The sequence below is a fragment of the Bradyrhizobium sp. LTSP849 genome, from assembly GCF_000938255.1.
Taxonomy (GTDB): domain Bacteria; phylum Pseudomonadota; class Alphaproteobacteria; order Rhizobiales; family Xanthobacteraceae; genus Bradyrhizobium.
The window spans coordinates 113,619-168,624 of the sequence record NZ_JYMR01000028.1; the positions used below are offsets into that span (position 1 = coordinate 113,619).

Sequence of the window (55,006 nt, forward strand, 5' to 3'; positions counted from 1 at the left end):
TTGCCTATGCGCGCGAAGGCGCCGATGTCGTCATCAATTATCTGCCCGCGGAGGAGTCCGACGCGCAGGAGGTGATCGCTCTGATCAAGAAGGAGGGCCGCACCGGAATCGCGACCCCCGGCGACCTCAAGGATGAGGCCTTTTGCAAAAAGCTGGTCGAGCAAGCTGTGCAGGCCCTCGGCGGCCTCGACATCATCGTCAACAACGCGGCGCGGCAGCAGACGCGGGCCTCAGTTCTCGATGTTTCTTCGGAAGATTTCGACGCAACGATGAAGACGAATATCTACGCACCGTTCTGGATTATCAAAGCGGCGCTGCCGCATTTGAAACCCGGGTCCTGCATCATCGGCACGACCTCCGAGCAGGCCTACGATCCGTCGCCCGATCTCTACGACTATGCGCAGACCAAGGCTGCGACGATGAATTACGTAAAATCGCTGGCGAAGCAACTCGCCTCGAAAGGTATCCGCGTCAATGGTGTCGCGCCGGGACCTATCTGGACGCCGCTCCAGGTCTCCGGCGGCGCCACAATGGAAAAACTCGAAAAATTCGGCGGGATGACGCCGTTCGGCCGTCCTGGTCAGCCCGCCGAGCTTGCCTCGATCTATGTGCAGCTAGCCGCGGCTGACGCCAGCTACGCGACGGGCCAGGTTTACGGCGCCGCCGGCGGATCGGGGCAGCCGTAGACGCCGACAAGGCCAACGCGTCAATTCAGGAACCTTCACTGGCGCGAGGCTTTACAAAACTGTCATGAAGCAGATCTTGCCGGCCTCAGAGCGATGGCGCTCGTAACAGTCAAGCCCACGCGAATGGATACCGCGATCGCCGATGAGATCGCAGCTCATACCGATTACGAGCTTGAGGATGCCGCAGAGGCGCTAACTTGGGGCGCCGACGAACATGTGCTGCTGGCGCTGGCGGCAGCAGGTTGGCTCTATGTCCAGCTTCGCCAGCCGCAGGTCCGCCCTGTCGCAAATCACGTCCTGACGGTTTCGCTGATGACAGCGGTGTTACCGCATATTCTCAAATCGGTCGTCGACCAGACCAGGCCGGACCGGCTGACTGTTCGCGGCCATCGACATGGCGTTCCCATCTCAGGGCGGGCTCGCGACGCGTTTCCGTCCGGTCACGCCGTGCACATGGGCGCCCTCGCCTCAGCGGCCGGTCTGCTGCCGCCGGCGCCCCGCCGACTGGTGCGTTCCATTGCCGTCGCGCTTTCGCTGACGCGGATCGCGTTGCTTGCACATTGGGCGAGCGACGTGGTCGTGGGCTTCGCGCTTGGCGCCGTAGTCGAGAGACTTTTGCGACCATGGACGCTGGGCGAGCCGCGTGGCAAGCGCGCGAGGTCACGGACAAAGGCATGACCGAATATATCCTGCGCTTCATCGTCGGCGGCGCGATCGTTTCCGCCTTCGCAACCCTCGGCGACATGCTCAGGCCCAAGAGTTTCGCCGGACTTTTGGGTGCAGCGCCTTCGGTCGCGCTCGCCACGCTCGGCATTGCCCTTGTGCAGCACGGCCCCGGCTATGCCGCGGCCGAGAGCTGGACCATGATCTATGGCGCGGTCGCGCTCACTTGCTACAGCGTCGTCGTCTGCCACATCCTGATGAGATTGCGGCTTACGGCGCTGCCTGCCACCATTTTCGCCTTCGCCGCATGGCTCGCGGTCGCTTTCGGTCTGCTAGCCGGTTTCGGAGGCGCCTGATGCTGGTCAAGCTGTCTTTATCCACACTGAAGCAAACCCATTGGTACGAATTTGGCGTTCGCTTCGTGCTCGGCGGACTGGCCACGGTCTTGGCGGGAATCGTGGGTGCCTGCTTTGGTGTGTCCGCAGGCGGGCTCTTCCTCGCACTTCCCGCCATCTTCTGCGCCAGCGCAACACTGATCGAAAGCCACGAGCGCCGCGCCAAGGAGAAAGCCGGCCTTAGCGGCCGACGACGCGGGCAAGAGGCCGCAGCACTCGACGCGGCGGGCGCAGCCATGGGAAGCATTGGTCTTGCTGCTTTCGCCGCCGTCTTCTACGTCACCACCCAAATGAGCACCATCGGTGCATTTGCTGCCGCCGTCGTGGCCTGGACCGCCGCCTCGATGTCGACATGGTGGCTGAGGCGGAAGCTTCGCACCGTCTCCCGCCACCCGCGACCCGGACGCCCTTTGCAATCAGCGAGGAGCCGCAGCTTCCTCGCGTAACATCAGGAAACCGTACATCTCGGCGGCAGCCTGAAGCTGCTCGATGCGCACGCCGACGGCGTCGCGCAGCTTGCCTTGTGGCAGGCGCGCCAGCTCATGTTCCAACCGCAGCCTCTGCGCGTCGAGGCGTTGTTCGGATGTGTGGGGCTCAGACCGTCTTCGCATCTTCGATCCTCGGGGGTTGCAGACCTGGGCTGTTGGCCCAACGCTCGACTTGCTCAATCACCTTCTGATGGCTCGGTCGCACCGGCTTCGGTGCTTCGCGCTGCTCAGAAAGCTTGCGGGGTAACCTGACCTCGTCCGTCATGGTACGTCTCCCTTTCCCTCTGAAAATGCGCTTGCGCGGGAATAGTTTCAAGTCATAACGCATTGATTTTATTTGACTATCTTACTCAACTGACGTTTTTTTGGACTCCTGCGGAACTCTCGGCAAGTTGGCAAGTTTAGCAAATTACTCATCTTGCTAACTTTGCGTGAGCGACCATGAACGACCTTCGCGCCGAGCGACTTCAAGTCATGCTCTCACCGGAAGAGCTGGCCGCAGTTGATGATTTCCGGTTCAAGCACCGCATGCCGACGCGCGCTGCGGCGGTTCGCGAACTCCTCAAATTCGGACTCGCAGCCGCGGGCATCGAAACGAGTATCAATCCTTCTGTAGGCGTCAAATCAAGCGAGTTTGGTGTCTTTGGCCGCGGTCCGGAGGGACATGCACCCGGAAAAGCCGAGGGCGACGCCGAGGATTGATTCCCGGTCTCTCACAAGCAAAACGACCCCGGCACAGGGGGTGCCAGGGCCGTCCTTGGAGATCGCTTCCGAAGCACCGGGGGCATGACATCCGGAAGCAATCAGTCGACTCGTCGCGAGAAGATTCGTTCCTCGCGGAATTAGCCGCTCGGCGCGGCGCCGGAATCATCCGGCGTCATGCCGGAGCCGGGCGTCTTGCTGTTGTCGTTGAGCTTGGGATCGCGCGTAGCTTCACGCGAGGGCGAGCCCTTTCCCTCTGTGTTGTGGGCGGCCTGCGCGCGCTGCTTGTCGCGCGGCTGATCCTCTGCCTTTTTGTCCTTGACGATGCCGTGGTCGGAATGCGCCATGATGTCCTCTCGCCTCTCCTGATGTCTCGAAGCGCTTACGCACCGGAGCGTCGAATGTTCCGGCGCGCGCGAGAGCGTCGCGGCACTAGCTATGCGCCGCGTGCGCCGCAACCGATGCATTTTCCTGGTGCACCTGGCGGACCGTCGTCACCGTCGCGAAGGCGACCGAGACTCCGAAGGCGAGTATGAGTGAGAGAAGTGCCAGACGTGGAGCCATTGCAAAACCTCCTTCTGGAATCAAAAAAACCAACGCGATCGACTATTCCCAGATCATTGTTGATTGGTCGCATTCATTCCGTGATCGGTCTCACACGCAGATTCACGAAAAGGAGACCGGCACGAAAACAAGACCGGTCAGGCATCCTGCTTTTGGCGGATGCGGACCATGACGGGCGGGATTTCGCCATCAAGCCAGTCCTGCTCGTTCGCGAGCGCCCTCCAAGCCTCCGCCATGCGCGAATAGCGCTTGTAGGTCGGCTGCCCCTTGGCGCGCTCGGCGAGCTGCAGGCAGTTGTCCGCGTTATCCCGGAAAATGTCAGACTGCTTCATGGAGAAGACGTGGGCACGGAACCAACGTTCCGCAACCGGCCTTACAGGATCTTAACCTTTGCCGGAACTTCGCCCGCCATGCGTCATTGGTTGCTTATGCGGATTCTTGTCGCGATCATCCTGGCGTTCATCAGCACCGCAGCACTCGCCGACAGCTCGGGTGAGCAGATGCGGGGCGAGCGCACGCCGACAGCAACCGATGTCATCAGCGGTCTCTACGCCCTCGGCCGATTCCAGCAGGGGTTGCTGGAGAGCACGGACCTGCAAGGCAATGCGGAGGTCAGGAACCACGCGGCCCTGCGCGCAGAAGAGGGGGCCAAGCGCGACAAGACCCTCAAGCAGGTTCAGGATGCGATCGGCGCCGAACCGCGTGTGAGCAAGGCACCATCGGCCAGCGCGAGCCTAACCGAGCCCGAAAACTCGGACGGACCAGGCTACGTCAGACGCTTCTATGCCGCGCAGATCCCACAATATGATTCGGCCATCAGCCTGATCGAGCGCTATCTGAGAGCGCCTGACAATGCCGCCCTCGCCGCCTTTGCGCGTGAGCAATTGCCCATATTGCGTGCCCAGGCCGAGGATGCCGAGCGCAGCATGGCGGACAAGTAGCGGCCCGACGGCCCCCGGCGAGCGCACCGCGCGGCCCCCAAAATATCTGGAACCGAATGGAACCAATTGCATTCACGGCGGTTATTTGAACCGGGCTGAGCGAAGCAGGTTCCATTTCCGGGCGCCACAACCATGGCGCTTGATTTGCGATTCGGCAGACGCTCTATTTCGGCTAATGCGTCGTGCCTTGGATTCGCGACGCCTGCGGGGGAATGATATGAGCGACCTCGATCCCGGACCTTCACGATCCGGTCGTCGCGTCCCTAAACCCAAAATCAACGGCACCTCAGAGCCGGACTCCCGGCAGGAGCTGCTGCTCACGCTTCAGGCCATGCGCAGCGGCGACTTTTCCGTGCGCATGAGCGGCGACTATCTCGGCATCGACGGCAAGATCGCCGACACTTTCAACGAAATCATCGCAGCCAACCAGCGCATGGCGCAGCAGCTCGAGCTGGTCGGCCAAGTCGTCGGGCGCGAAGGCAAGACCCGGCAGCGCGTGAAGTTCGGTCTCGCCTCCGGCTCCTGGGCCGACATGGAAGGCTCCGTCAACACACTGATCGACGACCTGTTGTGGCCGACGCGCGAGGTGACCCGCGCGGTCGCGGCCGTTGCGCAGGGCGACCTGCTCCAGACCGTCAAGCTCGACGTCGACGGCCGCCCGCTTCGCGGCGAATTTTTGCAATCGGCGACCATCGTCAACACGATGATCAAGCAGCTCGGCGTGTTCACCTCCGAGGTGACGCGCGTCGCGCGCGAGGTCGGCACCGAGGGCAAGCTCGGCGGCCAGGCCCAGGTGCCGGAAGTGACCGGCGTCTGGAAGGATTTGACCGAGAGCGTCAACTCGATGGCGAACAACCTGACCAACCAGGTTCGCAACATCGCCGAGGTGACGATCGCGGTCGCCAATGGCGACCTCTCCAAGAAGATCACCGTCGACGTCCGCGGCGAGATCCTTCAGCTCAAGGAAGCCATCAACACGATGGTGGACCAGCTCCGCTCCTTCGCTTCCGAAGTGACGCGCGTGGCGCGCGAGGTCGGCACCGACGGCAAGCTCGGCGGCCAGGCGATCGTGCCCGGCGTCGCCGGCACCTGGAAGGATCTCACCGACTCCGTCAACGCGATGTGCGGCAACCTCACCGCGCAGGTCCGCAATATTGCCAACGTCACCACCGCCGTGGCGCGCGGCGACTTGTCCCGCAAGATCACCGTGGACGTGCGCGGCGAAATTCTGGAGCTGAAGGACACCATCAACACCATGGTGGACCAGCTCAACTCGTTTGCCTCCGAAGTGACGCGCGTCGCGCGCGAGGTCGGCACCGAAGGCAAGCTCGGCGGCCAGGCCCAGGTGCCCGGCGTCGCAGGCACATGGAAGGACCTCACCGACAACGTCAACTTCATGGCGTCGAACTTGACCGCACAGGTCCGCAACATCGCCGACGTCGCCACCGCAATCGCCGGCGGCGATCTGTCGAAGAAGATCACGGTGAACGTCTCGGGCGAGATCCTTCAGCTGAAGGAAACGCTCAACACCTGCGTGGACCAGCTCAATGCCTTCGCCGGCGAAGTCACGCGCGTGGCGCGCGAGGTCGGCACCGAGGGGCGGCTCGGCGGCCAGGCCAATGTGCTCGGCGTCGCCGGCACCTGGAAGGACCTGACCGAGAGCGTCAACTCGATGGCGTCGAACCTGACCGCACAGGTCCGCAACATCGCCGAAGTGACGACGGCCGTCGCCGGCGGCGACTTGTCGAAGAAGATCACGGTGGACGTGCGCGGCGAGATTCTGGAGCTGAAAGACACCATCAATACCATGGTGGACCAGCTCAACGCCTTCGCCGGTGAAGTCACGCGCGTCGCGCGCGAGGTCGGCACCGAAGGCAAGCTCGGCGGCCAGGCCCAGGTGCGCGGCGTCGCCGGCACATGGAAGGATCTCACCGACAGCGTCAACTCGATGGCATCGAACCTGACGGGTCAGGTGCGTAACATCGCCGAAGTGGCGACCGCGGTGGCCAAGGGCGATTTGTCGAAGAAGATCACCGTGAACGTGTCGGGCGAAATCCTTCAGCTGAAGGAAACGCTCAACACCATGGTGGACCAGCTCAACGCCTTCGCCGGCGAAGTCACGCGCGTGGCGCGCGAAGTCGGCACCGAAGGCAAGCTCGGTGGTCAGGCCCAGGTGCCCGGCGTCGCCGGCACATGGAAGGACCTCACCGACAACGTCAACTCGATGGCGGGCAACCTCACCGCCCAGGTCCGCAACATCGCCGAGGTCGCAACCGCCATCGCCGGCGGCGACCTCTCGCGCAAGATCACGGTCGACGTCCGCGGCGAGATCCTTCAACTGAAGGACACCCTGAACACGATGGTCGACCAGCTCAACCGCTTCGCCGGCGAGGTGACGCGCGTGGCGCGCGAGGTCGGCACCGAAGGCCGTCTCGGCGGTCAGGCCAACGTGCCCGGCGTCGCCGGCACCTGGAAGGATCTCACCGACAGCGTCAACTCGATGGCGGGCAACCTCACCGCCCAGGTCCGCAACATCGCCGAGGTGACCACCGCCGTGGCGCGCGGCGACCTGTCGCGCAAGATCACGGTGGACGTGAAGGGCGAAATCCTCGAGCTGAAAAACACCATCAACACCATGGTGGACCAGCTCAACGCTTTCGCCGGCGAAGTGACGCGCGTGGCGCGCGAGGTCGGCACCGAAGGCAAGCTCGGCGGTCAGGCCGAAGTGCCCGGCGTTGCCGGTACCTGGAAGGACCTCACCGACAACGTCAACTTCATGGCATCGAACCTCACGGCCCAGGTCCGCAACATCGCCGAGGTCGCAACCGCGATCGCCGGCGGCGACCTGTCGAAGAAGATCACGGTGGACGTCCGCGGCGAGATCCTGCTGCTCAAGGACACCTTGAACACCATGGTCGAACAGCTCCGCTCCTTCGCCGCCGAAGTGACGCGCGTGGCGCGCGAAGTCGGCACCGAAGGCCGGCTCGGCGGTCAGGCCGTGGTGCCTGGCGTCGGCGGCACCTGGAAGGACCTCACCGACAACGTCAACCTGCTCGCCGCGAACCTCACGACCCAGGTCCGCAACATCGCCGAAGTCACCACGGCGGTCGCGCGCGGCGACTTGTCGCGCAAGATCACCGTGGACGTGAAGGGCGAAATCCTCGAGCTGAAGAACACCATCAACACCATGGTGGATCAGCTCAACGCCTTCGCGGGCGAAGTCACGCGCGTCGCGCGCGAAGTTGGCACCGAAGGCGAGCTCGGCGGCCAGGCCCAGGTGCCCGGCGTCGCCGGCACCTGGAAGGATCTCACCGACACCGTCAACTTCATGGCGGCGAACCTGACCGAGCAGGTCCGCGGCATCGTCAAGGTGGTGACAGCGGTTGCCAACGGCGACCTCAAGCAGAACCTCACCGTGAAATCGAAGGGCGAGGTCGCGGCGCTCGCCGACACCATCAACAACATGACCGAGACGCTCGCGACCTTCGCCGATCAGGTGTCGTCGGTGGCGCGCGAGGTCGGCGTCGAAGGACGGCTCGGCGGCCAGGCCGACGTGCCCGGCGCCGCCGGCACCTGGAAGGACCTGACCGGCAACGTCAACCTGCTGGCGGCCAACCTCACCTCGCAGGTGCGCGCGATCGCGGAAGTTGCGACCGCCGTGACCAAGGGCGACCTCACCCCATCGATCCAGGTCGATGCCCGCGGCGAGCTCGCCGAGCTGAAAGACAACATCAACACGATGATCACGAACCTCCGTCTGACGACGGACGTGAACACCGAGCAGGACTGGCTGAAGACCAACCTCGCCAAATTCACCAACATGCTCCAGGGCCAGCGCGACCTCGCCACAGTCGGCCGGCTGCTGCTGACCGAGCTTTCGCCGCTGGTGAACGCGCATACCGGCGTGATCTATCAGATCGAGAACGAGGACAGTCCTCAGTTGCTGCTGCTCGCGTCCTATGCTGGCGACGGCCTCTATCCCTACCCGCGCATGCTTCCGTTAGGTGATGGTCTGATCGGCCAATGCGCCCTCGACCGGCGCCCGCGCGTCGTGGCGGACATTCCCGCCGACGTGGTTCCGATCAATTCGGCGCTGCTCCGCGTCGCGCCGAAGAACCTCGTTGTGTTGCCGGTGCTGTTCGAGGGTCAGGTCAAGGCCGTGATCGAGCTCGCGTCGCTGACCTCGTTCACGACCTCGCAAATGACGTTCCTGGAGCAGCTCACCGACTCCATCGGCATCGTGCTGAACTCGATCGAGGCGACGATGCAGACCGAAGGCCTGCTCAAACAATCGCAGCAACTCGCCGGCGAGCTCCAGACGCAGCAGCGCGAGTTGCAGCAGACCAATGACCAGCTCGAGCAGAAGGCGCAGCAGCTCGCTGAGCGCAACGTCGAAGTCGAGCGCAAGAACCAGGAAATCGAGCAAGCCCGCCGCGCGCTGGAGGAAAAGGCGACCGAGCTCGCGCTGACCTCGAAGTACAAGTCCGAATTCCTCGCCAATATGAGCCACGAGCTGCGCACGCCGCTGAACTCGATCCTGATCCTCGGACAGCAGCTCACCGACAATCCGGACGGCAACCTCACGGGCAAGCAGGTCGAATTCGCCCGCACCATCCACGGCGCCGGCACCGACTTGCTCAACCTCATCAGCGACATCCTCGATCTCTCCAAGATCGAGTCCGGCACGGTGACGGTCGACGCCGAGGAAATCCTGACCGCGAACCTGCTGGAGACCGTCGGGCGGCCGTTCCGGCACGAAGCGGAGAACCGCAATTTGTCGTTCAAGATCGACGTCGATCCGAACCTCGCGCGCAGCATCGTCACCGACTCCAAGCGGCTGCAACAGGTTCTCAAGAACCTGCTCTCCAACGCCTTCAAGTTCACCGCCGAAGGCGAGGTGCGGCTCAAGGTCGCCGCCGCAGTTGGCGGCTGGGGGACGGATCACCCGGTGCTGAACTCCGCACCGGCCGTGATCGCGTTCGAGGTGTCCGATACCGGCATCGGCATTCCCCTGGAGAAGCAGAAGCTGATCTTCGAGGCGTTCCAGCAAGCGGACGCCGGTACCAGCCGCAAATATGGGGGCACCGGCCTTGGCCTCGCGATCAGCCGCGAGCTCGCGAGCCTGCTCGGCGGAGAGATCCATTTGCGCAGCTCGCCCGGCAAGGGCTCGTCCTTCACGCTCTATCTGCCGCTGAAATATTCCGGCCCGACGCTCGCGCCGCGCGTCACGCCGCAGCAGCAATACAACCAGCCACCGGCGCTCCAGCCGGCAACGACAGCGCCCGAACGCGTCATCGAGCAGTTGCCCGACGACCGGCTCAACCTCGAGCCCGGCGATAGCATCCTGCTGATCGTCGAGGACGACCCGCATTATGCGCGAATTCTGGTCGACCTCGCGCGCGACAAGGGCTTCAAGGTCCTGGTTGCGGCGCGTGGCGCAGAAGCGCTCGAGCTTGCGAAACAGTACCAGCCGAGAGCCGTGTCGCTCGACGTGTTCCTGCCGGACATGCTGGGCTGGACCGTGCTGAGCCAGCTCAAGCACAATCCGCTGACCCGCCATATCCCCGTGCAGATCATCACCCTCGACGAGGACCGCCAGCATGCACTGGCGCGCGGCGCCTTCTCTTTCGTCAACAAGCCGACGACGACGGAGGGCGTTTCAGCCGCACTGACGCAGATCAAGGAATATGCGCGACCACGGCGCAAGCGGCTCCTGATCGTCGAGGACAACGAGGCCGAGCAGCTCTCGATCCGCGAGCTCCTGCATCACGACGATATCGAGATCGTGACGACCGATACGGGCGCCGGCGCACTTTCGACGCTGCGCGAGGCGCCCTGCGATTGCGTGGTGCTCGACTTGCGGCTGCCCGATATGAGCGGCTTCGAGGTGCTCGACCAGATCCGTAACGACGAAGCGCTGTCGAACATTCCCGTGGTGGTCTTCACCGGCCGCGAGCTGTCCGCCGAGGAGGATGCGGAACTCCACACCATGGCGCGCAGCATCGTGGTCAAGGGCGTGGAATCGCCGGAGCGCCTGCTCGACGAAACCGCATTGTTCCTGCATCGCGTGATCACGGAACTGCCGGTCGAGAAGCAGCGCATGCTGGAGAAACTGAACAGTTCCGACGAGGATTTGATCGGCAAGACCGCGCTGCTCGTCGACGACGACGCCCGCAACATCTTCGCGCTGTCGAGCGTGCTGGAGCGGCGCGGCATGAAGGTGCTGACGGCGACCACCGGCCGCGAGGCGGTGACACTGGTCGAATCCAATCCGGAAATCGCCATCGTGCTGATGGACATCATGATGCCGCAGATGGATGGCTATCAGACCATCGGCGTGATCCGGGAGAACCCTGCGTTCTTGCGCCTGCCGATCATCGCGCTGACAGCGAAGGCGATGAAGGGCGATCGCGAGAAATGTCTGGAAGCCGGCGCGTCCGACTACCTCGCCAAACCCGTCAACACCGATCAATTGCTGCTTGCGATCCGCATGTGGCTGCACCGCTGAGTTGGATCGCGAATGGACCACGAAAAGGTCAACATCCTCCTCGTCGACGACCAGCCGGCCAAGCTGCTCGCCTACGAAGTGATCCTGAAGGAACTCGGCGAGAACCTCGTGATCGCCTCGTCCGGTCGCGAAGCGCTGGAAGTGCTGCTCAAGACCGAAATCGCGGTGATCCTGGTCGATGTCTGCATGCCCGAGCTCGACGGTTTCGAGCTCGCAGCGATGATCCGCGAGCATCCGCGCTTCCAGAAGACAGCGATGATCTTCATCTCGGCGATCCAGGTCTCCGACATCGACCGGTTGCGCGGCTACGAGATGGGCGCGGTCGATTACGTTCCGGTGCCGGTGGTGCCGGAGGTGCTGCGCGCCAAGATCAAGGTGTTTTCCGAACTCTATCGCAAGACGCGCGAGCTCGAACGGCTGAACCAGGAGCTCGAGGATCGCGTCCGCGCACGGACGGCGGAACTGGAGAATTCCACCGCAAAACTGCGCGAAAGCGAGCAGCGCCGCAGCATGGCGATCGCCGCCGGCAAGATGGGTTCCTGGGACTGGGACTGGATCAACGGCGACTGGATGTGGGACGAAGGCCAGTACCGTATCTTCGGCGTGACGCCTGAGACGTTCAACGTCAGTCCGGCGAATATCCAGGCCTTGCTTCACCCTGACGATGTCGACCAGTTCCGCCAGGCCGTCGCTGCATTCAATACTGGCGCGCGTTCCTATGAGGGGGAATTCCGCGTCAGCCGCCCAGACGGCGAGGTGCGCTGGTGCGTCGGCACGGCGGCGGCGACGGTGAACGAGAGCGGCCGCGTGGTTCGCGTCAGCGGCGTCACCGTCGACATCACCGAACGCAAGCGTGCCGAGGAGCGGCAGAATCTTTTGGCACGGGAAGTCGATCATCGCGCCAAGAACGCGCTGGCGCTGGCGCAGTCGATCGTGCGCCTCACCCGCGCCGACGAGGTCAAGGCCTATGTCAGCGCGGTCGAGGGCCGCATCAATGCGCTGGCGCGCGTGCACACCATCCTGTCGCTGTCGAGCTGGCAGGGCGCCGAGCTCTCCAAGCTGATCGACGAGGAGCTTGCGCCCTATTCGCTTGGCGGTCAGATCAAGCTTGCGGGTCCCGAGGTCCAGCTACTGCCGGCCACCGCGCAAACACTGGCGCTGGCGCTGCACGAGCTGTTCACCAACTCGGCCAAGTACGGCGCGCTATCGACGCGGTCGGGACGGCTCGCGATTGGCTGGCAGGCCGAGAACGATCTCCTCATCCTGACCTGGGAAGAGTCCGGTGGCCCGCTGGTCAGGACGCCGAAATCACGCGGCTTCGGCACAAGGAGCCTGCTGGCGAGTGTCGAATCCCAGCTCGGCGGACAAGCTCAATTCGATTGGCGCGCCGAGGGCCTGGTTTGCCGTCTCGAGGTGCCGTTGACTCCCAAGACTGCGGCCACGGCAGCGCAGGGCAAGTTCGACGCCGAGACCTCCCCTGCGTTACAGCGCGCGTTGGGCTAACGCGACGCGGCAGCCCTCATTCGTCGCACCGACCGGGGTTGATTGGCAACGCGCCCTTCGAGCCAGGCTTCCGTTTGTGCGAGATCGCGCAGCGCCGTCGCGTAACGGCGGGCCGCACTCCGCTCCGCGCCACGCGGCAGCTTGCGCGCCTTGCGCAGCATGTCGGCTGCCGCGTTGCGATAGGCCAGCGAGCGATAGAGAAAGACCACCTTACCCATATCAAATGTTCCCGTGTTGATGCCATTCATCCTCGCAAGATGGGCATGAACGCTGGATGAAGCCGGTGATGACAATTCCTTCATGCAGGATGGAACCTGCGATGGCCGGCTGCGTTGCATGCAAAATCGAGGGGCGGTTCCATGCGCGCAAAGAAGTCGCAAAGCCTGATCTCTCCCGCCGGCGTCATCAAACTGATGACACATGCGATGATGGGCGCAGCGCTCGGCCTCGCCTTCGGTCTCGCGCTTGTTCTGTTCAATCCGGCGGTCGCCAACCTGCTGAACCACGGCGGAACTCCGGCGGTATTTGTCTTCGTCATCACGCTGGTGACGACCTTTACGATTGGCGCGACGCTCACGGGCGTCGTGTTCATCCTGTCCGAGGACAAGGAAACTTGAAGTACGTGTGAAAATTGCGACGTGCTTTGCGTGGAACTCCTGCCGTGAACGGCAGTTGGCTGCCTGCGTCAATTTAACTCAGGAGCTCCCGCGCATGAAGACGACCAAACTCGCTCTCGCCGTGATGCTGGCAACCGGCCTTGCCGTCGCGCCTTTCGCTGCACAGGCCAAGTCGCACAAGGCGAAGCATGAATCCTCGACCTCGACCTCGTCCTCGCAGACGACGGGTGCCAACACGAAGTCCAAGGGCAGCGACGCCTCCGGCCAGGGTGGTTCCGGTCCGGGCTCCGACCAGGGTGGCACGATGTCGAACAACAAGGGCGCCACGAGCAACACCAAGTAAGTGTCGCCGAAGTTCACGAAAGGCCCCGCGAGAGCGGGGCCTTTTTGCTGTCATGCCTCGGCAGCAGGCATTGCTGAGTTCCAGCATGTCGCGTCGCGCCACCGCTTTAGCTGCGTCGAATGTCAGCGATGTTTAGGCGGCGGCTTTCGGAATTTGTCTTCGCGAGGTGGTCGAGCTGCGCCCGCTTGCGCGCGATCAGGAGCTGGGCCGCGGCATCGTCGAGGCCCTCACGCTGCAATTGCCGGATCGCGGAGCCCAGTTCGAGAATCTCGGCGCGCAGTTTCAGAATCCGGTAGGCGTCCGGGTCTTCCTCCACCGCGTGCCTCCAAATGTCTCAGCGACGTGCGATTGGAGCTGCCGGCTTATAGACCTTCTTCACGGAGCGAAGGCGCACCCGGTCACGAATGTCCGGCAAGACATCGCCGCCACCAGCCGCCTTCCATTCGCCGATCAACAGGTTGATTTTCCGGCGCAGATCCATCTGCGCCAGGGCTTGCTCGGAACAGTCGCGATCGCGATTGACGAGATCGCGCACGGACACCTCGACATTGGCCATTTCCAGCCTCAAGGTGCTGATTTTACGTCGAATTTCATTAATTCTGTTGTCCATGGCTTGTTAGAACAAAATAAGAACATATAGTCAAGTCTCGAATTCAGGACGGAGAGGGCACATGCAGGTTCAGGGTAAATACGACGCCAAGGCTTTTCTGATGGAGCAGATGTCCCGGGCGCAGGGGATGAGGCTGAAGCGGCTCAGTGAGGAGGCCTACCAGCCCGCGCAATACGATCGTGAGCTGTCCTCCGTCGAAGCCGCGCGGCGCATCCAAGTGCTCGAGGCGGAGATCGAGCTGGCGAATTCCTTCTAGGTTGCTTGCTGCCTTCGCGCCCTGCGGCGCGTTTCGGAACCATGCCTGCTTCGAGCCGTTCTCTCGGCCTTAGGGAGAGAGTTGATGGCACGCAAGGCAAAGAAGCGCCGTTACTCGCGCAGCGCCGGCGACGATGTCGAGCGCGAGATGCGGCGTTACAAGAAAGGTACCGCGAAGAGCGGACCGGGCGGTCGTGGCGGACGCGTGAAGAGCCGCAAGCAGGCGATCGCAATCGGCCTGTCCGAAGCGCGCAAGAAGGGCAAGAAGGTCCCGAAGAAGACGTCGAAGCGAAAGACGGCCAAGACGGCGACAAAGAAAACGTCGAAGCGCAAATCCGCCAAGCGATAAGACTTGCCGTCCTCAGATCATGCTGCCCGGCATGAAGCACCGGATCGAAATGCCAAACGCCGTCTTGACCGGCCAGACCATGGTGCGGCCGGCACGGTTCGGCTCGGTGATGACGGCTTCATCCGGAACTTCGACCCACTGCCCATCAAGGCGCACCCGATAGTGCCCGTTGAACGATTCCCAATCGGGATCGGCGACTGCAACGCCGTCGGCATCCGAGCAGCACGGACCGAGATGGCTGCGCAGGCTGTCGAACCAGGGCTTGAGCGGCGAATCGGCGTAGCGACCGTCGTCGCGCCCCATGGCGCTTCCGGACGACAGCACGAGCGGCGCCACGAGCAGCGCACACCTCAGCGAGAGCTTCAATCGATCCATATCGGCACCGATCAAATGCGAACCACCGGCGGGTTCCAAAAAGCAACCGGACGTCCGAAGTTCCACGCTTGCAATTCGCCTCGGCGTTTTCACGCCAAAGCGCAACACGCGACTCCGAAGTCTGACGAGCGAACGCGGCTTTTTCGGACGAACCCGTCACCATTGCTGCCGTTAACGAGAATGTTATCGGCAGCCTGTGGGTATCTCTCAGCTCAGAACGAAAAAGGCGGCCCGCAGGCCGCCTTTTGGATTTGCGTGAGCAGGCTCAGCTTACGCGAGCGGCACCGCGACGAACCGGGTCGCCTCCGCGCTCTTCACCTGCAACAGCACGCTGTTCTTGCCGGACGATTTGGCCTGCGCCAGCTCGGAGCGGACTTCGCCGACATTAGCGACGGGCTTGCCGCCAACATTGAGGATGACGTCGCCGGTCTGGATGCCGCGCTGCGCCGCCGGTCCCTGGGGATCGACCTCGGTCACCACGACACCCTTCTGGCCGGCGCCTTGGACGTCACCTGCGGGCGCCAGGCTCAGTCCGAGGCGCGGTGTGCCGGCGCCCGGCTGCACCTTGTCCTCGCCAGCCTTAGCTTGTTGCTCGTTCGGCAGCTCGCCGAGCGCGAGCGTCACCGTCTTGCTCTCGCCCTTGTGGAAGACGTCGAGCTTCACGGACGTACCCGGCGCCAGCGTGGCGATGGTGCGTGCGAGATCGCGGGAGTCCTTGATCGCATTGCCGTTGACGGCGGTAATGACGTCGCCGGCCTCGATGCCGGCCTTCACCGCCGGGCTGCCGTCCTGCGGATTGTCGACGATCGCGCCGCGTGCTTCCTTGAGGCCGAGGCTGTCGGCGATATCGGAGGTCACCGGCTGGACCTGCACGCCGAGCCAGCCACGGGTCACCGCGCCCTTGTCCTTCAACTGGGCGACCACGAGCTTTGCGGTCGAGGCCGGAATGTCGAAGCCGATGCCGACCGAGCCGCCGGAGGGCGAGAAGATCGCGGTGTTCACGCCGATGACGTTGCCGTTCATGTCGAAGGCCGGACCGCCGGAATTGCCCTTGTTGATGGGCGCGTCGATCTGGATGAAGTCGTCATAGGGACCGTTGCCGATGTCGCGGCCGCTGGCCGAGACGATGCCCGCAGTCACGGTTCCGCCAAGGCCGAAGGGATTGCCGACCGCGACCACCCAGTCGCCGATCCGCGGCTTCTGGTCGGAGAATTTGACGAACGGAAGGTCCTTCTTGCCTTCGACCTTGATCAGCGCGAGGTCGGTCTTCGGATCGGTGCCGACCACTTTCGCGGTGTAGACCGTGCCGTCGTCCGTCGTCACCTGCACCGACTGGGCATGGTCGACGACATGATTGTTGGTGACGGCAAAACCGTCAGCGGAGATGAAGAAGCCGGAGCCCTCGCCCGTGATCACTTGGTGGCGCTGGCGCGGCATGCCATTCATGCCGCCCGGGAAGCCGAACTGCCGCGAGAACTGGTCGAACGGCGTCTGTTCGTCAGAATCCATCCGGTTCTGTTGCAGCATCGCGCTCTTGTCGTTGTCCTGGTCGATCTTCACCCGCACCGAGATGACGGCGGGTTTGACCTTGGCGACGAGATCGCCGAAGCCCGATGGCGTCGCGGCGATCTCAGCAGCCTGCGCCGGCGGAATGAGGGAGTTCACACTGAGCGGCGACGAACCGGGAGAGGCGGCCAGCACGGCCACACCAAGCGCGGCCACGGTACCAAGCAGCGCCAGCCGGCGCGGCCTCAAAATCTTGCGGGACGTGGAGATGTCGGAGTTGACGCGGTCGTTCATGTCGAAATGTCCATGTTGGTGAAGGTGTCGCCTTGCACGCAACATGGGCGCAGCCACCTTACGGTGTCCCGTCCACGCGATTAAATCTTGGCAAAGAAAGCGTGGCGAGCGGCCGCGGGTTTTGCGCGATCACACACCCTTGTCGTTCGGATGGGCGACCGCATCCTTCAACGGCGCCGGCATCGGGAAATTCAGGTTCACGTTTTTCGGCGGAATGGGTTTTGTGAACCATTTCGCATAGAGCTCCGCGAACTGACCATTGTTCATCGTCGCGACCAGAGTCTTGTCAACCAACGCTTTGAATTCCGGATCGTCCTTGCGGATGATCAGCCCGTACGGCTCGGTGCGAAGGTTGTCGTCGATGATCCGCCAATTGTCCGGCGCCTGGCTGTTGGCGATGAGACTGGCGAGCAGGATGTCGTCCATGACGAAAGCTTCGCTGCGGCCGGTCGTCAGCGCCAGGAATGAGGCAGCGTGATCCGGAGACAGCACTTGCTTGACCCCAAAGTTCTTCTCCTGGCCGCGCGTGAACAGAAGCGCGATCGACGTTGATCCCGTGGTCAACGACACCGGCTTGTCGCTCAGATCCTCGAACGTCTTGATCGCCGCATCCTTGCGGACCACGGCGCGAATGCTCGACACAAAAATGGTGTTGCTGAAGGCCACCACCTTCTGGCGCTCCAGCGTGTTGGTCGCGGGACCGCAGACGATGTCGATGGTCCCGTTCTGGATCAACGGAATCTGGGTACTGAGCTGGATCGGCTGAAGTGTTGCCTGAAGCGAGGGGAGTTTCAGCTCGTCCTTCACGGCATCAACGATCCGCGCGCAGAGGTCCATCGCGAAGCCGACGGGCTTCTGGTTGTCGTCGAGATAGGAAAACGGAACGGAGACATCGCGATGCCCGAGTCGGATTTCACCGACAGCCTTGATCTTGGCTAGCGTCCCCCCGGGGGATTGGGCTTGAGCTGGGACCGCGACCGCGGTCAGAAACATGAACGAATACAACAGCCCTTTCATGGCGCTACTCCAATAATGGATACAATCACTCAATATTTTATACACACGATTGCATAATCTACAAACTGATTTTATACAATCGGCTTGGGCAAACTGCGACGAGACGCCGGATGAAATCGGGTGAAGTGGCAAAGCAACGGAGTGGCGGCATTCACGGCTCCACGCCCGACGCCGTTCGTGAGGCGCTCCGGCGCGCGATCAGCGCGGGCGAGATCGCTCCCGGATTTCAGCTCCGACAGGACGAGCTGGCCGAACGGTTTGGCACCAGTCGCATTCCGGTGAGAGAGGCGCTGAGGCAGTTGGAGGCCGAAGGGTTTGTGACGTTCCTGCCCAATCGCGGGGCCGTCGTTTCGGACCTTTCCATCGATGAGGTCATCGAGCTGCTTGAGATTCGCATCGCGCTCGAATGTCACGCGTTGCGTCTGGCCATCCCGGCCATGGGCGATATCGATCTCGACGATGCCAGGGATATCCTCCGCTCCTATGACGAGGAACCCGATGCGGAAAGATGGGGCGCGTTCAACTGGCGCTTCCACAAGGCGCTTTACGCGCCCTGCAATCGTCCGCGCCTGCTTGCGATGATCGAGGCGAACTATGGCCATGTCGGCCGCTTCACGCGCGCGCTCGTGTCGCGTGCCACCGGCAAGGATCGTCCGCAGCAAGAGCACTACCAGTTGCTGGAATTCTGCCGCGGCGGCGAGGTCGAGAAAGCCGTGCGCCTGCTGCGCGAGCACATCGTGCAGACGCAGAAGACGCTGCGATCGGCGCAGCGTCATGCATCGCGGAACGAGGCCGATTGATCCGGCGATCGATCGGCCATCGAGTTGAAGGAGACTGCGCTTGAAAGCGAACGACGTCGAAATCCTGGTCATTGGCGCAGGCATCGCGGGCCTTGCGACAGCCTATTATCTTGCCGTCGAGCACAAGCGCTCACACCTCTTGATCGTGGACGAAGGCCAGCCGATGGCGCTGACGTCGGCGCAATCGGGCGAAAACTATCGCAATTGGTGGCCGCATCAGACCATGGCGGCCTTCACCGACCACAGCACCGACCTGATGGAAGACATCGCACGCCGCACGGACAATCGCTTCAACATGACGCGGCGCGGCTATCTTCTGGTGACACGCGAGGAGAGGCCGGAAGAGCTGCTACGGCAATTATACGCGGGCTATGGCGCTTCGGCGTCGAAACTGATCCGCCCGCACGAAGGCGTGAGCAGGAACTATTCGCCGGCGCTCTCCGAAGACTGGCAAACCGCGCCCGACGGCGTCGACGTGCTGCTCGGCCGCGACCTCATCCAGCGATATTATCCGGCCTTCGACAGGGGGATCGCCACGGCACTGCACATCCGCAGGGCCGGCGACATCAGCGGTCAGCAGCTCGGCCAGTACATGCTGGAAACAATGCGCCCGCTGGGTGCGCAGTTTCAGCGGGCGCGCGTAGTCGGCATCGCCAAGACCGACCGCTTCGTGGTCGAAATCATCGCCGATGGCGAGCGGCAGAGCATCAAGGCCGATATCATCGTCAACGCCGCCGGCCCGTTCGCGGCACACATCGCGGCGATGCATGGCGAGAAGCTGCCGATCCTGAACGTGCTTCAGCAGAAGATCGCCTTCGTCGACCGCAACCGCGCGGTGGATCGCAAGATGCCATTTGCGATCGATCTCGACGGCCAGACCCTCGGCTGGTCGGCCGACGAACGCGAGGCACTCGCCGCGGACCCCGAGCTGGCCCGCCTGCTGGAACCGATGCCGGGCAGCATTCATTGCCGCCCCGACGGCGGCGACCACGGTCAATGGATCAAGCTCGGCTGGGCCTTCAACGCGGAACCGTCTGAGCCGACCCGCGAACCCGAGCTCAATCCCTACTTCCCGGAGATCGTGCTTCGCGCCGCGAGCCGGCTCCAGCCTGCGCTCGGGCAATATCTCGGCGCCCTGCCCCGCGACCGCGTGCATTACGGCGGCTTCTATCCGATGACGAAAGAGAACTGGCCGTTGATCGGGGCCGCGAAGACGCCGGGCGTGTTCCTGACGGCCGCGCTGTCCGGCTACGGCACGATGTCGGCGTGCGCGGCAGGCGACCTCTGCGCCCGTGCCGTGGTCGGCGCGCCGGCTCCATCCTTCGCCAGCGTGCTCTCGCTCGCGCGCTATGAGAACAAGGCGCTCATGGATGAACTCGAGAGCGCAGAGAGCCGCGGCTTGCTGTGATCGCCCGCGAGCCTGACACGCTCACGCAGCAGCTGGGGTCTCCCATGCCGCTGCTACGATGGCGTCATCCTCGCCTTTCGCATTGCACGCTGCGAAGTGCGCTTTGAGCTCGATCTCGGCGAGATGTTCGAAATGTTCGGCCTGGCCGAGGAGCTCCCAGTTCTGAAGCGGCCGGTAGGCCGCCTGCTGACGACAGAGGGACGCCAGCGCGCGGTAGCGACGTACGTTCTCCATGAGACCTCCCTCGCGTTCACAGGGCTTATTGCCCTGATTTGCGTCAGGCCGATGGCGGTTGTGCAAAACATTTGCTGCGTGCACAGCGCGCCTGATCGCAGTTAACTTTTGAGAAATGCGCATGCGCACTTTAGTTCCAAACGCGCAGGCTTGCACGTGGAACTTGGCTTGCCGGGCCAGCTTGCTAAGCGTAGAGGCGACGTTCCACGGTGACGCCGATCAGATCGAGATACCGCTCGATCAGATCGGGACGGCCGACGAGATAGCCCTGCATCTCCTCGCAGGACTCGCGCGCCAGGAAGTCGCGCTGCGCTTCCGTCTCGACCCCTTCGGCGACGACCGGCATGTTCAGCGCATGGGCGAGGCTCAGGACCGCGCGGACGATCTCCGCCGATTGCGGTGTCGCTTCGAGGTTGGAGATAAAGCTGCGGTCGATCTTGATCTTGTCGAACGGGAACGACTGGAGATAGGACAGCGAGGAATAGCCGGTGCCAAAATCGTCCATCGCGATGCGGATGCCGAGCGCCTTCAGCCGCCGCAGCAAATTGAGCGCGCGGGGGAAATCGCCGATCAGCACGCCCTCGGTGATCTCGACCTCGAGCCGCGTCGGCGCAAGCCCGGTCTCCAGCAGAATCTGGTGGATCGACCGTTCGAGGTCGCCGGCCTGGAACTGGACCGGTGAGAGATTGACCGCCACCTGCAGCGGCCGCGGCCAGGACGCCGCCTCGCGGCAGGCCTCGCGCAAGACCCATTCGCCGATCTGGATGATCAGCCCGTTCTCCTCGGCCAGCGGAATGAACTGGTCGGGCGGCACGAATCCCCGCGTCGGGTGGTTCCAGCGCAGCAGCGCCTCGAAGCCGATGACCTCGCCGTCCATCCGCGCTTGTGGCTGGAAATAGACGAGGAGCTGGTTCTGCTCGAGCGCCTGTCGCAAATCGTGCTGCAACAGCCTGCGGTCGCGCAGCTCCTGATCCATCTCGGACTGGAAGAAGCGAACCCTGCCCCGGCCCTCACGCTTGGCGCGATAGAGCGCGGAATCGGCGTTTGCGAGCAGCGTGGCCGCATCCACGCCGTCATCCGGATAGACCGCGATGCCGACGCTCAAGCCAACATGAGAGAGATAGTCGTCGACCTCGAGTTCGTTGCCTATCGCCGTGACCAGGCGCTCGCCGAGCGCCAGCACCTCTTCGCGGCAGACTTCGTCCGGCATCAGGATCATGAACTCGTCGCCGCCGATGCGGGCGACGAAGGCGCCATCGGCCTCCGCGGCGAGGCGGTCGGCCGCCGCGCGCATCAGCATGTCGCCGACGGGATGGCCGAATACGTCGTTGACCTCCTTGAAGCGGTCGAGATCGAGGCTCAGCATCGCAAAACTGGTCGACGCCTCCCGCGCCCGCTCCAGCCGCTCGCTCAGCGTCGCGTTGAAAGCGCTGCGGTTCGGCAGGTCGGTCAAGGCATCATGATGTGCAAGATGGCTGATCCGTTCCTGGGTCGTGATGCGTTCGGTGACATCCTCGATCACGCCGACCAGATATTGCGGGTCGCCCGCCTCATCCGTGATCAGCATCTTGCGCGAATTGATCACGCGGTCGTGGCCCTTGACGCCCACTTCGAGCATATGCTCCTCGAGGAACATCGGCATGCCACTGGCGACAACCCTGCGGTCTTGCTCCGTGACCACGCGGGCGACGTCCGCCGGGAAAATCTCTTCGGGCGTCCTGCCCAGCATCTGTTCACGCGGCAGGCCGTAATAGTCCTCGCCGGCGCGGTTGAGCAGAATGTAGCGGGAGTCCTTGGCGCATTTCGCGAACACCGCGATCGGGATGTTCTCGACGATGGTGTCGAGAAACTCCTGGGTCCGTAGCAGATCTTGCTCGACCTCATCGTGCGTGTGCGCGCGCGCGTCGATCGCGCGCTGGCGATCGCGGTCGCCCGCCTCGTAGGCCGCGCTGACGAGTTCGCCGAGCTTGACGACGTCGACCTGTCCGTTCGTGTCAGTGGCACAGCGAAGCTGCTCGGCGAGCAGGCGATGCATGGTCATGCCATCGCTCCACGCCGCGTGCGGGCCTCATGCCCGCAGAAAGATTCGATCCGCATCCCCGCGCTCTCTTGCGTTCCTAAACCGCAGATTGAGACGTTTAGCATTGCGCGGGCGTTAATCGCACTTTCGTCTCAGGCGCGTTGGTTACCCCGCCATGAAGGGAGCCGATCGCATTGCGCGGCATCCTCCGTAGAACCCCGGAGAAAAGTGGCGCGCCCTGGTACAATCGACACCAAGGAACCTTCATCGCCCGATCCATCCGTAGTCTACCGGAGGCGCGCGGTCTCGCCGACTCGCACCGCCTGCGCGGAATTATCCTGGATTTTCGGAACCCGCCCGCCTTCGGCGGCGATGCGAATGGCCGCGATATTGCCGGCGTAGTCGGCACTATTCCCGCCGCGGAACACGGCGGAACCTGCCACGAGCGTATCTGCGCCAGCGGCGGCAACAGCCGCGGCATTGTCGCGCGTGACGCCGCCATCGACTTCGAGCCGGATCGGCCTGTCGCCGATCATGGTCCGGATCCGCCTGATCTTCTCGAGCTGGGATTCGAGGAAGGACTGACCGCCGAAGCCCGGGTTGACCGTCATCACCAGCACGAGATCGATACGATCGAGCACATATTCGATCACGCTCTCGGGCGTGGCGGGGCACAAGCTGACGCCGGCCTTCTTGCCGAGCGTGCGGATCGCTTGAAGCGAGCGATCGAGATGCGGACCGGCCTCAGCATGGATCGTGATGACGTCGGCGCCCGCCTTCGCGAAGGTTTCGAGATAGGGATCGACCGGTGCGATCATGAGATGCACATCGAACGTCTTCTTTGTCAGTGGCCGGATCGCCTTGATGATGTCGGCGCCAAAACTGATGTTCGGCACGAAATGCCCATCCATGACGTCGCAATGGATCCAGTCGGCGCCGGCCGCATCGATCGCCGCGATCTCTTCGCCGAGGCGCACGAAATCCGCAGCCAGGATCGAGGGCGTGATGAATATCTCTCGTGTCATGGCTTTGCACTCCGGACGTCGGCTCCGCCGCTGAACACACGGCTCGCGAGGATATCGGCCGGATCGATGGTTTCGAGGTCAGCGACATCGAGCATGCGGTCGAGGTCCGAGACCAGGCGATCGGCCTGACGCAGGCGAATACGGTCCACCGCGTTGCGGATCGAGCGCGCATTGGAGAAGAACGGCTGGGTCCGGCGTAGCGCGATGTATCTTTCAAAGGCCTCGCATGCCGCAGCCGAGAAGCGATAGCCGCGCTCCCTCAACATCAGCTCGGCGATGACGAGCAGTTCGGCCTCCGCATAGTCCGGAAAGTCGATGTGATGGGCAATGCGCGAGCGGAAGCCGGGATTGGAGGCGAAGAAGCTCGTCATCCGCTCGCCATAGCCGGCCAGGATTACCACGAGATCCTCGCGCTGGTTCTCCATGACCTGGAGCAGAATCTCGATCGCTTCCTGGCCGTAGTCGCGCTCGTTGTCGGGCCGGTGCAGATAATAGGCCTCATCGATGAACAGCACGCCGCCCATCGCCTTCTTCAATATCTCTTTGGTCTTCGGCGCGGTGTGGCCGATATACTGGCCGACGAGATCGTCGCGCGTCACCGAGATCACCTGTCCGCGCCGCACGAAGCCAAGGCCGTGCAGGATTTTGGCCATGCGTAGCGCCACGGTGGTCTTGCCGGTGCCGGGATTGCCGGTGAACGACATGTGCAGCGTCGGCGGCGCAGAGGCCAGTCCCGCACGCTGACGGATCCGCTCGATCAGCAGGAGCGACGCAATCTGGCGTACGCGGTTCTTGACCGGCCGCAGCCCAATCAGCTCCTGCTCGAGCTGTTGCAGCGTCGCGGTGATCCCGGCCGCTTCGGCTTCCTTGCGGAGATCGAAACTGGCCTCGCTGTGATCGGTCATCGTTGCATGGGGGACATCGAGCATCGGCACCTCGAAGAAAAGAGCTTCGCCGCGGGGGGCGGCGAAGCAGTGGTCCGCCAAGGATGCGGAGCAGGGAGAGCTCCGCGCGGAGAGGAATGGCTATTGCGGCGCGTGCGCGGGCGGCTTGCGTACGGTGCTGTACCGGATTGCGCGCCCGCCAACCTCCTGCCGCACCAGCTCGAACTCGGCCTCTTGCGGCGGGCGATTCACCAGGAACGAGATCCGCACCGACTCCCAGCCATGGCTGGAATCGAAGCCACTGATGCGGATGTAACGGTCGCCGTACACCCGGCGGCATTCGGCGAGCTCCATCATCACGCCGGCGGCATCCTGGAGATCGAACATCGGCAGTCCCCACATCTCCCAATAGGTGTTGCGGGGATGCGGGTCGTCGGTGAACTCGATGTTCACCGCCCAGCCATTGGCGAGGCAATATTGCACCTGCTTGGTGATCTGATCATCGGTGAGATCGGGCAGGAATGAAAAACACCCTTGCGTCAGTTTCATCTTGTGACTCCCTAGACCGTTTCCAGCGCCGTCGGCACGAAGTCCGGCGTGTCGGTGGATTGATAGTTGAAGCTCACGTCCTTCCAGACCTCGAGCGCGGCCTTCAGCGGCGTGCAGGTCTCGGCCGCCCTGGCCAGGATCTCTGGACCCTCATGGACGTAGTCGCATCCCTCGTTGCGGGCGAGGATCATCGCCTCCAGCGCCACGCGGTTGGCGATCGCACCGGCCGCAATCCCCATGGGATGGCCGATGGTGCCGCCGCCGAATTGCAGCACGACGTCCTCGCCGAGCAGATCGAGCAACTGGTGCATCTGACCGGCGTGGATGCCGCCCGAGGCGACCGGCATCATCTTGTTCAGGCTCGCCCAGGACTGGTCGAAGAACAGGCCATGCTCGAGCTTGGTCGGATTGAAATCTTCGCGGCAGACATCGTAATAGCCGCGCGTGGTGTTGGGATCACCCTCGAGCTTGCCGACCACGGTGCCGGCATGGATGTGGTCGACGCCGGCGAGCCGCATCCATTTAGCGATGACGCGGAACGACACGCCGTGGCTCTTCTGCCGCGTATAGGTCGAGTGGCCGGCACGATGCAGATGCAGGATCATATCATTGCGTCGCGCCCATTTCGCCATGGACTGGATCGCGGTGTAGCCGATCACGAGATCGATCATGACGATGCACGATCCGAGCTCCTTGGCGAACTCCGCGCGCTCATACATGTCCTCCATCGTCCCGGCGGTGATGTTGAGGTAGGTGCCCTTCACCTCACCGGAGGCGGCTTGGGCGCGGTTGACGGCTTCCATGCAATAGAGGAAGCGGTCGCGCCAGTGCATGAAGGGCTGCGAGTTGATGTTCTCGTCGTCCTTGGTGAAGTCGAGCCCGCCCTTCAGCGCCTCATAGACCACGCGGCCGTAATTGCGACCGGAAAGCCCGAGCTTCGGCTTCACCGTCGCGCCCAGCAGCGGCCGGCCGAATTTGTCGAGCCGCTCGCGCTCGACCACGATGCCGGTCGCCGGGCCCTGGAACGTCTTCACATAAGCGACCGGGAAGCGCATGTCCTCCAGCCGCAGTGCCTTCAGCGGCTTGAATCCGAAGACGTTGCCGATGATCGAGGCCGAGAGGTTGGCGATCGAGCCCGGCTCGAACAGGTCGAGGTCATAGGCGATATAGGCGAAATAGGAGCCAGGCGTGCCCGGCACCGGATCAACGCGATAGCACTTTGCGCGATACTTCTCCGCCGCGGTCAGGCGATCGGTCCACACCACCGTCCAGGTTGCGGTCGAGGATTCACCGGCAACTGCCGCGGACGCTTCGATCGGATCGACGCCCTCTTGCGGCGTCACGCGGAACAGCGCGATGACGTCGGTGTCCTTCGGCACATAGTCGGGCTCCCAATAGCCCATGCGCGCATATTCCATCACACCCGAGCGATAGCGCTCTTTGCCGCGGACCGTTCCTGCGTGTGCGTTCATGGCTCTCTCCTGCTCTTCTCTCTCTGAATGATTAGGCGGCGACCGGCTCGCGGGCATCTATCTGCGGGTCGAGTTCGCCGGCGCGGTACCGCCGGGCCATCTCGCTCAAGGGAATGACTTTGATCTTGCTGGCGTGGCCTGCGGTGCCGAACTGCTCGAAACGGTCGCGGCACAGCTCGCGCATCGCATCCATCGCCGGCTTGAGGAACTTGCGCGGATCGAACTCGGAGCGGGTTTGCGCGGCGACCTTGCGGAACACCGCGGTCATCGCGAGGCGACAATCCGTGTCAATGTTGACCTTCCGCACGCCGCTCTTGATGCCGCGGACGATCTCCTCGACCGGCACACCCCAGGTCTGCGGCATCTCACCGCCGAACGCATTGAACATGTCCTGAAGCGGCTGCGGCACCGAAGACGACCCGTGCATTACAAGGTGCGTGTTCGGCAACCGCCGATGGATCTCCTCGACCACCCGCATCGCCAAAATGTCGCCGTCCGGCTTGCGGCTGAACTTGTAGGCGCCGTGCGAGGTGCCCATCGCGATGGCAAGTGCATCAACCTTGGTGGCACGAACGAAATCGACGGCCTGGTCGGGATCGGTCAGCAATTGATCGTGGCTCACTTTGCCTTCGACGCCATGGCCATCCTCCTGCTCGCCGCCGCCGTGTTCGAGCGAGCCGAGAACACCAAGCTCGCCTTCGACGGAGGCACCGACCCAATGCGCGAGATCGACGACGCGGCGGGTGATCGCGACGTTGTAGTCGTAATCGGCTGCGGTCTTGGCATCGGCCTTGAGCGAGCCGTCCATCATCACCGAGGTGAAGCCGTGGGCGATGGCGGACGCGCATGTCGCCTCGTCATTGCCGTGGTCCTGATGCATGCACAGCGGAATATCGGGATAGGTCCGCTCCAGCGCATCGACCATGTGCGACAACATGAGATCGCCGGCATAGCTGCGCGCGCCGCGCGAGGCCTGGATGATCACGGGCGCATCAACCTCGGCCGCCGCCTGCATGATCGCAATCCCCTGCTCCATGTTGTTGATGTTGAACGCCGGCACGGCATAGCCGTGGGTCGCGGCGTGATCGAGCAATTGGCGAAGGGTGATACGAGCCATGAAAGATCCTCCTGTTATCGCTTGCCTGCGCGGGCGATCGCCCGCCGGGCCGCTTCAGCAATACTCGGCGGCGTGATGCCGAATTCGCGGTAGAGCACGGGTGCCGGCGCCGAGGCGCCGAAGCCGCGCATGCCGACGAATTCCCCGTCGGTGCCGATCCAGCGCGGCCAGTCGCCAAGCACCGCCGCCTCGATGCCGACGCGCGGCGCGTTGCCCAGCACAGTGGCGCGGTAATCCTCGGACTGCTCCTCGAACAGCGCAAAGCACGGAGCGGAGACGACGGCCGCACGGATGTGCTCGGTCGCGAGCAAGCGGGCTGCTTCCAGTGCGATCGAGACTTCCGAGCCGGTCGCCACCAGCGTCACGTCGCGGCTGCCATCCGGCGAGACGACGAGATAGGCACCCCGCGCGACGCGGTTCCTGCCGCGGGCATCGCTGCGGAAGGTCGGCAGCGCCTGGCGCGACAGGCACAGGACCGACGGACGATGCTCGGACTCGAGCGCACAGTCCCAGGCTTCCAGCGTTTCCACGGCGTCTGCAGGACGAAACACCAGGAGGTTCGGAATGACGCGCAGCGCGGCGAGATGCTCGACCGGCTGATGCGTCGGACCATCCTCGCCGAGCCCGATGGAGTCGTGGGTCATGACGTGGATGACGCGCAGCCGCATCAAGGCCGCAAGACGGATCGCCGGCCGGCTGTAGTCGGAGAAGGCGAGGAAGGTGCCGCCATAGGGAATGAAGTCGCCGTGCAGCGCGAGACCGTTCATCGCAGCAGCCATGCCGTGCTCGCGGATGCCGTAATGGATGTAATCGCCGGCGAATCCGTCACGCGTGACGGCGGTCTGGGCTTTGGCGTGTGTGAGATTCGAATGCGTCAGGTCCGCGGAGCCGCCGACCAAGCCGGGAATTGACCCGGCGATACCATCGAGCACCTGTTGCGAGGCTTGCCGCGTCGCGAGCTTCGGACGCTCGGTGGCAAAACGCTCGCGCAGTTTCGCCGCGGCCAGCGCATAGGCGGCCGGCAAGGCAACGGCCTTGCCCTCGACGAAGAGGTCGCGCTGCTCGGGCGTCGCGCATTCGTAGCGATCGAGCCAGGCGAGACGCTCCACCTGCCCACGCTGTCCGATCATCCGCCACGATTTCAGGATCGGGATCGGCACGACGAACGGCTGATAGTCCCAGCCGAGCGTTCGGCGCGCTGCGGCCGTCTGCTCGGCGCCGAGCGGAGCACCATGCGCCTGCTCGGTGCCCTGACGGTCCGGTGCGCCGTAGCCGATGATGGTGCGGCAGGCGATCAGCGACGGCTTTGTCGTCTCGCGTTCTTCCGCAATCGCCTGCGCGATCGCCTCGGGATCATGTCCGTCGACACGGCGCACCGACCAGCCGGAGGCGGCGAAACGTGCGAGCTGGTCATCCGATGTCGCAAGCGACGTCGGCCCATCGATGGAGATGCCGTTGTCGTCGAATAGTACGATCAGGCGACCGAGCTGGAGATGACCGGCGAGCGAAATCGCCTCCTGGCTGATGCCTTCCATCAGGCAACCATCGCCGGCGATCACATAGGTGAAGTGATCGACCAGACCGTCGCCGTGCCGCGCATTGGCCATACGCTCGGCGAGCGCCATGCCGACGGCAGTCGCGATCCCCTGCCCCAGCGGCCCCGTCGTGGTCTCTACGCCCGGCGTGTGGCCATATTCGGGATGTCCCGGCGTCTTCGAGCCCCACTGCCGGAACGCCTTGATATCGTCAAGGCTGACATCGCCGCCGGTGAGATGGAGCAGCGCATAGAGCAGCATCGAGCCGTGACCGGCCGACAGCACAAAGCGGTCGCGGTCCGGCCAATTGGGATGAGCCGAGTCGAACTTCAGGAAGCGCGAGAACAGCACGGTCGCGACATCGGCCATGCCCATGGGGAGGCCGGGATGGCCGGACTGTGAGGTCTCGATAGCGTCGACCGCGAGGAAGCGGGCGGCATTGGCGAGGTCGTAGTGCGAGACCGCCGTGAGGTCGGCGTCGGCGTGGACGGAGATGTTCATCGGATCCTCCCCTTGTTCACTTCAGGTTTCGCTTGCGCTCGATGAGCTGCATGATCAGCGGCGTCAGGATCAGCTGCATCGCCAAGTCCAGCTTCGCGCCGGGACACACGATCGAATTGGCGCGCGACATGAAGCTGTGCGGCAGCATTGACAGCAGATACGGAAAGTCGATGCCGCGCGGATTCTTGAAGCGGATCACCACCATTGATTCATCCGGCGTCGGGATCCATCGCGCGATGAACGGATTGGACGTGTCCACCGTCGGCACGCGCTGGAAGTTGATGTCGGTGTCTGTGAATTGCGGGCAGATGTAGTGGATGTAGTCGGGCATCCGCCGCAAAATAGTGTCGGTGACGGCCTCGGTCGAATAACCACGTGCACTGCGGTCGCGGTGCAGCTTTTGGATCCATTCGAGATTAATGACGGGCACGACGCCGATCTTGAGGTCGGCATAACGCGCGACGTTGACCTTGTCGGTGACGACGGCGCCGTGCAGGCCCTCGTAGAACAGCAGATCCGAATTCTCCGGCAGCCGCTCCCATTCGGTGAAGGTGCCGGGGGCCGCGCCGTGCAGCGCGGACTCTTCTGCATCGTGCACGTAGTGCCGCGTCGTCGCCGTGCCGGTCTCGCCATAGTCGCGGAAGGCGCGCTCCAGCTCCTCGAACAGATTGGTCTCCGGGCTGAAATGGCTGAAATGCTTGTTGCCGCGCTCGGCCTCCTTGGCCATCTGCGCGCGCATCTCGGCACGGTCGTAGCGATGGAAGGCGTCGCCCTCGATGTAGACGGCGTTGACCTTCTCGCGGAAGAAAATCTGCTCGAAGGTTTTCTTGACCGAAGTGGTGCCGGCGCCGGAGGAGCCGGTGATCGAGATGATCGGATGCTTCCTGGACATGCGTCGCCTCCCATCACAACCGGAAGAAGCCGCGCCGCGCGAACAGCGGCGCAGAGACACTGGCAACGAGCAGTGGATCGCAGTGCAGTTCCGCGAGGCGCCGCACCTCGTTGCTCGATCCCATGACCAGCGGCACACGCTGATGCAGGCTTTCCGCCGAGAGGTCGAGGATGCGCTCGCGCCCGGTCGAGGCGGAGCCGCCGGCCTGCTCGACGATCATCGCCATCGGGTGCGCTTCGTAAGTGAGGCGCAGGCGGCCATCGCCATAGCCGGGCCGCGCGTCTGAGGGATAGAGGAACACGCCGCCACGGGTGAGGATGCGATAGGCCTCCGCGACCAGCGAACCGATCCAGCGCATGTTGAAATTATGATTGGCGGGCCCATCGACGCCGGCGAGGCACTCGTCGACGAAGGCGCGCACCGGTGGATCCCAATGCCGGCGGTTCGACGCATTGATCGCGAACTCGTCGCAGGCCTCGGAGATCTGCACGCCGCTGCGCGCGAGACGGAAGCAGCCTGCCTTACGATCAAGCGTGAAGATGTCGACGCCGTCGCCGAGCGTCAGCGCCAACGAGGTCTGCGGACCGTAGGTGACGAAGCCCGCGGCAAGCTGCGCGGAGCCGCGCTGGTGGAAGGCGAGCGTGAGATCATCCGGCGCCGGCAGGATCGAGAAGATCGTGCCGACAGTCATGTTGATGTCGATATTCGAGGAGCCGTCGAGCGGATCGATCGCGACGCAGATCTTGGCCGTGCGGTCGCCGATCTGCGGCTCGCGCATCTCTTCGGACGCCAGCGCCGCGATCGGCAGCTTGCTGAGGCAGCGGCGGAGAATCGCATCCGCCCGGACATCGAGATCGCGCTGGAGATCGCCGTCGCTGTTGCGGCCCGTGGTCAGGCCCGAAGCGTCCGCGAGGTCCCCGGTGCCGATGAGGTCGGCGATCTCGATCGCGGCTGCGGCGATGGCATCGACTGCGGCCGCCACAGCCAGCGCGTGCGGCGCCGTCTCGGAATACCGTTGAAGGTGGTCGTCCAGCCTGAGTTGCCCGGTCATCTGCGTCCATCCCCTTGCGGGCGCCGCATCCAGTTCCCTCCCCGGCGGAGGCAGGTCGCGGTCGGTCCCAGCACGATGAGATTGACAGGGCCGGCTTAATAAGGAAAATTTCTATTCATAATGGCTATCAAAGATTTTTCTTATAATGGCCCCGGCCATGCGGCGACCCAGCTCCGGCATCTGACGATCCGGCAGTTGCGCTCGCTTGCGGCGCTCTCGGCCAAGGGCAGTGTCACGGCGGCCTCGACCCAGCTTGGGCTGACGCAACCGGCCGTAACGCAGCAGCTCCGGCAGCTTCAGGATCTCGCCGGCCTGCCACTGGTACAGCGGACCGGTGACGGCATGCTGCTGACGGAGGCGGGACAGAAGGTGCTGGCGCTCGCCGAGCGCGTCGAGGCTGCGATCGCCGACTGCCAGGGCGCGCTTGATCTGCTCGCAGGGAAGACCGCCGGCACCGTGCATCTCGGCGCGGTCTCGACTGCAAAATATTTCGTGCCGCATGCGATCGCGGCGTTCTCCAAGCACTTTCCGAAGATCGAGATCAGGCTGACCGTCGGCAACCGCGAGGAGATCCGCGAGGCCATGCACGGCTACGATCTCGATTTTGCGGTGATGGGTCGGCCACCGGCCGACGTCAGCGTCGATGTCCGTCAGCTCGGACGCAATCCGCACATCATCATCGCGCGCAAGGGACACTGGCTGGAGAAGGATTCCGGCCTCAGCCTGACCGATCTCGTGCACGAGACCTTTCTCACCCGCGAGCCCGGATCAGGCACGCGCACGCTGATGGAAGGCATGTTCCAGAAGTCGGATCTCGAGCCGATCATCGGCATGGAAATGAGCAGCAACGAGACCATCAAGCAGGCTGTGATCGCCGGGCTCGGCATCGCCTTCATCTCGGCGCACACGGTGGCGCATGAGCTTGCCGAGGGCCGGCTCATCGTGCTCGACGTCGCCGGCCTGCCGATCGTCCGGCAATGGTACGTGATCCGCCGCAGCGACAAGGTGCTGCTGCCGCCGGCGCAGGCGATGTTCGATTTCCTGGGCTCCGAGGGGTCGAATTATCTGCCCGAATTGCCCGAACTCGTCGGCCAGTAGGCCGCCGAAGTTCACCCCATCAGCTTCATCGCGACCGTCGCCGCCAGAATGACGATGATCTGAAGCAGGCGCCCCGTCGTGAAGACGCGGTTGAAAATGGTCATCGGTCGCCCCCGGTCGTCATGGAGATCTGCACGGGAGAGTTGCTAGCACACGCGGGCACCGGGGTAACTCCGTAGTCGTCCCAGGTCGTGCCTCCGACCCGTGATCACCGAACCTCGAAATGTTTCGAACGATTCAAATCTGATTTCCCGGAATTGCCAGGCGTCCTCCGTGTTCATGCACGCAGTGACTTCGCGTGCACGGATGCGCCTTGCCCCGCATCCGGCCGCTCATTGGGGAATTCGGGCGAGTTTGAAGAGTAAGGGAGGGCGCGATGAACCGCATCGCAGCCAACGGAGAGCTATTGTCTTCCGCAGGCCATATTTCCAATCGCAGAGTTCCGGGGATCGCTGGCCGCCTGCTGGCCGCACTAATGACCTCAGGCGCGTTCCTCGCCAGCTCGCTGGCGTTCGCGCAATCCGCGCCGGGACAGGGCGTGGCGCTTCCCCCCGTCACCGTCACGGCACCGGACGCGCAGCGACGCGCCAATTCGCCTTCGGCCTCGCGCCGGGCGGGCGGTGTGCGGACGCGCCGGACGCAGACGGCGCGACGGCCGGAGACGGCTGCCGAGCCAAAGCCATTCGCGCAATCGCAGGATGCCCGCACCGGCACGGTCGGCTATTTCGCCAACAGCACCGCGGTTGCCACCAAGAGCAACACGGCGATCGTCAACATCCCGCAATCGCTGAACGTCATCACCCAGCAGCAGATCCGTGACCAGAACTACCAGGGCCTGACTGATGTGACGCGCTACGTGCCCAGCGTCGCCGTCCACCAGGGAGAAGGCAATCGCGACGAGCTCGTCATCCGCGGCGTCGATTCCAGCGCGAACTTCTTCGTCAACGGCTTTCGCGACGACGTCCAGTATTTTCGCGACATGTACAATGCGCAGAGCATCGAGGTGCTGAAGGGCCCGAGCGCGCTGACCTTCGGCCGCGGCGCCGGCGGCGGCCTACTCAACCGCACGCTCAAGGAGGCCGACGGCACCCGCATCTACGAGGCGACCGCGCAGACGGGATCGTGGGGCGACCGCCGCGTCACGCTCGACGCCGGCCAGGCCATCAACGAGAACGTGGCGGCGCGGCTGAACGTGTTCTACCAGGGCAGCGATGCGTTCCGCGACTTCAACCATCTCGAACGCTACGGCATCAACCCGACCGTCACGCTGAAGCCGGACGACTTCACCAAGGTCAAGCTCTCCTACGAATATTACCACGACGGCCGCACCGCCGATCGCGGCAATCCCTCACAGAGCCTTCCCGGCGGCGTCACGCGGTTCAATCCAACGACACCGTTTGCACCGAACGGAAATTTCCAGACCTTTTTCGGCAGCCCGAACCTCAACACCGCCCAGGCAACCGTGCAGATCGGCATGGCGATCATCGAGCACGACTTCCAGAACGGGTTGACGGTGCGCAACGGCACGATCGCGGCCGACTACCAGAAATTCTACCAGAACGTCTATCCCGTGAACGGTACACTGGCGGGCGCGGTCAATCCGGCCGATACCGCGGTCAATCTCGGCGCCTATCAGCACACCACCAACCGCGACAATGTCTTCAACCAGACCGACTTCACCTACAAGGGCTGGACCGGTCCGATCGCACACAGCGTGGGCTTCGGCACCGAGTTCGGCCGTCAGACCGGCGTCGATATCCGCAACACCGGCGTCTTCCCGAACGGTACCAACACTATCGTCCAGAACCCGTTCGCGCCGACCTATTTCGGGCCGGTGACTTTCGTGCACCACTTCACGGGCACGAATACCGACGGCGTCACCACTCCTGACTCCAACAGCAAGTACGGATTGAACATCGAGTCCGGCTATTTGCGCGACACGATCGAATTCTCGCGCGTGATCCAGGTCATCGCCGGCGCGCGGTTCGACCGCTTCGAGATGTCGGCGCTGGACATGAACACCAACATCAACCGCAACCGCACCGACAATCTGGTGTCGCCACAGGCGGCGCTGATCATCAAGCCGATCGAGAGCATGTCGGTCTACACCGCCTACAGCATCTCCTATTTGCCCGCCTCCGGCGACCAGTTCTCGGCGCTGACCGACGGCACACTGATCCTACAGCCGCAGAAATTTGAGAACACTGAGGTCGGGATGAAGTGGAACATCAACCCGAAGCTGCTGTTCTCGACCGCGATCTATAATCTGAACCGCACCAACCAGCCGATCGCGGACGGCAACAATCCCGGCTTCTTCTTCCCGTCCGGCAGCACGCTGACGCGCGGGTTTGAGGCGAGCCTCGTCGGCTACGTCACCGACCAATGGCAATCCTCGCTCGGCTATGCCTATACGGATGCGAAGATCACCAGTGCAACGTCGGCAACTGTTGTGCCCGGTAACCGCGTGCAATTGGTGCCGTACAATCAGTTCGCATGGTGGAACAAGTACCAGTTCACGCCGATGTGGGCAGCGGCGCTCGGCATCATCTATTTCGGCGATTCCTTCGCGTCATCGGACGATACGGTGAGGCTGCCGAGTTTCGTGCGCTTCGATGCCGGCGTTTATGCCACGATCGATGCCAACTGGCGCGCGCAGCTGACCGTCGAGAACATCTTCAACAAGGGATATTGGGCATCCGCCGACGGCAACAACAACATCTCGCCCGGCCAAGGCCGCACCGTGAGGGTCCAGGCGAGCTACAGGTTCTGATAGTGGCGCCTGGGGTCATGCTGATGGTTAACGATCAGGCAGCGAGCCGGGCGGTGTAATCCGCCCGGCTGGCGAAGTAGCTTTCCAGCTCGGCCAGCGCCCGCTCTTCCCAATCCTTCGCCTGTTCGAGCAGTGACCAGCTCTGACCCGGCCGAAATGCTGCGGTCTGGCGATAAAGCGACGCGATTCCGCGATAGCGGCGCACGTTCTCAAAGATGGCGTGACCGTTAATTTGGCCGTTCATGTCGAAAACTCCCTCGTCCTTCCTGCGAGGGAATTTGCGGCCAAATCTTTTTCGAAAAGTTAGCGGCGCACGCTAAGCGCGCGAATGGTTGCCGGACTGTTGCGCGAGCGCAACGCACGGCCGGCGGCGCGCGGCCAATTATTGCGGATTCGTTGCCGCGCTTTCGCCCGAAGGTTTTAGCCCGCCACGGCTGACGATCACCATCGTCGCGCGGCAGAGATCGGCGAGGCCGATCAGGAGCACGGCAAGCAGGAAGAACAGGTTGATGGAATCTGTATAGTCGCTGGTCAACGGGCTGAACTCGAAGAAGGGCGGCATGAATGCCCACCACACCAGCGGAATGATGAGTGCTACGGCGAACGCAGCCGCGGGCGCGCCTGCGACAAGTCCGACCACGAAGATGCTGGGCAAGAACGCCGCGAAGTAGAGCTTTGCGCCGAGCGCGACGCAGACGCCCTGAACTACGGCCGACGCCGCCACGATTACAAAGCCGAGCAGAAACGCCTGCCACGACCATGGCCGTACCCGCGGTACGCCAAACAGCCCCGCACGCCTCATGAGCCTCCCCCTGCCGCCTGTTCTCCAGGCCCGATTGCGACCAAAGTACTACAGCCGCACCGAAATCGCGAGGCGGAAATCGCGCGGTCGGGCGCTTGGTAAACGGCCGCAGCGCACAATCGGACTGCGCTGCCGTTACTCGGTGGCAGCATAGAGCAAGGCCGCGACGGGCAGTGCCAGGCCGATCCCCGAGGCCAGCGTCCAGCCGCCTTGCGCGAAGGCCCAGGCGCCAAGCGCCGAGCCGGCAGCGCCCGCGGCGAAGAACGTCGCCATGTAGAGGCCATTGAGACGGCTGCGATGCTCATGCCCGAGCACGAAAATGGCGCGGAAGCCCAGCACGACATTGCCCTGCACGCCGAAATCGATGGCGATCGCGGCCACGACGAGGCAGGCGAGATTGAGCACCGAGCCGGCCGCGCCGATATGCGTCACCAGGAAGCCCACGGCCACGAGTATCATCGCGACGATCGTGGCGATCCGGCTATGGCCGCTATCGGCAAGCCGTCCTGCGATGGGCGCCGATGCCACGCCGGCGACGCCGGCGAGCGCAAACAGCGCGATGCCACGCTGGGTGAAGCCGAATTCACTCGCGAGCTGAAGCGGGACCACCGTCCAGAACAAGGTGAAGGCGCCAAACAGGCCCGCCTGATAGAGCGCACGGCGCCGCAGCAGCGGCGTGGTGCGCTCCAGATGCGGCATCGACATCAGCAATGCGCCATAATGCATGCGCGCAACCGGCTTGCGCTTCGGCAGCGTCATCCAGAGCACGGTCGCGAGCACGATCATCAGCGCGGCGGAGCAGAAGAACACCGCGTGCCACGACAGGGCGGCGGTGACAAAGCTCGACACCGGCCGCGCCAGCATGATGCCGAGCATCAAGCCGGTCGAGACGTTGCCGACGACGCGGCCGCGAATGGCCTCGGGCGCGAGATGCGCCGCATAGGGAATGATGACCTGCACCGCCACCGAGCCGAGCCCGATGAACAGCGCGGCGATCAGGAACGGCAGCGCATGGGTCGCAAACGCGGCGGCGAGCAAGGCCGCCGCACCGAGCGTGATGACAGTGCAGATCAGCGTGCGGTTTTCGACGAGATCGCCGAGCGGCACGATAAAAAGCAACCCCGTGCCATAGCCGATCTGCGTCATGGTGACGATCAGCCCTGCCGCTGCATGCGACAGGCCAAGCGCGGCGCTGATCGGCGCGATCAGCGGCTGGGCATAATAGATGTTGGCGGCGATCATGCCACAGGCCGCCGCAAGCAGGAAAGTCAGTCGTTGCGACACCGCATCCGGCTCGGGCGCAGCGTCGATGGTGGCATTCATCGTCATTCCAAACTCTCCGACACTTCAAAGTCTCCAGATATAGGAAATGATCATTTCCTAATTTGACAAATGTTCAGGCAAGCAGCTTCATCGCGACGCTGACCAGGCGCTCGCCGTCGAGCGGCAGTCGCGCCTTGCCGACGACGCGCAGGCCCTGCGTCATGCAGATCATCAGCCGCGCCGTGTCGTCGGCCTCGACATGGCCGGGAATCGAGCCATCGGCCTGCCCCTCACGAATGAGGCCGGCCATGAAAGCCTCGTTGGTCTTGAGTTGTGCCGTGACACGCGCGCGGATCACCGGATCGACCGCCGACAGCTCGACCGCGCTGCCGACCACGATGCAGCCGCGGCGCCCCTCGGTGCCCTGGGAGTGCTCGACATAGGACAGCAGCACGTTGCGCAGCTGCTCACGGCCGTTTGCACCGCGCGCAGCCGCGCTGCGGGTCTGCTCCCGGCGCACCGCGGCATAGCGCTCGAAGGCAGCGACGAACACGGCATGCTTGTCGCGAAACGCCTTGTAGACGCTGCCGGTGGCAAGCCGCATCGCCGCGGTCAAATCTCCGATCGATGTCGCATGATAGCCGCGCTCGCAAAACACCCGCACCGCCCCGTCCAGGGCCGTGTCCATGTCGAATTCCCGGGGACGGCCGGGTGGATGGGCAGCAGGCAGGGATTGGCGCGCGGCTTTTTGCATTGCGGAATAATAGGAAATGAATGTTTCCTAATCAAGACATTTGATTGTGATTGGGTGGCTGCCTGCATGCCATTGCCGTACCCGTCATCCTGAGGTGCGAGTGATGGGGCGCGAAGCGCCCCCATCGGGAGCCTCGAAGGATGCACGGCCGGGATGCAGCCCGGCCGTCGCCCTTCGAGGCTTGCCCTGCGGCGCTAATGCGCCGTAGGGCGCGCACCTCAGGGTGACGGTGTCGGAATTGCGCTCGTGACTTCAACGTCGTCATCCCCAACTCGCACCTCACTTACAGACACGCCTTCGCGTTCTCGCGACGCATTTCGCCCGAGCTTTGCTTGATCTCTCCACCCTCTTATCCAAGAGGTCGCAGGGAAGGCCGGGTGCCGGCTGGCACCCACGGTCCGCTGTGCGAAAGCACACGCAGAAAAACTGCACAGCAGCATACAGGTGAAGCCGAACACACGGCCTTCCCTGCGCAGTGGGTTGACGGCTTATGCCGTGCTCTCCCGGGAGCCGAGTTCGTTCTGGCCTCCCTTGCTTCGCGAAGACCTGCGAAAGCCTGCCCGGTTGAGCCGGCTTCCACCTCCGCGAAAGCTTGACCGTAGCAACGACGGCCAGGACCACACGGTTTTGCCGTACGCACACAGCGCCGCTCGTCCGCACGATGCCTCGGGCTCACGGAGAGCAATCCGCCCTGCCCGCACCTCTCGTACACGACGCTGCCGCGTCCACCGCAACCCGGCCCGCGTTTCGAACGACTCGCGAACCGCCCCTCTACCGTAGGCCGGGCTGTTTCGACTTATGCCGCAATTCCGAATTTCGGTGAAGTGGAATATTTCTGCGATGACGGATTGACAGACGATCGAAACAGCCCCCCGCGAGGGTCTCGTAGCCCGGATGGAGCGCAGCGCAATCCGGGAAAGGCCGCGTTCGGAAACAACGGCCCCGGATTACGCTTCGCTCCATCCGGGCTACGAGAGGGTCACGCCTTCGGCGGGACCGGCGTTCCATCCGCCATGGTCGATCGCCCCTTCCGCTCGACGATCAGCCCGTAGGCGCGGGGCTGGCGATGGACGTCGAAGTTGAAAGTAGTGCGCTTGTAGGAATTGCAGAGATCGAGATCACAGCGCGCCAGCGCGATTTCGTCGCCCTTGGTCGTGCATCTCGCCACGATTTCACCGGAGGGCGCGATGGTGCAGCTACCGCCGATATGGTCCACGCCCTCCTCAACGCCTGCCTTGGCGACGCCGACCACGAAGGTGCCGTTCTGATAGGCGCCGGCCTGCATGACCAGGTGGTTGTGGAACAGCGAGAGGTCGTCGTGCTCGGGCGCAGGCGGATTGTGCACCGGCGTGTTGTAGCCGATCATCACCAATTCGACGCCCTGGAGCCCCATCACTCGATAGGTCTCGCTCCAGCGGCGGTCATTGCAGATCGCCATCCCCATCACGCCGCCGAAGGCATCGACCACACCGAAGCCGGCGCCGGGCTCAAAGTAGCGCTTTTCCAGATGCTGAAACTTGCGCCATGGCTCGTGCTCGGCGTGACCGGGCAAGTGGACCTTGCGGTATTTAGCGACGATCGCGCCGCTCTTGTCGACGAGGATGGACGTGTTGTAGCGATGGACGATGCCCGCCTCCATCGTCAGCTCGGCATAACCCAGGTAAAATCCGATGCCGATCTCGCGGGCGAGGTCGAACAGGGCCTGCGTCTCCGCCCCCGGCATCTCGCGCTCGAAGAAACTGTCGATCTCGGACTGATCCTCAAAATACCAGCGCGGAAAGAACGTGGTCAGCGCGAGCTCGGGGTAGACGATCAGGTCGCAGCCGCAGCCCTTGGCCTGGCGCATCAACGCCATCAGCCGCGCCACGACCTCGGCCCTCGTCTCAGTCCTGGCAATCGGGCCAAGCTGGCCGGCTGCGATCGTCACAAATCTCGCCACGCGTCGTTCCTTCGTTTGGTTCGTGGATTGCATTGAGCCAACCAAGCTTAGCGCGCGCCACGCCACGCGCACAGGCCGCTCAGGCGCTGAACCGGATGTGCATACCTACGACTTCGCATTCTCGCGGCGTATTACACCGTGCTCTCCCCGTCGGGCAGTCGCCAGTCTCTCCACTTGATAAACCGGGACGGGCGGGGCAATTTGCGCCTGGAACCACCCACGCAACCGCGCCTGCGTACCCCGTTCAGCCATCTCGAGCGGAATGACGGTGCTTTCCAGGAAGGCGTTATGCCCGCCACGTCAGCCGACAAGCTCAAGCTCTTTCGTATCCGCCTCGCGCCAAAGGGCCGGCGCAAGCCGCCGCCAGGGCCGGATATCGAAGGAAAGATCCTTGATGCTGCCGAGTTCGTTTTTGGGCACTTCGGCTTCCGCGGCGCAACGACTGCGCTGATCGCCAAGAAGGCTTCAATCGCGAAGCCCCATATTTATTACTACTTCGAGGACAAGGAGGACTTGTATCGCGCGATCCTGGAGCGGGCGATGAACATGTGGGCCCGAGATATCGACAGCCTCGATACCGCGACCGACATCAAGACGATCCTCACCCAATACATCCACAAGAAGGTCGATTTCTCGCGAGATCACCCGCATTTGTCGCGGATCTACGCCAACGAAATCATCAGTGGCGCTCAATATGTCGGCAGCTTCATCGAAAAAGTCTCAACCCCGTTGCTTCTCGAGAAGGTGAAAACCGTCGACCAATGGGTTGCGGGCGGAGCCGTCCGGCCGATCAGCGCGGCCGACCTGTTCTTCTGTATCTGGGCAATGACCCAGGCTTATGCCGATTTTTCGAGCCAGATGACCATCATGAAGCAGAAGCGCCAGCTCGAACAGATCGACTACGACGCCGCCAAGGCGACAATCGTCCAGCTCGTTCTCGGAGGGCTCGGCCTCGAAGGCGACGGACGGCCGCCGGGTAAATCGAGCCGTCCTCGCAAAGCCGGGTGACCGCTCCGAGGCGTCCGCCTCGGCCTTGCACGCAAAGCGCTTACCTTTTTGTTTTGTCGCGCTTTCTTCGCGCTCGCCTGTGACGGCTCGACACGACGGCGCGCCTCTCGCTTGATCCACCAAACGAACCAACGTTCCGACGCGTGTCGTTGCGCGACGTCCGCCGGCGAAACGCCGGTTGCTCCAGCCCGAAATCACCTTTGTAAAATAATTTTATCGATCGTTATAATTTGGTACGATGTTTGCTGGGACCCAATTGCCTCGCAGTGCAGGCATCGACACGAGGACCGCTGCCGAAGCGGCGGGCTCCTCGACAACGGAACAATCGCCTCTGGGCCATCGCACCAGCGGCCAGCAGTTGAGGGAGAGCCTATGTCATCCAAGAGCGGCGAAGTTCCAACCCTGGTCATCACCGGTGCTCACCCCAAACTCTACAACCACGACCTCGCGCCGACCGCCCCCGAAGGACGCACCTGGGGCGTGTTCAGCCTGTTTGCAATGTGGATGTCGGACGTCCACTCCGTCGGCGGTTACACGTTCGCTGCGAGCCTGTTCTTCCTCGGCCTGACCGGCTGGCAGGTGCTGATCTCCATGTTGGTCGGCATCACGGCGGTCTACTTCCTGATGAACCTGATCGGACGCCCGTCGCTGCGCTACGGCATTCCGTTTCCGGTCGTTGCCCGCATCTCATTCGGGGTGATGGGCGCCAATCTTGCCGCCATGGTGCGGGGCGTCGTCGGCATTGTCTGGTACGGCGTGCAAACCTACTTCGCCTCCAAGGCCGTGCAGGTCCTGATCGTCACCCTGGTGCCGTCGGCCGCCGATCTCACCCACAACAGCATCGTGGGCCTATCCACGCTCGCGTGGTTCAGCTTCCTCTTCATGTGGCTGTTCCAGCTTCTCATCTTCCTGAGCGGCATGGAGCGCATCCGCCGCTTCATCGATTTTTGCGGGCCGGTGGTGTACGTCGTCATGTTCGCGCTGGCGATCTGGATGTTGTGGCAAGCCGGTTTCGCGAGCCTGTCCTTGCAGCTCAGCCCGCCGGCTGCCTCCAACGCCGCGACGATCGGGGTGATGGCGAATGCCGCGATGCTGATCGTGGCCTACTTCTCGGCCCTCCTGCTCAATTTCGGTGACTTCGCCCGGTTCGGCAAAGATGAGCAGGCCATGAAGATGGGCAATCTCCTCGGGCTGCCCGTCAACTTCCTGGTCTTCTCGATCATCACGGTGATCGTGACGGCCGGTACGCTGAAGGTGTTCGGGGAGGCGATCATGGATCCCGTACTGATCGTGGAGAAGATCGGCAATCCGTTCGTCGTCATCGTCGGATCGATCACCTTCATCGTCGCGACGATGGGCATCAACATCGTCGCCAACTTCGTTTCGCCGGCTTACGACATCTCCAACCTCAATCCACAGCGCATCAATTTCAAGCTCGGGGGCCTCATCACCTCGATCCTGTCGGTGCTGGTATGTCCGTGGCTGTTCGTGGCAAGCCCGTCGGCCATCACGCTGTTCGTCAGCATCTTCGGCTCCGCGCTCGGGCCGATGTTCGGCATCATGATCGCCGACTACTACCTCGTGAAGCGGCAGATCGTCGTGCTGGAGGACCTCTACACAATGTCGCCGAGCGGCGAATTCCACTACGATGGCGGCTGGAACCACAAGGCGCTGATTGCGCTCGCCGTATCCGGCACGCTATCGATGGGGCTGTCGCTTGCTGGCGCCTATGGGCTGATGTTCAACGTCGGCGACTGGGGCTGGTTGATCGGCGCCAGCGTCGGCGCGATCGTTTACAGCGCGCTCTCGAAACAGGAGCGCAGCGTCATTGCCGCTCTCCCCGCGGGCGAATGATAATCAGGATCCTGACGGCCGAGCCGGCACCAGCCGGTTCGGCTGGCAAGGCCGCCTGGGCAAGGGCCGGTTGATCTGGGAATCGACAATTCCCAGACCAGTTCCATCCTCGCTTTCAGATCCACGGCCAGACGTCGCCGGTGCATCCTCAGATCCTACAGCGACTGACCGGCGCGCTGGCATTCTCCTTGCTGCATGAGGATCAATCCCTCAGACCCGCAGTGGGTCTGTCTCATTGTGAGGCGATCACATGCAGCCGACGTCCCGTTTCGAAGCGACTATCCCGACACAGCTCCACGCACTGATTTCCGATCTGCGCTGGCGCACGCAAATGCTCGATGCTGACATTTTGGAGGAAGAGCGGCGGGCTGGGATCTCCGACCCAAAGAACCTGGCCTACCCGATGCTCGCTCTGAACCTGAGGGCTCGGCGCGACAATATCCAGGTGAGCATCACGATCCTCGAAAGCCGCCTTGAGAAACAATCGGCCGCGTGGCAACGCGCCGCCTGATGCGAATGGTGTCCGCCCGACCTGCAGCGCGACGTGCTGGCAGGTGGCGATGGGGCGGTAGCTCGATCGACTGCGATGTCGAGCGCCCATGGATTCGCGTTGCCAATCTGCAACGGTTCCCCACGGTCTGAAGCCGGACAAAAGAAACGCCCATTGCGGCCACGAACCCCGCTCACAACGCCGTGAGACAAGCAGGGGAACGACGATGCGTGCACAACGCGTTTGGAAAGTGAATGGAGCCGCCAGCATCGGACAGCTTCAATCCAGACTGGACGACCTGAACAAGCGTCTCAGCCAGCTCGAAAATCAGCATCCCGCAAGCTGGAAGATCGACGAGCTGAAATCGAATGCGCTCAGCCTGTCGCGAGAGATCGACGACATCCGCTGCGCCGAAGCGACGGCCGCGTTGGGAGAATTGCTGCGGAAATAAGACAGCGGGCCGCTCGACGGGTTTCTTCGCCGCCCACCGAGCGCCCGTCTTTTGTGCACAATCCCGCCACATCTTGAACGTTCATCGCGCGGGTCCACATCTCAGGGAACAACAGCGGTCGCAAATCCCAGGGATTGACCCAATCCATGAGCATGTCCGGATCAGTCAGCCCTGAACGCCATGTCGTCGTTCTCGTCTATCCGGACATCATGGCGATGGATGTCTGCGGCCCGATGGAAGCCTTCGCCATGGCGAATGCGCTTGCTGGTCGCGGCCTGTATCGCCTTTCGGTCGCTGCCGTCACGATCGATCCGATCAGGACGTCGCTCGGGTTCTGCATCGTTCCGAATTACGCGCTCAGGGATCTCGAAGGCCCGATCGACACCCTGCTGGTCGCGGGCGGATATGGTCACGTCGCAGCCTTGCGCGACCCGGCGCTGACCGGCTGGCTGCGCGAAGCAGCGCCTCGCGCGCGACGGCATGGCTCGATCTGCACCGGCGCGTTTCCGCTGGCGGCGTCAGGTCTTCTCGACGGCAAGCGCGCGACGACGCACTGGGCTCTTGCGCCGTCTTTCGCACAAAGTTTTCCGGCGACGACGCTCGAGATCGACAGCATCTTCGTGCGCGATGGCCAGACCTATACGTCGGCCGGCATCACGGCCGGAATCGATCTTGCGCTCGCGCTGATCGAGGAAGATCACGGGCGGACATTCGCACTGCGTGTGGCCCGCAGCCTGGTGGTGTTCCTGAAGCGCCCCGGTGGGCAGTCGCAATTCTCGACGCACCTTCAGGCGCAGTTCTCATCGGTTCCCGCGATCCGCAAGGCGCAGGAATGGGCGCTCGCCCATCTCTCCGAAGACCTCAGCGCCAAGGCTTTTGCAGCCCATGTCGGGATGAGCGAGCGGAACTTTCGCCGGATGTTCGTCGATGAACTGCGCGAGACACCGCGCGAATATGTCGAGAGGATCCGCCTCGACGAGGCCCGGCGTCAAATCGAGGATACCGACCTTCCCGCCCAGACTGTCGCAAAACGATGCGGCTTCGGCACGGTGCACAGCCTGCGGCGCGCGTTCGTGCGTCAGCTCGGCGTGACACCGCAATGGTATCGGGCGCAGTTTCAGAAGAACGACGTCGCTGGCAAATCCGCCTGAACAACTTATGCGTGTAAACTTTGGCCGGATTTACACCATCTTTGGCCAGGACTGCACACGTGGCGGAATAGTCGGCGCACGCGTTTCGTTGTTTAATCGCGACATCGTCCGCCGCACGCGGCGTTGTCGAAAGGAGCGCACATCGGATGCGCACCAACGGACTTGTGGAACTTTTTCCGGACGCGGACCATCACGCAGTGCCCGCCGTTCTGGACCATCTCTCTGCCGGCGTAGCCCTGCTCGATCGCAAGCTCCACGTTCAGTTTGCCAACAAAGCCTTCCGCGCCATGGCGAATGACGGAGCGCTGGCCCTGCGCGGCCGAACGCTTTCGAGCTCCTGGCCGTCCTCGGCACGACAATTCGATCGCATGACCCGCTCCGCCCTGCTCGGCGCGGCCGGCGGCACCATGGCCATTCCACATCCGAACGACGGGCGCCTCATCACCATTCTGGTGACGCCGGCACACGGCCGCGAATACGACGGCTTGAGCGGCCTTGGGCATCGCGACAGCGCGGCGATCATCTTCATGCTCGACCCGGCCCGACCGTCGACACTCCCGCCGGTTTGGATCATGGACGCCTACCAGCTGACGATGGCGGAGGCCCAGGTGGCGCTGCAGGCCTCGCTCGGCCGTTCCGTGTCCGACATCGGGGTCCGGCTCAAGGTTTCACCGAATACGGTCAAGACGCATCTGCGCCGCGTCTTCGCCAAGACCGGCGTGCGTGGTCAGGCGGAGCTGGTGGGTCTCATTGCGGCGCTGCGGTCCGTCCGCGGCGATTGCGGAGCTTAACGGGGGCCGTTCAGCCCAGTCGTCAGTGGGACCAACGTCCGCCGCGTTTCTATTGGGCGTGTTGGCGGCTCGCCGCGAGTGCCCGTATCATTTCAACAACGATGAACATCAGGATCACGACCATCAGCACGACGACGGACGCCGCAGCGATGACCGGATTGACCTGGAGCAGGATGTTGTCCCACATCTGCTTTGGCAGCGTGGTCTTCAGGCCTCCACCGACGAACATCGCCACCGTCAATTCCTCGAAAGACTGAAGGAAGCCGGTCACAAAGCCGACCGCGAGACCGCCGCTGACGAGCGGCAATGTCACCCGCCAGAGGATGCGCGAGCGCCCCGCCCCGAGCGTCGAAGCCGCGGCATTGAGACCCCAATCATAGCCCTTGAAGGTTGCCAGCATCACCATGAAGACCACCGGCAGCGCGATCACGGCATGGCCGATGATGATGCCGAGGTCGGTCGCGACCAACGACATCTTCGCGAACAGATAGAACAGCGAGATTGCGATCACGATCGAGGGAACCATCATCGGCGACAGGCACAGCAGGAAAGCCAGGCTGCCGAACCGTCCCTTGGTGTGGACAACGCCAAGTGCGGCCATCGATGCGACCACCAGCGTGATCGCCCCCGCCGCGAAACCGATGCCGAATGAACGCATCATCGCCGCAACCCACAGCGGCGACGTCGCGAATTCCTCGAACCAGCGCATGCTGAATCCAGGCGGTGGGAATGACAGGAAATTCGATGCCGTGAACGCCATCGGCACGAAGGCAATGATCGGGATCAGCAGCACGCCGAGGATGGCCCAGGCGTAGACCGACATGAACATTGATCCGCGCAGGCCGCGAACGTGGCGCGTCCAGCCTTCCTCGATGAGGCCAAAGACCAGCCCGATCGCGAAAGCAATGCCGAGCCCAGCCCGCCGCAACAGGCCGTCCGGCCGGGAGGGCCTGGCTCCCCCGCCGGTCACCGACGACAGGCCGAAGATGCGGTCGTAGGCAAAGCAGGTCGCGACCGCCGAAATCAGCAGGATCGCCGCCAGCGCACTCCCGAGCTGCCAGTTTTGCAGCTCGTTGATTTGCAGGATGATCAACTGCCCGATCATCGAGTCCCTGGGACCGCCGATCAGCGCCGGTGTGATGAAGAAACCAAGCGAGGCGACCAGCACCAGCAGCCCGGCGGCTGCGACCCCGCGCATCGAAAGTTGAAAGAACACCTGCCAGAACGCGCGCGAGGCGTTGGCGCCGAGCGTCGATGCCGCCATCAGGAGACGGCGATCGATCTGGTTCATCACCGGCAACATGGTGACGACGGCGAGCGGCAGCAAAGTATGCGTCATCGCGAAGATGACGGTCGTGCGGCTGAACAGGAGTTTGTCGCCGCCGGCCAGGCCAAGCGCGAGCATGGTCTTGGCGACGATACCGTTGCGGCCCAGCAGCACCAGCCACGAGAAGTTTTTGATCAATGCGCTGGTCCAGAACGGCAGCAGCACGACCAGCGCCGCGATCCGTTGTTGACGCGGCGGCTTGCACGACAGCCAATACGCCAAGGGATAGCCGAGCAACAGGCACAGCACCGTCGTCCACAGCGCAACGGAGAAGGTGGTCGACAGCACCGTAAGATACGGCCCGTTCCAGATCCGCAGGAATGCCGCCGCGCTCAGCGCACCCGTCTTGTCGACGACGCTCAGCGACAACACCTGCGCCGTCGGCCAGATCAGGAACACCGCCAGGAAGGCAATCGCGGGCGCTGCAAGCCAGAGCGGATCGAACTTCAGCTTGGCCCGCGCAGGTCGGGCAGCGCCCTCGAGGGAGGCGATATCGGTCATCGGTCGGTCGCTCTCCCTCACGGCTCCAAATTCAGGCGCGCTTGGCGACCGGCGCAGCAGCAGCCACGGCGTGTCGGTTCTCGGGACGCGACAGGCCGAGGTGCTCGCGCAGGGTACGGCCCTCATAGTCGTTGCGGAACACGCCGCGCCGCTGGAGTTCCGGCACCACTTTGGTGACGAAGTCCTGCATCGTGCTCGGCAGCGCCACGAACGAGATCATGAAGCCGTCGCAGGCCCCCGCCTCGATCCAGGACTCCATGTGATCGGCCACTTGCGTCGGCGTGCCGCAGAACGTCGCCTTGGCGCGATTGAAGCGGCGCGTGATCTCGCGCAGAGTCAGGCCCTGCCGGATCAGGCCGGCGATCTCGTCGAAATAGGCCTTATGAAGGTTCGAGGTTGCCGGAATCCGGCTCACCGGCACCGGCTCGTCGAGCGGCAGATCCGACAAATCGGTTTCGAGGTCCTGGCTGAGCCTCAAGACGCCGACATCGGGGTGAACGAGCTCCTGCCAGCGGTCGAGCTTGTCGCGCGCCTCCTGCTCGCTCTCGCCGATCACGACCGAGATGCCGGAGGCGATCTTCAGATCATCCGGATGGCGCCCGAACTTGCCCATCCGCTCCTTCAGATCGCGATAGAACGCGATTGCGCCGTCGAGATTGCCGCTGGAGCCGAACACCACCTCGGCATATTCGGCGGCGAAATCCCTGCCCGTGTCGGAAGCGCCGGCCTGGATGATGACCGGGCGACCCTGCGGCGGCCGCTCGAGGTTGAGCACTCCATGCACGGTGAAGTACTTGCCCTGGTGATCGACCAGATGCTGTTTCTCCGGAATGAAGCTCTGGCACGTGGCCTTGTCGTAGACAAAGGCGCCGTCCTCCCAGCTGTCCCACAGCGCCTCGACGACATCGATGAACTCTTTTGCCTTGGCATAGCGGTCCGCATGCGGCGGCAGGCGGTCGAGGCCGAAATTGCGCGCCGCATAGTCGTTCGCGGAAGTCACGACGTTCCAGGCCGCGCGGCCGTGCGAGATGTGATCCAGCGAGGAGAACAGCCGGGCGATGTTGTACGGCTCGTAGAAGCTGGTCGAGGCGGTGGCGCCGAGACCGATCCGGCTCGTCGCCCCAGCGATCGCCGAGAGCAGCGTCAGCGGTTCCAGCACGTTCATGAACAGCGGCGAGCGGCTCCAGGCCTTCAGGTTCTCGGTGCGCGCGGCCGGCGTGTCGGCGATGAAGAAGAAGTCGAACTTGCCGCGCTCGGCGAGCTGGGCCATCTCGCGGTAGTAGTCGATGTCGGTGGACGCATGAGGACGCGCCTCATCCATCAACCAGGACGCCGCGTGCGATCCGTTGGCATGAACCAACGCCCCGATCGCCATCTGTTTCTTCTTGCTCATGATCGACCCTCGTTGACTTCGAAATGATTCCCAGGCCTCAGCCCTTCTTGCCGCCCATCAGCAGCCACTCCTGGAAGCGCTCGGAAATGGCGGCATAGTTCTTACCCCAATAGGCAAAGTCGCGGATGGTGAGGCCGGCGAGATTCTCGGGCAGCGTCGGCAGCACCTTGGCGCGTTCCGGCTTGATGAAGTTGTAGGCCTTCAGATTGGTCGGACCATTGGCGACGATGTTCGAATAGGCCGCCTGCCGCTCCGGATGCATGCAGAACTTCACGAACTCACGCGCCTGCTTCAGCTTCGTTGTGCCCTTCGGGATCGACCAGCCGTCGACCGAATACAGACCTTTCCAGACGATGCCGACCGGCGCGCCGGAATCGATCGCGGCAAAAGCCCGCGCCGACCAGGTGTCGGCCATATCCACTTCGCCGTTCTGAAGGATCTGGGTGTTCTGCGCGCCGGCGGTCCACCAGACGGCGACCTCGGAGCGGATCTTCTCCAGCATCGCGAAGGCACGATCGACGTCGAGGGGATAAAGGTCCTTTGGCGCGACGCCGTCGGCCAGCAACGCCGATTCCAGCACGCCCTTGGGATTGCGGTACAGGCCACGGCGCCCCGGAAACTTGGCGGTGTCCCAGAAGTCCGCCCACCCGGTCGGGGCCGCCGCCTTGTAGGTGTCGGTCCGGTAGGCCATCACGATGCCATAGGCCGAGAAGCCAAACCAGTTCGGCATCAGCGAGCCCGGAATGAACTCGTCGTCCGGTCCCTTCGAAATCTCGAGCGGCTCGAGATAATCCTTCTCATTGGTCAGGCGCAGCACGTCATCCGGCGTCACCATGCAGACGTCCCAGAGCTTGGTGCCGGTGTCGACGATGACCTTGAATTGCGTCACCGGATCGGACTCGTGGACGACGCCGACCACCTTGATGCCGGTCTCCTTCTCGAAGGGTTCATAGAAGGCGGTGCGGATCGCAGCACCCGGCGCGCCGCCGACATCGGCCACGGTGATCTGCTCGGCGGCGGTTGCCGGTCCGGTCCAGATCGCCGGCAGCGCGAGGCCTGCGGCCGCCACACCGGTTGTCTTGATAAGCTTGCGTCGCGAGATCGTGTTGGTGGACATCCTGGTCTCCGTGATGCGCGAGATCGAGTTGCAATGATGGTGTGGTTCAGGTGACGGTGGACGCGCCTTCCAGCAGGCGGGCTTGAGTGCGGTCCCAGCGAATGAAGATCGGTTCTCCGATTGTGATCGGTGGAAGGCCGGCGGCGCGGCGCGCCGTCATCAGGCTGCCGCTGCCAAGCCGCACCAGGAGACGCGTTTCGGAACCGGCATAGATGGTCTCCTCGACATGCCCGGCGACATAGGCGTCGTCGCGCGCGCACAGTTCGAGCTTCTCGGGACGGATCACCAGCGCCGCCTTGCGTCCGGCAGGCATCGGCTGCCCGGGCGGCAGCGGCACCCGGCCATCCGGCGTGTCGAAAGTGCCGTCGCCGGCGACCTCGCCATGGATCAGGTTCGAAGCGCCGATGAAGTCGGCGACGAAAATGTTGGCCGGCCGCTCGTAGATCTCTTCGGGCGCGCCGAGCTGCTCGATTCTGCCGTCATTCATCAGGCAGATCCGGTCGGCCAGCGCCAGCGCCTCTTCCTGGTCATGCGTGACGAAGATGATGGTCGCGCCGGTCTCGCGATGCAGGCGTTTGATCTCGACCCGCATGCTGTCCCTGAGCTTCTTGTCGAGCGCCGACAGCGACTCATCCATCAGAATCAGGGACGGCTGGTAGACGAAACAGCGCGCCAGCGCGACACGCTGCTGCTGACCACCGGACAATTCGCGCGGAAAGCGCTTGGCGAAGTCGGACAACCCGACCATCGCGAGCGTTTCCTCAACCCTGTTTCGCAGTTTCGCCTGGGCGAGCTTGCGCATCTGGAGCGGAAAGGCGACGTTCTCATAGACCGTGAGATGCGGGAACAGCGCGTAATTCTGGAAGACGACGCCGATGTCGCGCTTGTTGGCCGGATTGTCGGTCTCGTCTCGCCCGTCGATGACCAGCCGTCCGCCGGACGGTTCGACCAGCCCGCAGATGATTTGCAGCAGCGTCGTCTTGCCCGATCCCGAGGGCCCGAGCACCGCCAGCAGCTCTCCCGACATCACCTTCAATTCGAGCGGCTTGAGGACGGTCGAGGTGCCGTAGGTCTTGGAGACGCCGCGGACATGCAGCTTCACCTGCGCGGCAGACCGTTCAGCGGAACTGGATGCCGGGACATCATTGGCAGCACCGGACCCGGAACGCCCGGCCAGCGGAAACGCATCGGCGCGATCGTCTCGAAGCGGCGGGAAGGTGCGGATCGCGTCCATCATCGGTCCTGTGAGATCCAGCTCGGGCGAAGTAAGCTCTGCGGAACGGCCATGTGTAAACTACAAAATCGAGGCGCCTTGCCGCTACGAGACCAGTCGGTCACGTGCAGATTTGTTGGGCGATTCCTGATGATAGCTTGGTCGTCTGGCCTGTTTCGCAGTCACGGCATGACATGCGGCCAGCGATCACTGGACGATGGGATCTGTGCTGCCGTTCTCGGTGAATGGAGCCATGTCACCCGGGCAGGCCGCCCTGCCCGGCCAAATCGGCCGTGGACCCGCCCCGAAAATCGTTGCAAAAAGGCGCTCCCGAGGCGCCGGCGGCCGGTCGGCCAAGCCTCTGGAAAACGTCGACTTTTGGAAGAATGGTCGGAGTGGCAGGATTCGAACCTGCGACCCCTGCGTCCCGACGAAAAGATCAACAAAAACAATGAGGTTTGTTCGCGATTGACCGCCTCTACCCCCGTTTGTTGACGGGGTTTCGGTGGTCAAGCGGTGGTCAGCCTCCGGCGCGATTCGACGGTCGGGCCACGCCAAAGTGTCAAGCACTCCATAGCGCGGAGAGAGCACGCTGCCATGATCAACTGCGAACGGCAACGCCGCGCTGCGGACCTCTAACCTTATTTGGCGGGATTCTCGTATGATGGCTTGGAGTATACGGGCACGGGTGCCAATTTCGTGCCCCGCGTCGTCGATAATGGCGAGCCGCCGTTCAGGATCGTCTTCGGGCTTGTCGATTAAAATGCCTATGGCAAGCACTGTCGCCTTGATGATTGCTTCGATGTCGTCGTCACAGACAAAGCCTGATGAATCAAACAGCCGGTGGCCGTCCTTATGTCACCAAGAACAGCTCTTGTGACATCTGCTTCGGGGTCAAAAGCATCGGTTGGCGCTCAGTCGGAAACTTCCGATCTCCCCCTATCAACCGCCCTCCCATCTTCTTGTCATTGATGAGAAAGGTCACCCCTTTTTCTCTTTTTTGCTCCGCATTTTTAATTATTTGTGTTGTGATTTTTATTTATTAGTTTTATTTAATTTTAGATTATTAAATGGTCCGAAGTGCGGGAATAGTTCGATTTTGCGATCCAACACCTGAAATGGCCGGCAATGCAGCCAGTTTGGTGTAAGAGCGCGACTTGTAGAAAGTCGATCCGCTTTTCAAATCCGGAAAGACGCGGGACGTGTCATGAGCGCCTTCGAAACCAACGTGCAAGCTGACAAAGCCACGGGCGATTATGTTGTTTGGTAAGCATCCGGCGAAGACCGCGCGCGGGTCATTTTCGGCTCAGGCGGCTTGATCAACGTTCCGGATGGCAGAGCGCCAATTCCATGGCAGCAGTTCGTCGAGCCTTTGGACGGGATGCTCGGCGATGCGCGCCAGAACGTCGGCGAGCCAGGCTTGCGGATCGACGTCGTTCATCTTGGCGGTGACGATCAGGCTGTACATCACCGCCGCCCGCTCGCCGCCGCGATCCGAGCCGCAGAACAACCACGACTTCCGACCTAAAGCGATGCCGCGCACGCCACGCTCCGCCGCATTGTTGGACAGGCAGATGCGGCCGTCATCGAGGAAGCGGGTAAATGCGCTCCAGCGCTTGAGCATGTAGTCCATGGCCTTGGCGACATCGTTGCTGCGCGAGAGCTTGGCGCGTTGTGTGCGCATCCAGGCTTCCAGATCGGCCACGAGCGGCGCGCTGAGTTCCCGGCGAACTGCCTGGCGCCTTTCGGCGCTCTGACCGTTGATGGTCCGCTCGATCTCGAACAGGGCGTCGATCCGGCGGACTGTTTCCAGCGCCAGCGGCGAGATCACTGCCGGCCTCTTGCCCTGAGCCTTGCGACGCGCATTCTCGGCCAGATCAGCCATCACGAAGAACGGCCGCCGGGCATGGACCCAGCACGCGGCTTCCAGGATCGGACCTGCGTTGCGGCCCGGTTCGTAAAGCCTGCCATAGCCGCCATAGGCATCGGCCTGGAAGATTCCGCTGTAGTTGGCCAAGTGAGCCTGGGGATGCTCGCCGGCCCGATCGCGCGAGTAATAGAACACCGCGCCCGGCGGGGCCTGCCCTCCAAAAGGCTTGTCGTCGCGCACATAGACCCAGATCCGGCCGGTGTCGGTCTTGCCTTTGGCCAGGACCGGAACCGTGGTGTCGTCCCCGTGCAATCGCTCGGCGCTCAGTACGTAGGCCTCGAGGCGCTTGAACAAAGGTGCCAGCGCCGCGGTGCAGCCGCCGACCTGGTCGGCCAGGGTCGACAGACTGATCGGCACGCCCTCCTTGGCATAGCGCTCCGCTTGCCGGTTCAGCGGCTGATGTTGACCAAACTTCTCGAACAGCACCATCGCCAGCAGGCTTGGCCCCGCCCAGCCGCGGGCAAGCACATGGAACGGCGCCGGAGCCTGGCTGATCTTCTCGCAATCACGGCAAGTAAACTTCTCGCGGACGTGCTGGATCACTTTCCAGGATTTCGGGATCACCTCCAGCGTCTCGGTGATGTCCTCGCCGAGCTTGGACAGCCGCGCGCCGCCACAGCAGGCGCACGCCACAGGTCCCGGCACGATCACCCGCTCGCGAGGTAGATGCTCCGGGAACGGCTGGCGTGACGGCCGCTTGCGCGTGAACGACGCCACCTTCGTGGTTTTGGCCGCGGCCATTTCGGCGGCGAGTTCGTCCTCCGTCGCCGAACTCTCCAGCTCCTCCAGCGTCAGTTCAAGCTGATCCAATAGCCGCGCGGTACGCTCCGAGCGCGGACCATGGCGGTCGCGGTTGAGTTTCTCGATCTGCAGCTTCAGATGGGCGATCAACGCCTGGTCGTCGGACTGCCGGGCACGGGCGGCCGCAGCCTCCGCCCGAGCAACGATCAATGCCGCTTGCAGCGTTTCGATGTCGTCTGGCAGCGATTCAAGGCCGTCACCCATGGCCCCGATGGAATCACAAAAGAGGCGATTTGAGGCGTCTTTTCTTCCGCACCTCAGAACTTTTTTGAGCCTATCCTGCGCTCTGTGGCCGCCACGTGTGCTGCGGATTGCGCCAGTCGATCGCCTCCAGCAGATAACTCATCTGCGCCGCGCTCAGCCCCACCACACCGCCCACCGTCGCCGGCCAGACAAAACGGCCACGGTCCAACCGCTTCGCGTAGAGCGACAATCCAATTCCATCGTGCCACAAGGCCTTGATCAGCGAACCGCCGCGTCCGCGGAACACGAAGACATCTCCGGCGAACGGATCGCGACCAAGGCTTTCCTGCACCAATAATGACAAACCCTGCATGCCCTTGCGCATGTCAGTGTAGCCGGTCGCAATCCAGATGCGTGCGCTCGAAGAGACTGGGATCATCGACGCTCCAGAACCTGCAGCACCCGCGCCAGGGCGGCCGCATCGACGCCCGCATCGACAATCACCCGACGATCCCGGCCAACGACGATCACCATCTGCCCGCTCGTCGCTGTGGCAGCAACCGCCGGCTCGACCTCAGCGGCAAGGACGACCCGCGCAAAGCCGGATTGCTCGCTTTGAGGGCTGATCGGCTCGGGACCGAACGAGCGCCGCCATGTCATCAGCAACGAACGTGATATGCCATGGCGTCTTGCTGTCGACGATATCGCGCGCGGCGCTTGAAAGCTTTCGGTCACGATCCGCAGCTTTTCGTCATCCGACCAGCGTCGCCGGCGACCAGTCTCGACCACCTCAAGCCGTTCAAGCTGAGTACTGCGCTTATGGCTGTCCATAAGGACTGTTACGCACCAATTGGACTAATCCAACA

The 55,006-nt window shown here is 63.2% G+C and carries 55 protein-coding genes (1 of these 55 running past the window's edge); 22 read left to right on the top strand and 33 right to left on the bottom strand.

The genetic code is table 11. The annotated features are described in order from the left end of the window. The 4 genes from UB31_RS19635 to UB31_RS19650 all read left to right on the top strand — a co-directional run. Positions 1-686, top strand: partial view of an SDR family oxidoreductase gene (locus UB31_RS19635; RefSeq protein WP_045012091.1) — the 3' portion only. 205 nt of this gene lie to the left of the window's left edge; the window shows 686 of its 891 coding nt (coding positions 206-891); the start codon falls outside the window, past its left edge; the stop codon is at positions 684-686. 93 nt (positions 687-779) lie between these two features. Continuing rightward, positions 780-1,364 (top strand): phosphatase PAP2 family protein, encoded by a 585-nt coding sequence (locus UB31_RS19640; protein WP_045012092.1) that lies wholly within the window; start codon positions 780-782, stop codon positions 1,362-1,364. Further along, a complete protein-coding gene (locus tag UB31_RS19645; protein WP_045003000.1) occupies positions 1,361-1,705 on the top strand; it encodes a DUF3147 family protein in 345 nt (114 codons plus the stop codon). The genes UB31_RS19640 and UB31_RS19645 overlap by 4 nt, the downstream gene beginning before the upstream one ends. Continuing rightward, positions 1,705-2,190 (top strand): DUF3147 family protein, encoded by a 486-nt coding sequence (locus UB31_RS19650; protein ID WP_045012093.1) that lies wholly within the window; start codon positions 1,705-1,707, stop codon positions 2,188-2,190. Before UB31_RS19645 ends, UB31_RS19650 begins: the two co-directional genes overlap by 1 nt. Here the strand turns inward: UB31_RS19650 and UB31_RS42850 are convergent. Both UB31_RS42850 and UB31_RS42210 read right to left on the bottom strand, forming a co-directional pair. Beyond that, on the bottom strand, positions 2,161-2,295 hold the full coding sequence (locus UB31_RS42850) for a hypothetical protein (protein WP_283806090.1): 135 nt from the start codon (positions 2,293-2,295) through the stop codon (positions 2,161-2,163). The genes UB31_RS19650 and UB31_RS42850 overlap by 30 nt on opposite strands. A 43-nt stretch (positions 2,296-2,338) precedes the next feature. After that, positions 2,339-2,497 (bottom strand): hypothetical protein, encoded by a 159-nt coding sequence (locus tag UB31_RS42210; protein WP_197087211.1) that lies wholly within the window; start codon positions 2,495-2,497, stop codon positions 2,339-2,341. A gap of 176 nt (positions 2,498-2,673) precedes the next feature. Between UB31_RS42210 and UB31_RS19665 the strand changes: the two genes are divergently transcribed. Further along, positions 2,674-2,934 carry a hypothetical protein gene (locus tag UB31_RS19665; RefSeq protein ID WP_045012095.1) on the top strand — a complete coding sequence of 87 codons (261 nt, stop codon included), beginning with the start codon at positions 2,674-2,676 and terminating at the stop codon, positions 2,932-2,934. Positions 2,935-3,074: 140 nt separating this feature from the next. Here UB31_RS19665 and UB31_RS19670 read toward each other — a convergent pair whose 3' ends face one another. The 3 genes from UB31_RS19670 to UB31_RS19675 form a co-directional block, all read right to left on the bottom strand. Further along, positions 3,075-3,281 (bottom strand): hypothetical protein, encoded by a 207-nt coding sequence (locus UB31_RS19670; RefSeq protein ID WP_045012096.1) that lies wholly within the window; start codon positions 3,279-3,281, stop codon positions 3,075-3,077. Between the two features lie 85 nt (positions 3,282-3,366). Continuing rightward, a complete protein-coding gene (locus tag UB31_RS42855) occupies positions 3,367-3,498 on the bottom strand; it encodes a hypothetical protein (RefSeq protein ID WP_283806027.1) in 132 nt (43 codons plus the stop codon). 137 nt (positions 3,499-3,635) lie between these two features. Next, complete coding sequence (locus UB31_RS19675; protein ID WP_045003006.1) at positions 3,636-3,830, bottom strand: hypothetical protein; 195 nt, start codon at positions 3,828-3,830, stop codon at positions 3,636-3,638. A 96-nt stretch (positions 3,831-3,926) separates the two neighbouring features. Between UB31_RS19675 and UB31_RS19680 the strand changes: the two genes are divergently transcribed. The 3 genes from UB31_RS19680 to UB31_RS19690 all read left to right on the top strand — a co-directional run bounded on the left by UB31_RS19680 (position 3,927) and on the right by UB31_RS19690 (position 12,450). Further along, a complete protein-coding gene (locus UB31_RS19680; protein WP_045003007.1) occupies positions 3,927-4,439 on the top strand; it encodes a DUF4142 domain-containing protein in 513 nt (170 codons plus the stop codon). Between the two features lie 217 nt (positions 4,440-4,656). Then, a complete protein-coding gene (locus UB31_RS19685) occupies positions 4,657-10,947 on the top strand; it encodes a HAMP domain-containing protein (RefSeq protein ID WP_045012097.1) in 6,291 nt (2,096 codons plus the stop codon). A gap of 12 nt (positions 10,948-10,959) precedes the next feature. After that, a complete protein-coding gene (locus tag UB31_RS19690) occupies positions 10,960-12,450 on the top strand; it encodes an HWE histidine kinase domain-containing protein (protein WP_045012098.1) in 1,491 nt (496 codons plus the stop codon). Here UB31_RS19690 and UB31_RS19695 read toward each other — a convergent pair. Next, complete coding sequence (locus tag UB31_RS19695) at positions 12,447-12,752, bottom strand: hypothetical protein (RefSeq protein WP_245306023.1); 306 nt, start codon at positions 12,750-12,752, stop codon at positions 12,447-12,449. The genes UB31_RS19690 and UB31_RS19695 overlap by 4 nt on opposite strands. A gap of 57 nt (positions 12,753-12,809) precedes the next feature. On the opposite strand from UB31_RS19695, the gene UB31_RS19700 reads away from it, so the two are divergent. Beyond that, positions 12,810-13,067: a hypothetical protein gene (locus UB31_RS19700; RefSeq protein WP_045003011.1), complete on the top strand. Its 258-nt coding sequence runs from the start codon at positions 12,810-12,812 to the stop codon at positions 13,065-13,067. Positions 13,068-13,161: 94 nt separating this feature from the next. Continuing rightward, entirely contained in the window at positions 13,162-13,410 is a 249-nt protein-coding gene (locus UB31_RS19705) for a hypothetical protein (protein WP_045003012.1), read from the top strand. 106 nt (positions 13,411-13,516) lie between these two features. Here UB31_RS19705 and UB31_RS19710 read toward each other — a convergent pair whose 3' ends face one another. Next, positions 13,517-13,726, bottom strand: a complete 210-nt coding sequence (locus UB31_RS19710; protein WP_045003013.1) for a hypothetical protein — start codon at positions 13,724-13,726, stop codon at positions 13,517-13,519. 18 nt (positions 13,727-13,744) lie between these two features. Beyond that, on the bottom strand, positions 13,745-13,966 hold the full coding sequence (locus tag UB31_RS19715; protein WP_045012100.1) for a hypothetical protein: 222 nt from the start codon (positions 13,964-13,966) through the stop codon (positions 13,745-13,747). Between the two features lie 115 nt (positions 13,967-14,081). Between UB31_RS19715 and UB31_RS19720 the strand changes: the two genes are divergently transcribed. Together UB31_RS19720 and UB31_RS19725 are read left to right on the top strand one after the other, a co-directional pair. Beyond that, entirely contained in the window at positions 14,082-14,276 is a 195-nt protein-coding gene (locus UB31_RS19720) for a DUF3072 domain-containing protein (protein WP_045012101.1), read from the top strand. Between the two features lie 84 nt (positions 14,277-14,360). Beyond that, on the top strand, positions 14,361-14,624 hold the full coding sequence (locus UB31_RS19725; RefSeq protein WP_045003016.1) for a DUF6496 domain-containing protein: 264 nt from the start codon (positions 14,361-14,363) through the stop codon (positions 14,622-14,624). A 12-nt stretch (positions 14,625-14,636) separates the two neighbouring features. On the opposite strand, the gene UB31_RS19730 is transcribed toward UB31_RS19725, so the two are convergent. The 3 genes from UB31_RS19730 to UB31_RS19740 form a co-directional block, all read right to left on the bottom strand. Beyond that, positions 14,637-14,999 (bottom strand): hypothetical protein, encoded by a 363-nt coding sequence (locus tag UB31_RS19730; RefSeq protein ID WP_045003061.1) that lies wholly within the window; start codon positions 14,997-14,999, stop codon positions 14,637-14,639. Between the two features lie 270 nt (positions 15,000-15,269). Further along, positions 15,270-16,799 (bottom strand): Do family serine endopeptidase, encoded by a 1,530-nt coding sequence (locus UB31_RS19735; protein WP_045012102.1) that lies wholly within the window; start codon positions 16,797-16,799, stop codon positions 15,270-15,272. Between the two features lie 129 nt (positions 16,800-16,928). Further along, positions 16,929-17,816 (bottom strand): transporter substrate-binding domain-containing protein, encoded by an 888-nt coding sequence (locus tag UB31_RS19740; protein WP_045012103.1) that lies wholly within the window; start codon positions 17,814-17,816, stop codon positions 16,929-16,931. Between the two features lie 110 nt (positions 17,817-17,926). On the opposite strand from UB31_RS19740, the gene UB31_RS19745 reads away from it, so the two are divergent. Then, complete coding sequence (locus UB31_RS19745; protein WP_045012104.1) at positions 17,927-18,616, top strand: GntR family transcriptional regulator; 690 nt, start codon at positions 17,927-17,929, stop codon at positions 18,614-18,616. 40 nt (positions 18,617-18,656) lie between these two features. Continuing rightward, positions 18,657-20,024: an NAD(P)/FAD-dependent oxidoreductase gene (locus tag UB31_RS19750; RefSeq protein ID WP_045012105.1), complete on the top strand. Its 1,368-nt coding sequence runs from the start codon at positions 18,657-18,659 to the stop codon at positions 20,022-20,024. Between the two features lie 21 nt (positions 20,025-20,045). Here the strand turns inward: UB31_RS19750 and UB31_RS19755 are convergent, their stop codons facing one another. The 10 genes from UB31_RS19755 to UB31_RS19800 form a co-directional block, all read right to left on the bottom strand. After that, positions 20,046-20,258, bottom strand: coding sequence for a hypothetical protein (locus UB31_RS19755; protein ID WP_045012106.1), 213 nt, complete (start codon positions 20,256-20,258; stop codon positions 20,046-20,048). Between the two features lie 184 nt (positions 20,259-20,442). Further along, positions 20,443-22,299, bottom strand: coding sequence for a putative bifunctional diguanylate cyclase/phosphodiesterase (locus tag UB31_RS19760; protein WP_045012107.1), 1,857 nt, complete (start codon positions 22,297-22,299; stop codon positions 20,443-20,445). 266 nt (positions 22,300-22,565) lie between these two features. Beyond that, positions 22,566-23,303 (bottom strand): ribulose-phosphate 3-epimerase, encoded by a 738-nt coding sequence (gene rpe / locus UB31_RS19765; RefSeq protein WP_045012108.1) that lies wholly within the window; start codon positions 23,301-23,303, stop codon positions 22,566-22,568. Further along, positions 23,300-24,232, bottom strand: coding sequence for a CbbX protein (gene cbbX, locus UB31_RS19770; protein WP_045012128.1), 933 nt, complete (start codon positions 24,230-24,232; stop codon positions 23,300-23,302). Before cbbX ends, rpe begins: the two co-directional genes overlap by 4 nt. Before the next feature lie 96 nt (positions 24,233-24,328). Next, positions 24,329-24,736, bottom strand: a complete 408-nt coding sequence (locus tag UB31_RS19775) for a ribulose bisphosphate carboxylase small subunit (protein ID WP_045012109.1) — start codon at positions 24,734-24,736, stop codon at positions 24,329-24,331. A gap of 11 nt (positions 24,737-24,747) precedes the next feature. After that, positions 24,748-26,208, bottom strand: a complete 1,461-nt coding sequence (locus UB31_RS19780; RefSeq protein ID WP_045012110.1) for a form I ribulose bisphosphate carboxylase large subunit — start codon at positions 26,206-26,208, stop codon at positions 24,748-24,750. Between the two features lie 31 nt (positions 26,209-26,239). Continuing rightward, positions 26,240-27,325, bottom strand: coding sequence for a class II fructose-bisphosphate aldolase (fba, locus tag UB31_RS19785; RefSeq protein WP_045003027.1), 1,086 nt, complete (start codon positions 27,323-27,325; stop codon positions 26,240-26,242). A 14-nt stretch (positions 27,326-27,339) separates the two neighbouring features. Continuing rightward, positions 27,340-29,361 carry a transketolase gene (gene tkt / locus UB31_RS19790; RefSeq protein WP_045003028.1) on the bottom strand — a complete coding sequence of 674 codons (2,022 nt, stop codon included), beginning with the start codon at positions 29,359-29,361 and terminating at the stop codon, positions 27,340-27,342. Positions 29,362-29,377: 16 nt separating this feature from the next. Continuing rightward, the gene (locus UB31_RS19795; protein ID WP_045003029.1) at positions 29,378-30,253 is read right to left on the bottom strand and encodes a phosphoribulokinase; all 876 of its coding nucleotides are present in this window, start codon (positions 30,251-30,253) and stop codon (positions 29,378-29,380) included. Between the two features lie 13 nt (positions 30,254-30,266). Beyond that, on the bottom strand, positions 30,267-31,304 hold the full coding sequence (locus tag UB31_RS19800) for a class 1 fructose-bisphosphatase (RefSeq protein WP_045003030.1): 1,038 nt from the start codon (positions 31,302-31,304) through the stop codon (positions 30,267-30,269). Positions 31,305-31,424: 120 nt separating this feature from the next. Between UB31_RS19800 and UB31_RS19805 the strand changes: the two genes are divergently transcribed. After that, on the top strand, positions 31,425-32,402 hold the full coding sequence (locus UB31_RS19805; protein WP_045003031.1) for a LysR family transcriptional regulator: 978 nt from the start codon (positions 31,425-31,427) through the stop codon (positions 32,400-32,402). A 376-nt stretch (positions 32,403-32,778) separates the two neighbouring features. Further along, on the top strand, positions 32,779-35,172 hold the full coding sequence (locus tag UB31_RS19810) for a TonB-dependent receptor (RefSeq protein WP_045012111.1): 2,394 nt from the start codon (positions 32,779-32,781) through the stop codon (positions 35,170-35,172). A gap of 34 nt (positions 35,173-35,206) precedes the next feature. On the opposite strand, the gene UB31_RS19815 is transcribed toward UB31_RS19810, so the two are convergent. The 5 genes from UB31_RS19815 to UB31_RS19835 form a co-directional block, all read right to left on the bottom strand. Further along, positions 35,207-35,416 (bottom strand): hypothetical protein, encoded by a 210-nt coding sequence (locus UB31_RS19815; RefSeq protein ID WP_045012112.1) that lies wholly within the window; start codon positions 35,414-35,416, stop codon positions 35,207-35,209. Positions 35,417-35,554: 138 nt separating this feature from the next. Then, positions 35,555-35,974 (bottom strand): hypothetical protein, encoded by a 420-nt coding sequence (locus UB31_RS19820; protein WP_045012113.1) that lies wholly within the window; start codon positions 35,972-35,974, stop codon positions 35,555-35,557. 135 nt (positions 35,975-36,109) lie between these two features. Beyond that, positions 36,110-37,303: an MFS transporter gene (locus UB31_RS19825; RefSeq protein ID WP_045012114.1), complete on the bottom strand. Its 1,194-nt coding sequence runs from the start codon at positions 37,301-37,303 to the stop codon at positions 36,110-36,112. Between the two features lie 67 nt (positions 37,304-37,370). Then, the gene (locus UB31_RS19830; RefSeq protein ID WP_245306024.1) at positions 37,371-37,925 is read right to left on the bottom strand and encodes a TetR/AcrR family transcriptional regulator; all 555 of its coding nucleotides are present in this window, start codon (positions 37,923-37,925) and stop codon (positions 37,371-37,373) included. Positions 37,926-38,970: 1,045 nt separating this feature from the next. Next, positions 38,971-39,930 carry an N-carbamoyl-D-amino-acid hydrolase gene (locus UB31_RS19835; RefSeq protein WP_045012116.1) on the bottom strand — a complete coding sequence of 320 codons (960 nt, stop codon included), beginning with the start codon at positions 39,928-39,930 and terminating at the stop codon, positions 38,971-38,973. Between the two features lie 138 nt (positions 39,931-40,068). On the opposite strand from UB31_RS19835, the gene UB31_RS19840 reads away from it, so the two are divergent. The 6 genes from UB31_RS19840 (at position 40,069) to UB31_RS19865 (ending at position 45,675) form a co-directional block, all read left to right on the top strand. After that, complete coding sequence (locus UB31_RS19840; protein ID WP_156162940.1) at positions 40,069-40,938, top strand: TetR/AcrR family transcriptional regulator; 870 nt, start codon at positions 40,069-40,071, stop codon at positions 40,936-40,938. Between the two features lie 372 nt (positions 40,939-41,310). Next, complete coding sequence (locus UB31_RS19845) at positions 41,311-42,792, top strand: NCS1 family nucleobase:cation symporter-1 (RefSeq protein WP_045012117.1); 1,482 nt, start codon at positions 41,311-41,313, stop codon at positions 42,790-42,792. Between the two features lie 250 nt (positions 42,793-43,042). Further along, positions 43,043-43,303: a hypothetical protein gene (locus UB31_RS19850; RefSeq protein ID WP_045003039.1), complete on the top strand. Its 261-nt coding sequence runs from the start codon at positions 43,043-43,045 to the stop codon at positions 43,301-43,303. An 88-nt stretch (positions 43,304-43,391) separates the two neighbouring features. Beyond that, positions 43,392-43,733 carry a hypothetical protein gene (locus tag UB31_RS19855; RefSeq protein WP_245305466.1) on the top strand — a complete coding sequence of 114 codons (342 nt, stop codon included), beginning with the start codon at positions 43,392-43,394 and terminating at the stop codon, positions 43,731-43,733. A 146-nt stretch (positions 43,734-43,879) separates the two neighbouring features. Next, the gene (locus UB31_RS19860; protein ID WP_197090835.1) at positions 43,880-44,884 is read left to right on the top strand and encodes a GlxA family transcriptional regulator; all 1,005 of its coding nucleotides are present in this window, start codon (positions 43,880-43,882) and stop codon (positions 44,882-44,884) included. 197 nt (positions 44,885-45,081) lie between these two features. Continuing rightward, entirely contained in the window at positions 45,082-45,675 is a 594-nt protein-coding gene (locus tag UB31_RS19865) for a helix-turn-helix transcriptional regulator (RefSeq protein WP_197090836.1), read from the top strand. 49 nt (positions 45,676-45,724) lie between these two features. Here the strand turns inward: UB31_RS19865 and UB31_RS19870 are convergent, their stop codons facing one another. The 7 genes from UB31_RS19870 to tnpA form a co-directional block, all read right to left on the bottom strand. Beyond that, positions 45,725-47,503: an ABC transporter permease subunit gene (locus tag UB31_RS19870; RefSeq protein ID WP_045012119.1), complete on the bottom strand. Its 1,779-nt coding sequence runs from the start codon at positions 47,501-47,503 to the stop codon at positions 45,725-45,727. Positions 47,504-47,534: 31 nt separating this feature from the next. Then, a complete protein-coding gene (locus UB31_RS19875) occupies positions 47,535-48,896 on the bottom strand; it encodes an LLM class flavin-dependent oxidoreductase (protein WP_156175447.1) in 1,362 nt (453 codons plus the stop codon). A 37-nt stretch (positions 48,897-48,933) separates the two neighbouring features. Further along, positions 48,934-50,013, bottom strand: a complete 1,080-nt coding sequence (locus tag UB31_RS19880; RefSeq protein WP_045012120.1) for an ABC transporter substrate-binding protein — start codon at positions 50,011-50,013, stop codon at positions 48,934-48,936. Positions 50,014-50,059: 46 nt separating this feature from the next. Then, the gene (locus UB31_RS19885; protein ID WP_245306025.1) at positions 50,060-51,250 is read right to left on the bottom strand and encodes an ABC transporter ATP-binding protein; all 1,191 of its coding nucleotides are present in this window, start codon (positions 51,248-51,250) and stop codon (positions 50,060-50,062) included. 1,282 nt (positions 51,251-52,532) lie between these two features. Continuing rightward, positions 52,533-54,161, bottom strand: a complete 1,629-nt coding sequence (gene tnpC / locus UB31_RS19895; protein WP_044999807.1) for an IS66 family transposase — start codon at positions 54,159-54,161, stop codon at positions 52,533-52,535. Between the two features lie 70 nt (positions 54,162-54,231). Next, positions 54,232-54,579, bottom strand: a complete 348-nt coding sequence (tnpB, locus tag UB31_RS19900) for an IS66 family insertion sequence element accessory protein TnpB (protein ID WP_044999806.1) — start codon at positions 54,577-54,579, stop codon at positions 54,232-54,234. Then, the gene (gene tnpA, locus UB31_RS19905) at positions 54,576-54,971 is read right to left on the bottom strand and encodes an IS66-like element accessory protein TnpA (protein WP_044999804.1); all 396 of its coding nucleotides are present in this window, start codon (positions 54,969-54,971) and stop codon (positions 54,576-54,578) included. Before tnpA ends, tnpB begins: the two co-directional genes overlap by 4 nt. Positions 54,972-55,006: the final 35 nt, after the last annotated feature.

What these genes read in the sequence shown, in the direction of transcription:
- UB31_RS19640 (WP_045012092.1), top strand. Translation starts at nt 780, where the DNA reads ATGGCGCTCGTAACAGTCAAGCCCACGCGAATGGATACCGCGATCGCC.
- UB31_RS19645 (WP_045003000.1), top strand. Translation starts at nt 1,361, where the DNA reads ATGACCGAATATATCCTGCGCTTCATCGTCGGCGGCGCGATCGTTTCC.
- UB31_RS19650 (WP_045012093.1), top strand. Translation starts at nt 1,705, where the DNA reads ATGCTGGTCAAGCTGTCTTTATCCACACTGAAGCAAACCCATTGGTAC.
- UB31_RS42210 (WP_197087211.1), bottom strand. Translation starts at nt 2,497, where the DNA reads ATGACGGACGAGGTCAGGTTACCCCGCAAGCTTTCTGAGCAGCGCGAA.
- UB31_RS19665 (WP_045012095.1), top strand. Translation starts at nt 2,674, where the DNA reads ATGAACGACCTTCGCGCCGAGCGACTTCAAGTCATGCTCTCACCGGAA.
- UB31_RS19670 (WP_045012096.1), bottom strand. Translation starts at nt 3,281, where the DNA reads ATGGCGCATTCCGACCACGGCATCGTCAAGGACAAAAAGGCAGAGGAT.
- UB31_RS42855 (WP_283806027.1), bottom strand. Translation starts at nt 3,498, where the DNA reads ATGGCTCCACGTCTGGCACTTCTCTCACTCATACTCGCCTTCGGAGTC.
- UB31_RS19675 (WP_045003006.1), bottom strand. Translation starts at nt 3,830, where the DNA reads ATGAAGCAGTCTGACATTTTCCGGGATAACGCGGACAACTGCCTGCAG.
- UB31_RS19680 (WP_045003007.1), top strand. Translation starts at nt 3,927, where the DNA reads ATGCGGATTCTTGTCGCGATCATCCTGGCGTTCATCAGCACCGCAGCA.
- UB31_RS19685 (WP_045012097.1), top strand. Translation starts at nt 4,657, where the DNA reads ATGAGCGACCTCGATCCCGGACCTTCACGATCCGGTCGTCGCGTCCCT.
- UB31_RS19690 (WP_045012098.1), top strand. Translation starts at nt 10,960, where the DNA reads ATGGACCACGAAAAGGTCAACATCCTCCTCGTCGACGACCAGCCGGCC.
- UB31_RS19695 (WP_245306023.1), bottom strand. Translation starts at nt 12,752, where the DNA reads ATGAAGGAATTGTCATCACCGGCTTCATCCAGCGTTCATGCCCATCTT.
- UB31_RS19700 (WP_045003011.1), top strand. Translation starts at nt 12,810, where the DNA reads ATGCGCGCAAAGAAGTCGCAAAGCCTGATCTCTCCCGCCGGCGTCATC.
- UB31_RS19705 (WP_045003012.1), top strand. Translation starts at nt 13,162, where the DNA reads ATGAAGACGACCAAACTCGCTCTCGCCGTGATGCTGGCAACCGGCCTT.
- UB31_RS19715 (WP_045012100.1), bottom strand. Translation starts at nt 13,966, where the DNA reads ATGGCCAATGTCGAGGTGTCCGTGCGCGATCTCGTCAATCGCGATCGC.
- UB31_RS19720 (WP_045012101.1), top strand. Translation starts at nt 14,082, where the DNA reads ATGCAGGTTCAGGGTAAATACGACGCCAAGGCTTTTCTGATGGAGCAG.
- UB31_RS19725 (WP_045003016.1), top strand. Translation starts at nt 14,361, where the DNA reads ATGGCACGCAAGGCAAAGAAGCGCCGTTACTCGCGCAGCGCCGGCGAC.
- UB31_RS19730 (WP_045003061.1), bottom strand. Translation starts at nt 14,999, where the DNA reads ATGGATCGATTGAAGCTCTCGCTGAGGTGTGCGCTGCTCGTGGCGCCG.
- UB31_RS19735 (WP_045012102.1), bottom strand. Translation starts at nt 16,799, where the DNA reads ATGAACGACCGCGTCAACTCCGACATCTCCACGTCCCGCAAGATTTTG.
- UB31_RS19740 (WP_045012103.1), bottom strand. Translation starts at nt 17,816, where the DNA reads ATGAAAGGGCTGTTGTATTCGTTCATGTTTCTGACCGCGGTCGCGGTC.
- UB31_RS19745 (WP_045012104.1), top strand. Translation starts at nt 17,927, where the DNA reads ATGAAATCGGGTGAAGTGGCAAAGCAACGGAGTGGCGGCATTCACGGC.
- UB31_RS19755 (WP_045012106.1), bottom strand. Translation starts at nt 20,258, where the DNA reads ATGGAGAACGTACGTCGCTACCGCGCGCTGGCGTCCCTCTGTCGTCAG.
- UB31_RS19760 (WP_045012107.1), bottom strand. Translation starts at nt 22,299, where the DNA reads ATGACCATGCATCGCCTGCTCGCCGAGCAGCTTCGCTGTGCCACTGAC.
- rpe (WP_045012108.1), bottom strand. Translation starts at nt 23,303, where the DNA reads ATGACACGAGAGATATTCATCACGCCCTCGATCCTGGCTGCGGATTTC.
- cbbX (WP_045012128.1), bottom strand. Translation starts at nt 24,232, where the DNA reads ATGCTCGATGTCCCCCATGCAACGATGACCGATCACAGCGAGGCCAGT.
- UB31_RS19775 (WP_045012109.1), bottom strand. Translation starts at nt 24,736, where the DNA reads ATGAAACTGACGCAAGGGTGTTTTTCATTCCTGCCCGATCTCACCGAT.
- UB31_RS19780 (WP_045012110.1), bottom strand. Translation starts at nt 26,208, where the DNA reads ATGAACGCACACGCAGGAACGGTCCGCGGCAAAGAGCGCTATCGCTCG.
- fba (WP_045003027.1), bottom strand. Translation starts at nt 27,325, where the DNA reads ATGGCTCGTATCACCCTTCGCCAATTGCTCGATCACGCCGCGACCCAC.
- tkt (WP_045003028.1), bottom strand. Translation starts at nt 29,361, where the DNA reads ATGAACATCTCCGTCCACGCCGACGCCGACCTCACGGCGGTCTCGCAC.
- UB31_RS19795 (WP_045003029.1), bottom strand. Translation starts at nt 30,253, where the DNA reads ATGTCCAGGAAGCATCCGATCATCTCGATCACCGGCTCCTCCGGCGCC.
- UB31_RS19800 (WP_045003030.1), bottom strand. Translation starts at nt 31,304, where the DNA reads ATGACCGGGCAACTCAGGCTGGACGACCACCTTCAACGGTATTCCGAG.
- UB31_RS19805 (WP_045003031.1), top strand. Translation starts at nt 31,425, where the DNA reads ATGGCTATCAAAGATTTTTCTTATAATGGCCCCGGCCATGCGGCGACC.
- UB31_RS19810 (WP_045012111.1), top strand. Translation starts at nt 32,779, where the DNA reads ATGAACCGCATCGCAGCCAACGGAGAGCTATTGTCTTCCGCAGGCCAT.
- UB31_RS19815 (WP_045012112.1), bottom strand. Translation starts at nt 35,416, where the DNA reads ATGAACGGCCAAATTAACGGTCACGCCATCTTTGAGAACGTGCGCCGC.
- UB31_RS19820 (WP_045012113.1), bottom strand. Translation starts at nt 35,974, where the DNA reads ATGAGGCGTGCGGGGCTGTTTGGCGTACCGCGGGTACGGCCATGGTCG.
- UB31_RS19825 (WP_045012114.1), bottom strand. Translation starts at nt 37,303, where the DNA reads ATGACGATGAATGCCACCATCGACGCTGCGCCCGAGCCGGATGCGGTG.
- UB31_RS19830 (WP_245306024.1), bottom strand. Translation starts at nt 37,925, where the DNA reads ATGGACACGGCCCTGGACGGGGCGGTGCGGGTGTTTTGCGAGCGCGGC.
- UB31_RS19845 (WP_045012117.1), top strand. Translation starts at nt 41,311, where the DNA reads ATGTCATCCAAGAGCGGCGAAGTTCCAACCCTGGTCATCACCGGTGCT.
- UB31_RS19850 (WP_045003039.1), top strand. Translation starts at nt 43,043, where the DNA reads ATGCAGCCGACGTCCCGTTTCGAAGCGACTATCCCGACACAGCTCCAC.
- UB31_RS19855 (WP_245305466.1), top strand. Translation starts at nt 43,392, where the DNA reads ATGGATTCGCGTTGCCAATCTGCAACGGTTCCCCACGGTCTGAAGCCG.
- UB31_RS19860 (WP_197090835.1), top strand. Translation starts at nt 43,880, where the DNA reads ATGAGCATGTCCGGATCAGTCAGCCCTGAACGCCATGTCGTCGTTCTC.
- UB31_RS19870 (WP_045012119.1), bottom strand. Translation starts at nt 47,503, where the DNA reads ATGACCGATATCGCCTCCCTCGAGGGCGCTGCCCGACCTGCGCGGGCC.
- UB31_RS19875 (WP_156175447.1), bottom strand. Translation starts at nt 48,896, where the DNA reads ATGAGCAAGAAGAAACAGATGGCGATCGGGGCGTTGGTTCATGCCAAC.
- UB31_RS19880 (WP_045012120.1), bottom strand. Translation starts at nt 50,013, where the DNA reads ATGTCCACCAACACGATCTCGCGACGCAAGCTTATCAAGACAACCGGT.
- UB31_RS19885 (WP_245306025.1), bottom strand. Translation starts at nt 51,250, where the DNA reads ATGATGGACGCGATCCGCACCTTCCCGCCGCTTCGAGACGATCGCGCC.
- tnpC (WP_044999807.1), bottom strand. Translation starts at nt 54,161, where the DNA reads ATGGGTGACGGCCTTGAATCGCTGCCAGACGACATCGAAACGCTGCAA.
- tnpB (WP_044999806.1), bottom strand. Translation starts at nt 54,579, where the DNA reads ATGATCCCAGTCTCTTCGAGCGCACGCATCTGGATTGCGACCGGCTAC.
- tnpA (WP_044999804.1), bottom strand. Translation starts at nt 54,971, where the DNA reads ATGGACAGCCATAAGCGCAGTACTCAGCTTGAACGGCTTGAGGTGGTC.